Genomic DNA, 56398 nt, shown 5'->3' on the forward strand with positions numbered 1-56398 from the left:
CGGACAAATCGCGAATCGTTACAATCAGGTTCTCGGAACCGTAAGAAACACTCTTGAAGAAAACGAAAAAGCCAGAAAGGAATTGGCAAAGGCATACGCAAAAGTTCAGAAAGAACAGGAAAGAGCGGAAAAACTTCTCTTGAACGTATTGCCGAAAACGATCGCCGATAAACTTAAAAAAGACAGTTCCGTGATCGCGCAGAGTTTCAGCGAGGCGAGTATTCTTTTTGCGGACATCGTGGGTTTTACGGAAATCGCCGGAAAGTTTCATCCCGAAAAAGTCGTTAAGATTTTAAACAAGGTGTTCTCCGCCTTCGATCTGATGGCGGAAAAATACGGTTTGGAAAAAATCAAAACGATCGGAGACGCTTATATGGTCGTCGGCGGCCTTCCACAACCGAGACAAAATCATACATTAGCAATCGCTCATATGGCTTGGGAGATGATGGAACTTTTAAAACGTTTCAGAATTCGGGAAGGAAATCTGAAACTCGATATGCGGATCGGCATCAACACGGGCCCGGTCGTTGCGGGCGTGATCGGAACCAAAAAGTTCATCTACGATATCTGGGGAGATGCGGTTAACGTTGCGAGCAGAATGGAATCGCACGGCCTAAGCGGACAAATCCAAGTCACACCGTCCACGGCACATTTGATCTCGGAAGAATTCTCCATGGAAAAAAGGGAAGACGTCGAGATCAAAGGAAAAGGAAAGATAGACACGTTCATCTTAACCGCGCGTAAAAAATCGCCTTCCGAAGAATTGTTCTTCGGGTTCAGCTAAAAACGATTTCGTTTTAAAAAAGATTAGGAACTCGCGGCTTCCGCCTCGGGTTCCTTGCTCGGATCAACTTCCGCGTTTTGTTGCGATTGTTCGTTTGCGTTCGAGGCTTGTTCCGCAAGTTTGTCCAAACCTTCTCCGCTGACTTCTTCCGCGCTCGCTTCCTGCGTCGCCGTGGAAGCAGCAGTCGCTTCGGAATTGGAATTCGCGTTAGTCGCAACAGTGCTTGCAGTTCCGAGGTTCGCTTCCGCTTCCTTGCTCAAAGTAAAACAATGATTTAAGATCGTAAAATCATAGACGATCGTCTTAAACACGTTGAAGAACAATTTGGAATTGAGAGTAAGAACTCTATACAATAGATTTCTGTCGATCGAGGTGATGACCGCCGTGTCTTCCACCGCTTTAACCGAAAAAACTCTCGGCTTGGAACCGATCAAAGAAGAAAGATCCAAAAGATCGCCCGGATGATAATCTCTTACTTCCAAATCGCTTCCGTCTTTTGCGGTTTTACAAAGAACCAATTTTCCCTGTAAGACGAACCAAAGTTTTTCGGAAGCGGGTTCTCCCGAACGAAACACGTATTTTCCGGGAGGATAATAATTGCTGAGATGACCGTAGATTCTCGTGATCACTCCCAAGTTATGAATTCTGCAATTCTCATAGTCGTGTGCGAATTCCAGATCCGAAGGATCGATTTTAATCAAAGACTGAAGTTTGGAAAAGTTCAATTCTTCCCTGTAATGTCTGCTCGCCGCGGTCAATAAAAGACGAAACATAAACTTCGGATTTTTATGAATCATGTTTTCGATGATGCTACTGTCTAAGGAAATAAGACGGGTTCCGTCGACTGCGGCGATCGCGGAAGCGGTTCTTTTCCCTCCGGTTAAAAGAGCCATTTCTCCGAAAAAGTTATTTTCGTTAATGCGACAAATGGCGCGTTCCTTATTGTCTACGGTTTCCGAAAGAACGATCGAACCTTTGGAAATAAAAAACATCTGATCTTTGGAAGGAGCTCCCTGACGAAAAATGATCTGTCCTTTTGAGTAATCGATCGGTTGAATGTGATTGAGTAAATTCGGTGATTCAGATGTCATGCGTTACACGTTCTTAAAATAATTTATTAAGAAGAGACGAATCCTTTGGAATGATTCTTAAATTAATTTGAAAAAAAGAACCGCCTTTGTTTTCATTAACCCGAAAGGATTATGAATTCGCGGATGATAACAACGGTCATACCGTTTTGTAAAATAGAACGGGAATCCAATTCCACAAAACGCGCACTTTTCGAAAATTAAATCCATCCGGGAGAACTTCAATGTCCATCGAAACCGAAAAAGATCTGATCGGGCTCAAGAAAATCGGAAAAATCGTCGGCCTGGTTTTAAAAGAAATGAAAGCCTACGCGAAATCCGGAATGTCCACGAAAGAATTGGACGACTTCGGATTAAAACTTTTAAAACAATACGGAGCCAGATCCGCTCCGGCGATCACTTACAACTTTCCGGGCGCGACCTGCATCAGCGTAAATCGCGCGATCGCTCATGGAATCCCTTCTTCCAAAACGATTCTAAAAGAAGGAGATCTCGTCAACATAGACGTATCGGCGGAGTTAGAAGGTTACTTCGGCGACAACGGAAGTTCTTTTATCTTAGGCAAAGGACATCCCGTTCTCAGTTCTTTAGTCGATTGTTCAAGAACGTCGCTTCACAAAGGTTTATCCGCCGCGAAAACCGGAAATAGGATCAGCGATATCGGAAGAGCGATCCATGCGGAAGCGAAATCCCACGGATTCACAGTGATCAAAAATTTAATGGGACATGGAACCGGATCCAGTCTGCACGAGGCTCCGAAATACATTCCTTGTTACGAAGATAAACGTTATTCGCAAAAACTCAAATCGGGAATGGTTCTCGCGATCGAAACGTTCATCTCCACAAAATCGGAAATCGCACTCGAAACCTCGGACGGTTGGACCTTGGTTACGCACGACGGAAGTTACGTGGCTCAACAGGAACATACGATCGTAGTCACGGATCGGGAACCGATCCTACTCACTGCGAGCAACGGAATTTAAGAATATTCTTAAATTCTAATTTAGTTTTTTCTGTCCTTTCCCATGGAGAATAGTTTGGAACCGGCCCAAGCCGAGAAACTTCTCGGCACGATCGAAGTCAGAAAATTTTGGATTTGATTTACGAGACCTACAACGATCACGGTCTTATTTTTTTCCGCTCCGGATAACGCGGCTCGAACGACCTGAGTCGGAGTGAGCCAGATAAAATCGGGAGTCCAAAATCCGCTCGGAAACGCCTTTGCAAAAAACGGAGTTCGAATCGGTCCGGGACAAACCGCGTGAACGCCGACCCCGCTTCCTTTGAGTTCTCGGCTTAAACCTTCCGTGAAGTATAAAACGAAAACCTTAGTCGCCGCATAAATCGTAAAATAAGGAACCGGTTGAAACGAAGCGGTCGAAGCTACGTTTATGATCTTTCCCTTTCCGTTTTCCAAAAATAAGGGAAGAATTTTACGAGTGAGATGAACCAAACCTTCCACGTTGACTCGGATCGTGGTCAAAAAACTCGCATCGGGTTCGTTTGAAAAATCTCCGATATAACCGAGGCCCGCGTTGTTTACGAGAAGATCGGGTTTCAACTTTTTGCGGACGATATGCGATAAAATTTTTTCCCTGCCTTCCGATAGGGAAAGATCGGCGGGTACGATTTCGACTTTGATTCCATAACTTTTTTCCAAATCCGCTTGGATCGGTTTGAGGGAAGCCGAAGATACATCGGTGAGAATCAGATCGGTTCCTTGTTCCGCTAAATGTTTGGAGAATTCTTTTCCGAGTCCGCCTGCGGCTCCGGTGATCAGCGCGAGTTTATATTTCATATTTCACCTTTTACTTTTTAAATATTGAATCGGGATTTCCGATTAAATTTGGATTTTCATTCTTCTGTTTCGGATAAAATGCGAACATGAGCCCGCTTTTCAAAAACGTAAGAATCGTCTTTTTCATCTTTCTTCTCGTTTGTTTCCATTCCGTTTTCGCTCACAAAGGAAAGCCGAGTTTCGTCTTGGAGGAATTTTCAAAACTAACAGATCAAATCGATTTGGAAAATCCCGGTTCCACAACGACGAACGCTCTTGAAACCTTATTGAAACAAGGCGGCGAAAAGGAAAAGGATTCCGAAGTATTTCGAAAGGCTCTTCCCATCGTCGTCGAACTTGGTAAAACTTCGGACGTAAAAAGCAAACAAAAACTTTATACGGAACTCGTATCCCTTTTGGAACAGGTCATCGGTTATCACGATCGTTCGGGCGCGGTTCTTTATCATTGTCCCAAAACCGGAAAATCGTGGATTACGAATTCCTCGAACGTCCAAAATCCATTCGATCGCAAGAACAAATCCTGCATTCAAAAAAAGGAATAAACGATTCCCGTTTTGTTAAACGAAGTCTTCCAACTTTTGAAAATCGAGACTCGTCAAAAACTCCAAAGAGTTCGTGATCTTTTCGGCGCTCCAATCCCACCATTTCAATCTTAAGAGTTTCTCTTTTACTTCCGGAGAAAATCTTTCCCGAACGATTCGGGCCGGATTTCCGGCGACGATAGAATACGCGGGAACGTCTTTGGCGACTACGGAATAAGCTCCGATGATCGCCCCGTCTCCGATTTTGATTCCGGGAAGAATTACCGCATTGGTTCCGATCCAAACGTCGTTGCCTACGATCGTATCTCCTTTCTGAGGAAAATCTTCGGGCTTGGGCATAACCCGTTCCCATCCGTTTGAAAAGATCGCGAATGGATACGTGGAGAACGCGTTCATCATGTGATTGGCTCCGTTCATGATGAACTTTGCTCCGGTCGCGATCGCGCAGAATTTTCCGATCACGAGTTTATCGCCTCGAAACTCGTAATGATACAATACGTTCTCCCGTTCAAAATTTTCCGGCCCGCTCGGATCGTCGTAGTATGTATAATCGCCCACTTCGATGAGAGCGGATCGGATAAAGTTTTTTAGAAAGCCGATTCTCGGATATTCGGGAAACGGGTAAGGAGACAGGGGATCAGGTCCGAAAGAATTCGGATTTTGCATGGATATACCTCCGGTGTAAGCGCTGGTTTCGTTTTTGATATAGAATAAAAATAGAATATTCAGAAAACTGAATGATTCTTAGAGCTGAGGCGGGAATTAAAGGCTCATAGTAGATCCACGCTGGATTCTTTTCAAAATTCGGTCAACGATTAATCCGAACGAAATTTAAGAAAGAATCCAGCTCGAAAGTAGGCGGGACTTTTCAAAGATTGAAGGATATGCGATCGATCAGCGGCGTCTTATGCGGGAACGCCGCTTACTTCTTTCAACTTCGCAAGATTCCCTTCCAATACGGAAAGAGTATCGAGATGATAATCCTTTGCGTGTTTGAGTCTTGCTTGTTTTCGATCTTCGGGAAGTCTTCTGCACGAAAGTTCGAGCAGAATTCCGGCCAAAACTCTGGAACAAGTGAAAACGATTTCTTCCGCGTATGTATCCTTGTCCTCTCTTCCGGGAAGATCCTTATAGAGACCGACCAGTTCCTGAAAACCGTGAAAGAGTTTATGTGCCAAGGAAGAATCCAACTGATTGACAAGCTCGGAAAGATATTCTCCGAAAGTATGAGTCAACCCGGAGGTGATTCCTCCGATACTCGCGTTGATCTGAATCTGAGAAGTTCCGTCGTAAATCGTTGTGATTCTCGCGTCTCGATAAATTCTCGCTATGTCGTAGTCTTCGGTATAACCCGAGCCGCCGTGCACTTGAAGCGCGTCGCTCACGACTTTCAAACAGGATTCGGAACAATAGAACTTACTGATCGGAGTGAGTACGTTCGCGATTTTTTCCCAATAACGTACGACCGTATCGTTCTTCGCTTCCTTCTCGCTTGCGCCTTGTTTTTCCAATCGAAGCGCTCTCCAATAATAACGATCCATAACTCTGGATCCTTCCAAAGTCAGACATCGCATCGCGTAGGTTTCCCTTTCGATTCGATCGATGATCTTTTTAACGGCTGGAATTTCTATGAGTGGTTTTCCGAATTGGATTCTTTCCTTCGCGTATTTTAGAGCTTCGTAATATGCCGCGGTCGCAAGTCCGGTGGATTGTTGTGCGATTCCCATTCTCGCTCCGTTCAACATTCCCATCGTGTATTTGATAAGCCCGTAACCTTCTTCCCCGATCAACAATCCGGGAGAATTTTCGAATACCACTTCGCAAGTTGGAGAACAATGTAGTCCGAGTTTGTTTTCGATTCCGGCGATTTGTACGTCCGGACTTTGAACGAGAAAAAAAGAAAGTCCTCTCGCACCGGAGCCGACTTCGCCGGAACGAGCGAGAGTCAACAAAACCGCGGGCGTATCTCCGAATCCGCAACCGTGTGTGATGAATCGTTTGGTTCCGTTGAGCACCCAATTTCCGTTCTCATCCTTGGTCGCCTTCGTTCTGAGATTCGGAAGATCGGAACCGTGATCGGGTTCGGTAAGTCCCATCGCGCATACGAATTCGCCCGCGGCTAAACGCGGAATCCATTCGTCCTTCATCTCTTGTGTCGCATGACGTTCCAAAATTTCGGCGAGGTTCACACATCCCACGGCAATGGCGAGTGACGCGTCCACTCTGTAAAAAATTTCGGAAATAAATGATTTCACACTCCATGGTACGCCGAGCCCGCCGTATTTTCTGGAGAATCCGTAGGCTTGTACTCCCGCTTCGACCACTTTGGAAACGAGTTCGAGCATCTTGGGTGGAAATTCCACTTTTCCGTCTTTGAATCGAAGCCCTTCGCGATCCAATTCCGCGACGTGCGGGGAAAGAATGTTTCCGGCCAAGTCGCCGACGGTTTCTAAAACAGTTTTATAATATTCTTTCGCTTCGGACGGATTTGTCGGTCCTCCGTTTTCCGCGTCGGAGAATTCGTTTTCGTAATCGAGTATGATTTCGGTCCAGGGGAGAATGTGATCGAAATGATCTTGGATGTCTTGCGTATCGGAAAAGTAATTGTTCTGAATCATGGAACCTCCGTGGATTCCACCAGTGTACGCGATCGGAAAGGGAGAGAAAAGGAAAATTGTGGGAGTTCCTACAATTAACTGGGAATTCTCGGAATTGTATAAGTCGGGTCGAACCGTGGTAAATTGTTTAGTAAATAGCTGAACTCGGCAAATTGCTCAGACTCAGCAAATTGCTCCCTACGGGTCGCAATTTAGGTCGGAACTACGGCCCATTTCCAGCCGAAACCGAAAAGGCTCCGTTGCAGTTCCTACAACAGAGCCTTAATTCCTTCCATTCTAAGCCGAATTTACCGTTTTTTCTTCGCTTTCTTTTTGGAAACCGTATAACCGAGAATTTGCGCCATCTTCCAAATATCCGACAAGGTTTTCACAGAATCTTTTGAAAGCAGGGAAGAATCCAAAGCCGACTCGGCTTTCGAGTTTTCGAGAATGCTGTGAAGATGAAATTCTTCGATTCCGAAACGAACCTCTTTCAAACCGAGATGAATCCAAAATCTCGGGCCGTATTCTCCGCCGTTGATTCTTTGTTCGAGTTCGATTCCGTCCGCGGTTAACTCGGGAAGTTCCTTCAACTCGATGTCCGGATTTTTTCTCGCGGCAGAATCCAAAATGTATTTGGTTTCGGAGTCTTTACCGGCTTCTTTCCAAAGCCTTTCCAACGTTTGATCTCCTTCTTTACCGAACCAAGGAAGAATAGCCGGCAATCGGGACGCAAGCGCTTCCTCGACGGAAGAAGAAGTATAAGCGTGAGGGTTCATGTAACTCAGCCTCTTTTTCAACAAGGGAAGAAAGGTTTCGAAACATTCTTTTCCTTTTGTTAAGAACAACTTTGCGATCAGCAAATCTCCCCAAGCCGCCCACTCGAAAGATTCCGATCGAATCGCTTTTAGGACGGAAGCCTCGTCCATCGAAAGAACCTGCGCCCATTTGTTTCCTTCCTTTTCGATAAAACGCAGAAACTGAAGACAATAAAGTTTCCAATCCGAAGACGCATAAGGAAGTTCTAATATTTTTGCGAAAACGGGAATGGCGGATTCTCCCTGAATAAAAAGAGCCTTCATCGCTTCCCAACGATCGTAGTTCCCGCTGTATCGATATTCGTCCCTCGAATAACGAAGGGATTCTTCGAGCCAAGGTCCTCCGATCTGAACCACGCTCGAATCCTTATATTTCTTTTCTCTAATATTCTCGAATACGTGTTGAATGCTGTATTTCTCCGGTTTTAAAATTCCGCCGGGAAGATCCTTCGGATTTTTTGCGAGGCGATTCGCGTATTCGTCGTCGCTGTCGAAAGGAGGAAGTTCCTTATCGGTAAGCTGAGTCCAAGTGTGTCGCGCCGCGTGTTCTATATACGTCCAAGTATAATCGACCATCGGATTCGGATCGGCGTAGACGTGATAATAAAGATGTTGTTTGAGTTCCTGAATCTTCGCCTTTCCTACGGCGCGGATCGGTCCGTAGACGCGATATTCTTCCCCTCGGTTTCCGAGAATTCTATGTCCTAACTGAATCCATTCTTCCCGATTCGGTTCCAAAAGAAGAAGTCCGGCAAGATAACAAGCCTGAAGATCGATCGCGATTCCCGGGCTCGGATGTTTTTCCGCTTTGTCAAAAAGTTCTTTCAAACCGGTCTTGGCGCTTTGCGGATCGAGAACGGTCCAAGCCATCGCGCCTTCGGAAAGATTGACCAACTGATTGAATTCAAGATAAGAATTCGATCCTCGGTCCTTGATCTGAGATCCCATTTCCAGATACGCGCGGATGTATTCCAGATTCTCCCCAAATCCCAACTTAGCCGAAATCGCAAACGAATATCCCAATGCGATTCCGAAAATGCTCAGTTGATTTTTATACGTTAGGACCTTGTTGGCGAGTTTTCCCGCTTCTTCGTCGCCTACGATCAGACGTTCGTTTAAGGCCCTTTGTAGATAACTGAAAACCGTAAAGATATTGTTGAGATTCGGGCCTTCGTCTTCGACTTTTTTCTTTTTTTCCAAAGCGGCGTCCATCGTCTCGAAGAACTTCCAAGAAGCTTCGGTAAGAATGGATTGCGCCTCTTCGTGTTCGCTGTCCAAAAGACATTCGATCACTTCTTCGAGACGTTTATCGTCTTGTTTGAGTTTGGCGATCGCGTCCCGAAAGGAGTTCATCGCGTTTTGATCGTCGAACTTACCCAGAGTTTTGATGATACCGGCGTACGCCTTTTTGTTTTCGGAATCGTAATGAAGTCCTTGTCGAAACGCCGCGGAAACGGGAAGTGATAGACGTTTGTCCAAATTCTTTTTATCGTAAGGCCATTCGTTGTAACTCGAATCCGTTCTTTCTTTGAAGTATTCGTCCACGATCTTTCCGAACTTGGAATCTTTCTTTCCGATTTCTTTCAATAAGAAGTCGTGCGTTTCCACGTCCTCCGGAAATTCCTCGATCAAAGAAAGAGGATCTTCTCCGCTTTGAATTCTTTTTTTCAAGTCGGCGGTCGCGATTTTTTTCTTTCCCGCAAGTCCGGTCGCTTCTTCCAATAATTTTCTGTTTTCGGGTTCGATCTGTTTCGCGTCGCAGTTTTTGAACGTTTCGTTTCTGAGTTCCTGCAGTTTTTTCGCATTCAATTTTCCGAATGAATCCGATTTCCCGTCGAGAAGCGAAAGAACGTTTTTTGCGAGCGCGGGGACAATTTTACCGGAAAGTTTTTTGGAAAGGTTGCAGGCTTCCCTGCAAGCGCTTTCGTTTTTCATAAAGTAATGCGCGAGAATCCAATAAACCGCCAACGAATGCGATTGATCTAAAAGTTTTTTTTCCCGTTCCCAATCGCTGAACTTCGGAGCGGAGGCCAATTTTTCCGCGTAACCGTATGCGGGATCTCCGTATGTATGTCCGAGCAACCAAGAGGATCTTTCAAAAAGATCCAAGGACTTTGTGTAGAACGGTCTTTTATCGTATTTCTTTTGGGCTTCCTTTTCGTATTGATCGATGATCTTTGCGTCCATCGAAGATTCCACCCTTTCGTCGGGTTTGGAATTCTCCCCTTCTTCTTCGTCGTCGTCTTCATCCTCGTAGTCGTCGTAATCTTCGTCTTCGTTGGACCAATTCGCGGCCACAAAATGACTGATGGAGAAGAACGGTTCGTCTTCGAGTTCTCCGATTTCGTGATTGTATCTGTGAACCTCGGCGGAATTTTCCGAATGCGGAAAAAAATTGACCCAGCAACTGTCACCTCCTCCGTCCGATCCGAAATGTGCGACGCCGGTCAATAAAAACATAAGACCTTGATACGATCCGATCAGCGCGTTTAGTTTTTCGTCGATCGTATCGGCTTTCGGAAGAAGAAATTTCTGAAACGAAACGGCTCTGTAATCCGGATAATAGCCGTCGTCTTCGTTCCGTTCGTCGGATTCCTCATCTTCTTCGTCGTCGAACTCTTCTTCGTTTTGAAGTCCGCCTTCGTGGTCGATCATGTTCCAAATATCGCTCACGTTGTACATAATTTCTTGATAAGCGTATCTAACGTTTTCCCATTCCAAAATTTCTTCCGGAGGACGGAAACCGTATAATTTTTCGAATTGATCCAAAAAGGACGCGGAAACTTTTCCTTTTTTGGATGAGAAAGCTTTCCAAAAAGAATCCCGATAAGACTGTTTAACCAACATTCGATCCGATATGATCTCGGCCAATTTCCCCGAGGAAAGATCGGTTTTTTTAAAAGAAGGAACGGATTTCTGTGTCATAACAACATAACAGAAACGGAATCTTTTTTTGATTCTTTTTTAAATTCGATTTTTTTTAGAGGAATTCTCCACCTAGAGTTGACTCTAAGTTCGTCCAACTTTTAGAATTCAGGATGTAATTTAGGAGGATCCGAATGAACGCTTCATTCAGCATTTCCACAACTTCGGAGATAACTCGCTTCACGCCGCATACTCTTCGTTACTACGAAAAAGTAGGAATTCTTCCCAAACCGGAAAGAAACCACGGCAAGGATAGAATGTATTCGCAGAAGGATATAAACTATCTGAAGTGCATCAAAACTTTGAAGGAACTCAATATGCCCTTGGAGGACATCAAGGAATTCATCAAGGAAGGTTGTCTTTTGGATAAAATTTCCCAAGGAGAAAATCTAAAACCTCCCTTGAACAAAAGAATTCGGATTCTCACCTCGCACCTCAAGACCCTGGAACAAAAAAAGAAGGATCTCGAGGCGACGATCAAACTCACCAAAGCAAAACTTAAGGAATATGAAACTCTTCTTTCCAAGGAGGAACGTTTAGAATGAAATCCTTTAAACCGTATCTTTTTCTGATCTTTTTCGCGCTCATTACGGGAGTCACGTTCGAAGTCGCGAAACAGGCATTGTATTATTTCAGCGCGGCTCAAACGGGCGCGTTTCGTTTCGTCATCGCAGTCGTCTTTATGTTCGCGTTCGTATTCTTTACGGATAAAAAACTTCTCAAAGTCGATTCTGGAAATCTGAAAAGTCTGATTCTTTTGGGAGTCGTGGGCGTTTTCGGATTCAACTCGTTTTACTTTTTGGGAATGCGGAAGGCTTCTCCCGTAAACGGCGCGATCATCATCGCTCTCGGTCCCGCGATCACGGCCTTTCTTTCCTATTTTCTTTTAAGAACGAAGATCACGTTGCTCCAATACTTGGGAACGTTAGTCTCCTTTATCGGAGTTTTACTTGTGATTTCGGACGGACGTATAAGCGCCCTGAAAAGCATTTTGGAAGGCGAGGGAATTCTTTACATTTTTCTCGCGGCCGTTTGCTGGGCCTTCTACTCCGTAGGAATCAAAAAGTATCTCAAAGGAGTTTCCACGATTCAGATCACCGCCTACACGTCGTTATTCGGTATGATTTCCCTCGTAGTCTTTCTTCTTTTTATGGAAGGATGGAACCCGAACGTATTCTCCTTTCCGTTCCAGGCTTGGCTTGCGATTCTTTATATGGCGATCTTCACCGCGTTCTTAGGTTATCTTTTTTGGAACTACGGTATTCAGGAAGTCGGTCCGGATAAGGCCGCCGTTTTCGGAAATTTGATTCCGGTCGTGGCGATGTTTACTTCTTGGTTCTTGGGAGAATCTCCGAATCTCTTCGATATTCTCGGAACGTTTTTCGTAATCCTGGGAATCTTCGTCGTGAACTCGAAAGCGAAAAAAATTCAAACCGGTCCCGATATAAAAACTTCAACCGTAAACTGAACTGATGGATATAAAAAAATGAAACACACAAATAGAGCCCTTCTCATTCTTTCGATTTTTCTTTTTACAAGTCTTTTGCAAGCGCAGGACAAACAAAGCCCCGATATAAACTCGGGAATCCCCGAGGATAACGCGCAGAATCTGCCGAAGCCTACGGATAAAAAAGCCGAGTTCGGTTTTAGTCAAACTCTCGCGAACGACGTTTTCGTTTTCGGAAACAGTCTTTTCGGTGAAAGACTGAGCAGAAGAGACAACGATCCTTATCAATCCTTCTCGCCCGGACTCGTCTTGGGAACGTTCGTGAATTTTTTTACGCCGATCCCGGGCTTTCGTATGAATCTGATCATGGCCAATCCTCTGATCGGTAGAACGAACACGGACAATGACTTCGTTTATCAATCCACGCCCGGCGGTCCGGACGAAACGTATAAGGTGCTTCAATCCTTGCAATCGGGTCAGTTGTCTTACGATCCCAACCTGGTAAAACCGAGAAAGGAAAACAACGGCGTTCGGGATTACTTTATCGGTCAGATTCTTTATGAATGGAATTCCTCCATCGGTCAGTTCTTTACCGGATTTTTGATCGTTAACAGCGCGAACTATCCGACTAACGCGAGTTTGTTTAACTATACTCTCGGTTGGAAGCCCGCATTCTTGAATTATCTCAAACCGGAACTTGTTTCGTATTATCGTTTATCCTCGGAGACGAACGGGCTCAACCAAGGAAACAGTCATCACAGGGCCACGATAAGTCACGAATACGAACTGGCAAAGGATTGGAAACTGATCCCGGGTTTACAAGCCGGTTATCAATACTACAACAATAACACGGATAAAAGATCCGGCGTTACCGATCTTACCGCGAAACTTCAATTGAACTTCAAGGACATGAACGTAAGCGTCAGCGACGTTTACAGACCGGATCTTTATATCTTCGATAACGATCGGGTTTATCCGAAACCTTCGGGTGTCGCATCGGATACGAACGCGGACGACGGAAAAGCCACCGATCCTTCGAAAATCCACGGAACCGTAAATCAAACGGCCGCGGCGGCGATTCAATCGCTCGCGTTGGACAGCGTTTCTAAAAATTATCTTTTGAACGCGTATCAACAACAGCATATTCCCAAACATCACTTGATCGTGAGCCTGGGTTACGTCGCAAAATTTTAGAACATCTCTTAAAGGCCGGTCCGAAGGATTTCGGAACCGGTTTTTCTTTTTGGCTGGATTTTTAAAAGCTCTCAAGGCAGAATCTTAATTCTTTCTTAACTCGAATGTGCCGATCCTTATTCCGAATCGGCCGCTCGACCCTTGAATTTTGAGAGAGATTTTATAAGATTCAATCATGACACAAATAAAGAATCTTTCACGGTTAGAAACAGTATTTTCGATTTTTCTTATATACTTTGTAATCGGTTTTGTTTCGGTTTATTCTCAGGAAAAAAAAGAAACCGGAACGCTTACGCAATCGAGCACGGTCGACAAGGACAGGGAGAAAAACGACGAAGAGGACGACGAGGAATTTCAATCCAAAGACGAAGTGGAAAAAACCGAAAAGGCTCTTAAAAAATCGGAGCAATCTTCCTCGAAAGAAAAAAAAGAAGAAGAGAACAAACAACATCCCGTGTTCGGATTTTTCGTGGATTCTTATTACGCGCACAACCCGTATCGACCGAATTCAAGGGACAACAAATATCTGACTCAGCCCGCGCGTTGGGACGAGATCAATATCAACCTCGCGTATATCGACGGTAAGGTGGAAACGGATCGATACAGAGGTCGCGTCGCGTTTCAATTCGGAAACTCGGTGAACGCAAACTACAAAAACGAAGTCAACTCGGGAAAAAATTCGAACGAACTTTCGGTAAGAAACATTCAAGAAGCGTACGCGGGCGTTAAACTCGCAAAAAATCTCTGGCTCGACGGGGGGATCTATTTCGGAAACATAGGATTGGAAAGTTGGATTTCGCATAACAACTGGAACTATTCGAGAGCCTTGGCCCTGGATTACGTTCCGTATTATTCGAGCGGTTTTCGTCTTTCGTATCAATATTCGGAAAAACTATCGTTTCAACTTCATCTGATGAACGGTTGGTCCAATATCACCGAGACGAACCGGGATAAGGCGATCGGAACTCAGATCGACTACAAGGTTACGGATAAATTCAAGATCACGCACAACACGTTCGTAGGAAACGAGGCCCCGGATAATCAACCGCGTCAAACGAGATATTACAATAACCTAATACTTCAATATCACTTTACGAAACATTTCATCGTCGCCGGATCGGGAGACGTGGGAATACAACGCGTTCCGAATCCGGGAGCACGCGCGTATAGGCAATGGTATCACGCGACATTTTGGATCACTTGGAGACCGATCGAAGAGTTTAGAACCTCTCTTCGTTTGGAAAGAATGTACGACCCGGAACAAACGATCATACAAACGGGAACCAGAAACGGATTCTTAACTTCGGGAGCGACGATGACCTTCGATTATATTCCGAACGAAAACGCGCTGGTTAGACTGGAAGGAAGATATTTTCGTTCTTACGATCCGGTTTTTGATCGGGATAAAACGAAATCCAAAGAGGAAAAATTCGTGGTATTTGCGGTAACGATCAAAATTTAAAAATCGTTTTCCGACTCGAATTCGGAATTCACTTGAAACCTTTTCGACAAAGGTTCGAATCGTTCAGTATGGAACAAGCAACATTAGGCGGCGGTTGTTTTTGGTGTCTCGAAGCGGTGTATCAGATGGTGGAAGGAGTTGAAACCATCGTATCCGGATATTCCGCAGGACATATTCAAAATCCCGATTATAGATCCGTATGTTCCGGAACAACGGGACATGCGGAAGTCATTCAGATCACGTTCGATCCGAAGATCATCGATTATTCGGACATACTCGAAATCTTTTGGATCAGTCACGATCCAACTACGTTAAACCGACAAGGAAACGACGTGGGAACCCAGTATCGATCGATCATTCTCTATCATTCTCCCGAACAAAAAAAAATTGCGGAAGAATCGATCCAAAAAGCGGCTTCTCATTTTTCGGAGCCGATCGTGACTCAAGTGGAGGCTCTCAAGGAATTTTATCCGGCGGAGAATTATCATCAAAATTATTTCAGAACGAATCCGAATCAGGCTTATTGTCATTATGTGGTGAAACCGAAGATCGACAAATATCTCAAAACCGGTTTTAAGGTGAAACGCGTAAATTCCTGAATTCTACTTGATCCTCTTCGGAGAAACCGATAGTTTGATTCTTTAATGAACGCGAATATCCGAAGAATTTTTCTGATCCTTTTTCTGGGAATTTTTCTTTCCCAATGTAAGGCGAGCATTCAGCTTCAAGGCGAAATGCATCATCCTAAAACCGAAGACGGCTGGGATCTGACACTCGAACATTTTCCTCCTTTGGCCGGTCACGCTCCTAAAAAATATCCGGTCATCTTATGTCATGGATTGATCGCAAACAGGACGTATTTAAAGATCAACGAAAAGAGCTCCATCGTCGGAAGACTTCAAAAAGAAGGATACGACGTTTGGTTGTTGGATCTGAGAGGAAGAAGAGACGCCGGTTATCCTTCCCTGTTTTTCGGAGATAAAACGTTTTCTTACAGCATGGACGATTACATCCAATACGACGTGGATGCGGCCATCAAACACGTGTTAAACGCGACCGGCAAGGACAAGGTCAACTGGATCGGACACAGCATGGGCGGAATGGTCGTCTATGGAAGAGTGGGAAGTCTCGGAGAAAAAAGAATCGCGAACTTCGTAGCGATCGGTTCTCCCGCGATTATGGATCCGCCGAGCGAAGCTCTGAAACGCTGGACCTCTCTGACTTGGTTGATGAATCTCTGGCCCGTCGTTCCCACGGAAACTTGGGCAGGAATCCAAGGAGGAACCGGAATTCCTTTTCTTCCTCAAAAATCCTTCGAAGAACTTTTCTGGCATAAGGCGAATATAGATTCTTCCATTCTTTCCGGAGTGAAAACGACTTCGATCAATCCCGGAGCGAAGAAGGAAATTCTTCAGTTCAAAGACCTCGCGGAAAGCGGCGAGATCCGAAGTCTGGATCAAAAGATTTCTTATACGAACGGACTGAAAAACATCAAGATCCCCACCTTGTTCGTCGCGGGCAGAAGGGATAAACTCGGAATGTCTTATTCTCTTCGGTACGCATACGATACGATTTCTTCCGAAGACAAATCCCTTTTTATCGCTTCGAGATCGAACAATCATTCCGACGATTACGGTCATACGGATCTGATCGTTGGAAAGAACGCGGACCGGGACATATTTACGCCAATCGTCTCGTGGTTGGACAAAAGAAACTAATCTTTATTTTGGATTTAAGAATGAAACTTACGAAAACGATATCGACATCGATCGCGATCCTTCTGATCGCGATTCTCTTCAGCTGCACACGTTATGTGGTCATTACCGAACAAAAATTCACTTCGCAAACCGCGAACATCGCTCCGAACGTTTACTTGACCACTTTCTCATACGAGAATTCTTCCTATCCTCCCGTGCTTTTGGTGGACCCGGTGTTCATCAACAAAAAGGCCTTGTATCTCGGAGATAAATCCGGTTTGATCGGAGTTCTAAACGGAAACGGTTTTTCGGTTTGGCTTCTTCATTTCGAAGATCATAAATCCGTAAACTTAAAGGACATCGGGGAGAATCTGATTCCGGACGTCATCTCAAGAATTCAAAAAGTGACCGGCAAAAAGGAATACATCCTCGGAGGAGTTTCCCTCGGAGGTCAGGCGGTATTACATTCTTTTAAAGCGAAGAAGATTCCGGATATTTCCAAAGCGTTCTTTCTCGGAACGGGAATGGATTACAAATACAACGATAGTTTTATCGAACAGATGAAGAACGAAAAAAGATTCGGAACAGACTTGAGCGCTTCGTGTAAAAACAAGGATAGCTTTTGCAAACGATTCATCTCCTTCGACGAGGACGATCCTACGACTCTATTCGTATATCAGAATCTTTTTAACTACTTACCGGCCCTCGAGGAAAATCCGAAAACCTGGGAATCGTTCGAGTCCACGAATTTCCCTTCTCTTTTTATCGGAGGAAGAATCGACAACGTATCTCCGACCGAAAGTATTCATCCGGTTTATAAAAGAAAAAAAGGGAAAAAGGAATATTGGGAAGCGGGAAGAGACAACGGTATGTCGATCGACTACGATCACTTGGGACTTTTCGCTTATGAAGACGCGCCTTCGGATATCTATCAAAGGATCGCGGATTGGTTAAAAGAAAAAGAAGCCGAGATTAAGAAGGCCTCTTCCACCCCAGCAAATCCATAACCTTCTTGATGTCCTCCCAGACCTCGCGTTTGAGAGGACTGTTCTCCCCTCCGTTACGAATCACAAAACTAGGATGATACGTCGGCATCACCGGAATTCCGAAAAAAGATCCCCAGTTTCCTCTGAGTTTTGTGATTCCTTCCTTGGTGTTTAAGATAAATCTTGTGGAAGGATTTCCTAACGTAACGATCACTTTCGGTTGAATGATCTCGAGTTGTCTCAAAAGATACGGAGCGCAAGCGCGGGTTTCCTCTTCTTCCGGCGGTCTGTCCTTTTCGAACATCATATCCACGGTCGGCCTGCACTTCACGATATTGGCGATATAAACCGATTCTCTCGGAACGCCCATTCCCTTTTCGATGATTCTTGTCAGAAGTTCACCGGCTCGACCCACGAACGGACGGCCGGTGAGATCCTCTTGTTTGCCGGGGCCCTCCCCGATAAAAACGACTTCCGAATCGGAATTGCCTTCGCCGAAAACGGTTTGAGTTCGAGTCGTGCTGAGTTTGCAGAGTTTACACGCGACGACCTCGGATTGAACGAGGTTTAACCTTCTCAGTTTTTCTTCTTTGCTCATTGAAAATACGTTCCATCCAGACTGAAAAAGAATTTCTCTGGAGTCAATGGAAATGATCGTTCTTACGGACGCGGGTCTTTACGTTCCGCAAGCCGACGTTTATGTGGATCCCTGGAAAGGAGTTCCCAGAGCGATTCTAACACACGCGCATTCCGATCATACTCGAAAGGGATCGCGTCATTATCTCTGCGCGGAAAACGGACTTTCCCTAACCCAAGAACGTTTGGGGAAGAATTCCAACATTGAAACTCTTCGTTACGGCCAAGCCGTTTATCGAAACGGGGTAAAGATCAGTTTGCATTCCGCGGGTCATATCCTCGGATCGGCTCAAGTAAGAATCGAACACAAAGGAAAAATCGCCGTCATCAGCGGAGATTATAAAACGGTTCCCGATCCGACCTGCGAACCGATCGAAATCCTAAAATGCGATACGTTTCTTTCCGAGGCGACTTTCGCAAAACCCTATTACGCTTGGGAAAAACCGGAATTCGTATTTCAGAATATTCTAAATTACGTTTTAGACAACTACGAACAGGAAGAGATTACGGTTCTTTACGGATATTCCTTGGGAAAGGCGCAGAGAATTCTCAAAGGTCTTTCGATCGCCGCCGAAAATTCGGGGATCATTTTGGATTTTTTCGTTCACGATTCCATTCTTTCCATGAACGAACGATATAAGGAATCCGGAATTCTTTTGCCGAAAGCCAAACGTTTATCCGAGTTTCAGGGAGAATCCAAACATCCGTTCGTATTGATCGCGCCTCCCGGTTCTCCGATCTCCAACGTTCGTTCACGGAAAATTCGAAGCGCGTTTTGTTCGGGTTGGATGCAACTTTCCAAAAATAGAAAGAACGGAAACTTTCACAAAGGCTTCGTACTTTCGGATCACGCCGATTGGAACGAACTGATTCATACGATCGAATCCACGGGCGCCGAGGAAATTCTTCTCACACACGGAGATACGAAAGACATAGTTCGTTTTCTTTCCGATCAAGGGAAGAATGCAAAAACCTTGAAAACGAAATTTCATTCCGAGGAATCCGGAGAATCCTGAAATCCCGACTTTAGTCTCATAACCTTCTCAAATCGATTTCGAATACTCTAAAATTATAATATTCTACTCTTTGGTTCGCATGAATCAGTAACGCCTCGCAGCAAAGTTGAATCGTTCTCCTCGATGTCGTTTTCTTTTTTCCGAGTTGTGGTAGTTCCTACATTTTCAAAATCACGCTTTTATCAAAATTCTCTTCTAATTATAAGCCGATATGACTTTGGAAAAAATTTATTTAGACTGAAAAAGGATACGATCGGAGAATTTCAAAATTCCGATTGAAAAAAGAATTCGATCTCGGTTATCAAACCAGGAGCCCGATCATGAACGAAACCCGCGAACCCAAATTGACAAAAGCCAAAACGGAACATCGTTATACGTTGATGCGATGGATCGAAAAAAACGAAATCGAAAAGATAAAGGAAGAATTAGAATCCAGAGGCAAAGAGTTCTACGGAAATTCTCCGTTGTTTTTTGCCGCAAGCGAAAACAGTCCAGCGACTTTGGAATTTCTGGAAAGTTTCGGATTGCCTTTGGATACGAGAGATTCGAACGGAAACACGCTTCATTTTTACGCCTGCCGCGATCGGGGAAAAACGGAAGTCGTAGAATATCTACTTCAGAAAAACGTAATGCCCGATCCAAAGGATGTGGTCGAAGCCGCACATTCCGGGAAAATTGAAATTTTAAAATTATACCAACGCGCGGGAATCGATTTAAAAAATCCTAATATTCGAAACGATCACTATACGATTCTCGAGATCGCGACCTTCAGCGGATTGGAATCGGTGAAATTTCTTTTCGAGCAGGGATTGAAGCTGGAGGATTCCATTCTTCCCAGGGCCGTAAACTTGGGAAAGTTCGATCTGGTTCGTTATTTGGTCACGGAACAAAAGGCGAATCCGAACACAAAAGTACACGAAAGAAACGCGGTTCATGAAGCCTGTTTAGGTCCTTCCAATCACAATCCCTCGGAGCATTTGGAAATTTTAAAATTCCTACACGAAAACGGAGGCGATCTCAATTCCGCTTCGAATTGGATTCCGAATACGTACGCCTATACTCCGTTGCATTTCGCGTGCAGACCGGGTCCTCAGGATAAAACTCCGATCATACGATACCTTTTGGAAAACGGAGCCGATCCCGATCTGGAGAATCCGAATTCCGCGCTCAGCATCGCGGACACGACTACAAGAAAACAGGTTTTGAAATTTTTGGAAACGTTAGCGGACAAAATGATGAATCAAATCCATTAGAATATCATAATGTTCTTACGAGCGCCCGAGTTCGAACGACCTTACGAGAGGATCTAAATCGGTCCGATCTCGCGGGGATCACAACGTAGCGATCTCCGCGAGGTTTCGCTTCGAATCGTTACGGAACGAATTTTAAAACATATTTCGAATCCTTCTCGATCTGAGATTGCGAGAATCGAATCTCGCGGTGTTCTCCGTTTAAAAACATTTGAATCTGATCCCCGTAAAACGGAGAACCCATATTTCCCGAATTTCCGGTGGGCAACACCGACCAGGAATTTTCAGGATTCGAAAGATCGATAATTCTTCGTTTGGACGGACCGACGTGGGGACTCATTTTAGGATTGATTTCCTTTTGGTTCATCAGGTTGATCACGGATTCTCCCGAAACGACCGGAAAAGGTCCTTGATTGAAAATCGATCCGAGAACCGGAACCTTTCCCATCGGATGTTCGAAAGTGATCCGATGCGCCTTACCCCATTTCCAAGACGAAGGAGAACCTCCGTGTTCCTTGGAAAGATAACGAACCGTTTGAATAAACGAACGGATGAGAATTTCCTTTCTCGTTTCGCGTTTATCCGGAGTTTTGAGATCGTCCCAAAAATCCGACTTCGGATTAGCAAGAATGGATTTGTATGCGTTCCATCGTTCCGCGCTTTGACCGAAAACGTTCAGATCGGATTCTCCGAATTCGTCGAGCCAAAGATTCAACATTACGAATTGATTGAGCGTGTGAAAGATCGTAGCTCCCGATGAGTCTAACGTGTTTTCTCCGTCGAACTTTCTGTAAATTTCCAACGCCTCCTTAAAAACGCCGGACCAATTCCGATCCTCTTCGATCTCCAAAGAAATCAAAGGTACGATCGTTCGCGCCGAGAAAGAATGAACGTCGGTTTGAACTTTTTTGACGTCGTCCACGGACCAATTTTTTTTCTGAGATAGAAGTTCGTAGATCCTTCTCCCCCGATCCGATTCCTGCCAATAACCTTCCGGTCTTCCGAAACCTTTGAGATCGTATGCGGGAAGATGATTCGCGGTAAGAATGATTCCCTCCGGCGGATTGATCAGTTTCGGATTTTGAGAAAACGGAAGATATCCGATCACGTCGTCTTCTCCCGTCGATCCGTTTAGAATTTTACGAGTATTCGTTTTCTTTTTACGAAGGGGAAATCTACCCACTCCCCACCACGCGATGTTCCCCTTCGCATCTGCGTAAGAAACGTTTAAGCCCGGCGCAGGAAGATCGGCCGCGACCGCGGAACATTCCTGCAACGTGGAACAACGTCCGAGGGAATAAATTGTTTCCAGAATCGGAACGGAAAGATGATGAAAAACCCAATAGATCGAGACGACCGGACCGTTATAACCGGGAATCGGTTTGGAAACGATCGGTCCATGAGAAGTCACTTGGATCGTAATCTCTCTCGATTCTTCCCCTTTCACGGGAATCGATTCCTTAAAAACTTCGACGGGAACCCAATTTCCTTTTTCCTTTACGAGATTCGATTTCGTAGGATGCAAAACCTCTTCGTAAAAATCCATATCGTCGTTTTCCAACATCGTCAAAGCCCAGGCCTTCTTCGCGTTATGCGCGATTAAAGGAAATGGAACGATCGGAAGATGATAACCGTATGTTTCGTGATCTCCCGCTTTTAGATGAACCTCATACCAAGTTCCCGGATTGCTGTAACCGATATGAGGATCGTTTGCGAGAATCGCACCGCCCGTCGTTGATCGAGACGGGGCGATCACCCAAGAATTGCTTCCTAAAAACAAAGGAAGTTCTTCCAAGATCCGATTCGTTTTTCGAATCACGGAACCGAAATCTTCCAAGTCGGAAGCGGATTCGTTTTCCGATTTGGAAACGGAGAATGGATTTGCCTCTTTTTCGTTTTTGTCGGCCTTGTTATCCCGGCTTGGAAAAAAGTTTTTTCCGTACGTCACGAGTTTTTTCGGAGAAAAGGAAGGTTGATTCTCCTGAATCGAAAACGGATCTTCCGTATCGTGTCTTGGAAAAACTTCTCCGACGTTGCGATTCGGAAGTCTCTTTTCCAAAATCGTATAAAGAGAATCGTTTCGCAACGCTTCGGCAAACGAAAACGACAACAAAGAAAGCGCGCTTAAAACGTCGATCCGATCAAAAGGTTTCGGCTGATAACCGAGAATCGTAAATTCGATCGGAAGAGATTCCGTTTTTAAAAAGAAATTGATTCCTTCCAAAAAGGAATCGAGCTCTTTGAGGATCTGCGGATTTCCTTTCGAAGCTTCCGTTAGCATTTTTTCGGCCGTTCTTTTTAAAAGAATCTGTCTTAAAAAAGTATCCGTGGGAACCAGCTCCGCTCCGAGTACTTCGGATAATTCTCCCTTAGCGGCTCTTCTGAGAATTTCCATCTGAAACAAACGATCGCTCGCGCTCACATAACCTAACGCAAAATAGGCGGACGAAGAATCTTCGGATTGAATGTGCGGAACTCCGTAAGAATCCCGTATCACCGAAACCGGTTTTGCAAGCCCGGGCGCTTTGAGTTCTCCGGATAAACGGGGAGCTTTCGAATAGATTAAAAATGCGAACAACGCTTTTACAAAAATGATCAGAACAAGAACGACAATCAAGGATCTGCGAATCCACAACGGAGTTCGATTCCAGAAATCGGAAACGTATTGAACGAAATTTTTCATAGCCTAACCGGTTTTTCTATAGTTTTAAAAAAGAATTTTGCGGAACGTTTTTCGATCGATTGATCAAACGCGGATCGACTTTCGAAATTCATTTCCCTCTTTTCCGGGGATGGAGCTTATCCAATCTGATTTCAATAGCAAGAAAAGTTTTTTAGAAAATCCCTTTTTCCAAACTCTTTTTGATAATTTGAGAATCCTATTCGAAATTATAAATACAAACTCCCCGAAATTCCGGACGACCATGACGGTCTTTGCCGATCGGATCGAAAATATTGCAGAAACGATCCGAAAGTTTGCGGAAATAAGAAAAGAATTCGCTTTCATTCTTTTCTTTCGTTTTAAAAATTAGAATCGCGTCTTATATAACTTCCGCCGTGAATTCCTTTTTTAAACTCTGCGAAGAACTCAAAGAAGAATCGGATCCGATTCGAAAAAGAAGAATTCTTACCTCTTATCTTTCTTCTTGCGATTTGGAAGAACTCGACGTCGCATTCTTTTATTTAAGCGGCAAAAAAGAAAAAGGAATTCTCCGAGAAGAAGAATTGATTTCGTTCGCTCGAGAATTCTCGGGCAAACCGAATTGGTTGATTGAAAGTTCGATCCAAGAAGTCGGAGATTGCGCCGAGGCCTTGGCTCTTTTAACGGAGAATTCTTCCCAAAAGAAAACGAAATCGGCGACTTCAACGCTTCTTTCGATCCGAAAAATCGCGGAAACAATCCGATCCAACGGGCCCGTCCTTTCAAAACGAGCCGATTCCGAAAAGCCGGAACAAATCGAGGAAATCCTTTTTTCTTTTTGGAATTCGGCAGTCGTTTCCGAAAAAATTTTTCTTCATAGAATTCTTTTGGGAAAACAAATTCTTAAAATTCAGGATTCGATTTTACTTTTTGCGATCGCCGATTGTTTCGATTTGGAGATTGCGATCCTTTTCGAAAAAACGAAAACGTTCGGCGTTCCTTGGAAATCTTTTTCATTTTTGAAAACTCTTTCGGAATGGTTTTCCGATCGAGACGAACCGATTCGTTTATCCGAAACGGAAATTCGGATAAGAATCGATCCGTCCTTTCACGTAGAATGGAACAAGGTCGAAGCCGAGGATTTTCCCGAAGAAAATTCTTTAAACGGACATTCGTATTTTCTAATACCGGAAAACTGCGTTACGGTTCAAGTCGTTCTAAATGCATTTGGAGCCGCGGTATGGACCAAAGAAAATTACGTCTATCAAAAGGAAATTTCCGAAACCTTGGAGGAGCTTTTTTCTTCGATGGGATCCACGGAGTTTGCCGGGCTTGAGCTTCCGGAATTACCGATCGTCCTTTTAGGCCGGCTGATCGAAAAAGACTTCAAAAATACATTCGTTTTTTATGATATTCTTAAATACAAAGGCGAGAATCTTTTGAATCAAATCAATTCTCATCGGATTGAAATTTTAAATTCTCTCTTCCGTAAAAAATCTCCGCGTGTTGAAATCGTACATCGTGTTGAAGTTCCCGCCTCGGATTCGATGGGGCGATCGTTGGATATAAATTCTTTTCGAAAGGATATTCTCGGTGAAAATTCCGAGGCCTTTGTTTTTGATCCGCAAGATTTTCGATTTTATTCGATCCGGGCCGCGCTTAAAAGCGTCAAAGCCGTTTTGCTTTATGGAAGAAAGGCGATGAGCGAGGAAGGATTCTCCTTTTGGGAATTGAGTTTTGGTCTTCGGAAGGATCGGGAAGATTCTTCCCTGATTACGATCGCGCGAATCAGCGTCGGGTCGGAGGATTCTTTGTTTGCTGAGTTGGATCTTTTCTTTAAGGAGAATACGATTGAAAAGAAAGGTCCGATCCGAGGAGTTCCTACATTTTGGAGAACGGAACTTTTGTTTCGAAGTCGAGTGGTTTCAAAGAGACATAAGATCGGTTTTTTTCTCGAAGATGTCTCGCTTGGGAAGCGGATCGGGGTCGAAGAAGAGATCGATTCCGTCGATATTCTTTTGAAAATGTAGGAACTCATACAACTTTCCGAAACAGAGCTTTGCAGAAATCGCAAAATGTAGGAACTACCACGAAATTCTTCCGAGAACAATAAGACTCAAACTGAGTTGCTTGACAGGGACTCTCGTTCCGTTTTTTTGGTCGATATGAACCAGAAAACTGCAAAACTTCTCAACAAATACGCAGAACTTAAGGGTGTAAGCTCTAAACAAATCAAAAGAGAATGGTTGGTTTTGAACGAACATCAAAAAGATCAAAAAAGACAGGAAATTTTGAAAGAGCTGGTAAAATAAACCGGCTTTTTCTCAGTCTCTTCACCTGATCCCGGTCAACGACCTTTAGATCTTCCGAACTTATAACACCGGGCAGGACCTCAATGGAAGAAATCGAACTCACCAAAGAATTCCGCTTCGACGCCGCTCATCTTTTACCGAACGTACCCGACGGCCATAAATGCAAACGACTGCATGGTCACAGCTTCCGGTTTAAACTTCATTTAAAAGGAAAGATCGATTCGAAAACGGGTTGGCTCATCGATTACGCCGAAGTCAGCAAGATCGTAAAACCTCTCATCGAAAATCATCTGGATCATTATTATCTCAACGACGTTCCGGGACTTGAGAATCCTACCTCGGAAAACATTTCGATCTGGCTCTGGAATCATCTCAAACCCTTGTTGCCCTTGCTTTATAAAATCACTCTGAACGAAACGTGCACGAGCGCCTGCATCTATGAAGGTCCGAAAAATTCTTCCCAAGGATAAGTTCGAACTTTGAATTCCGCAAACGATCCGACTTTAAAAAGAAAGAATTCCGAAACGAAGAATCGGAAGAAATCTTCGAAAGAATCTTCCGAAGAATTTTCGAACGACAAAGCGGTCGTTCTTTTATCCGGCGGATTGGATTCGACGACTTGTTTGTATCAAGCCTTGGCGGACGGAAAACAAATCCAAGCGCTCTCCTTCGATTACGGACAAAGACATAGAATCGAATTGTCTTACGCAAAGAAGGTAACCCGTAAATTAGGAATTCCTCACACGATTCAAAAGTTAAAACCCGAATTGTTCTTAGGTTCTTCCCTCACGCAAAAATCGATCAAGGTTCCGAAAAACTCTTTGGGAAAAGACGAGATCCCGAACACATACGTTCCGGGCCGCAACATTCTCTTTCTTTCCTTTGCGGTTTCACTCGCGGAAGGAACGGGTTCCGATTCCATTTATATCGGCGTCAACGCCATGGATTATTCCGGTTATCCGGATTGCAGACCCGAGTTTATCAAAATGTATGAGATGGCGATCCAACTCGGAACCAAAAAAGGAAGCCAAGGTTCTCCGATCAAAATCGTGACCCCGCTTCAAAATCTTACGAAGAAAGAAATCGTTCTTCTCGGGAATCGATTGAAGGTTCCCTTTCATCTTACATTCTCCTGCTACGACCCTAAGAACGGGAAAGCCTGCGGAAAATGCGACGCCTGTCTCTTGAGAAAAAAAGGTTTTCAGGAGACAGGAGTTTCTGAAAAGTGATCCCATCGGTTTACCCGGCCTTCCTCAGCTCTCCAAAGGAAGGAATCTCTGATTAGGAAAAGTTATTATGGAACAGTTCGTAGGTTACCTGACGATCTTTTTATTAGCCGTATTCGTAGGTTTCGAGGTCATCACTAGAATTCCTCCCCTTTTACATACTCCTCTTATGTCAGGTTCCAATGCTATTTCCGGAATCACGATCATCGGAGCGATTCTCTCTCTTCATTCCGTAAACGGTCCATTGATCAATATTCTCGGATTTATCGCGATGGTCGCGGCTACGATCAACGTTGTTGGCGGGTTCTTGGTAACCCATAGAATGTTAGGAATGTTCAAGAAGAAAGAAAAGTAAGAATATGGAAAAATCGATCATCAATTTAGTTTATCTTCTCTCCTCCGTCCTTTTTATCGTAGGATTGAAACTTCTTTCTCACCCGAAAACCGCAGTACGAGGAAACTTCGTAGGCGCGGTCGGTATGTTCTTCGCAGTGGCCGCCGCTCTTGTGGAAAAGGGTCTTGCCTATGAATATATCTTAGCGGGATTCATCGTAGGAACCGCGATCGGAGTTTATCTCTCCGTAAAAGTGGAAATGACTTCCATGCCTCAGCTCGTTGCGGCCTTGAACGGCTTCGGCGGTCTCGCTTCCTTTCTCGTCGCAGGCGCGGCGGTTATGGAAGTTCTTCATCAAGGAACCAACCTCGAAGTATTAAAATCGTATCAGTTTACGATTTCAACCGCAGCATCCGGAATTATCGGCGCCGTAACTCTTACGGGAAGTTTCGTGGCTTATGGAAAACTCCAAGGCTTACTTTCCGAAAAAGCGGTTCGTTATCCGGGTGATCAGATCGTAAAAATTCTTTTCTTCATCGGTTCCATCGTTCTCAGTTATTTCGTAGTCATCGAGCCTGAAAAGATAGAATGGTACTGGTATGTGGTTGCGGTCGGTTCCGTTTTAGGAATCCTTCTCGTTATGCCGATCGGCGGGGCCGATATGCCGGTGGTAATCGCGCTTCTGAACTCTTATTCGGGAATCGCGGCTTCCGCAACCGGATTCGTTCTCGGCAATAACGTTTTGATCATCGCAGGTTCACTCGTGGGAGCATCCGGAATCATTCTTACACAAATCATGTGTAAAGCGATGAACCGTTCTCTTCCGAACGTTCTTTTCGGTGGACTCGGCGCGGCGGTTGACAACTCCAAAGGCGGAGAAGATATCTACGCCGGAAAAACCAAAAGTACTTCCGCGGAAGAAGTCGCAATGCTTCTGGATATGGCTCAAAGAGTCGTGATCGTTCCGGGTTACGGAATGGCGGTTGCACAAGCTCAGCACGCAGTAAGAGATCTTTATAATATTCTAACGGATAGAGGAATCGACGTAGAGTTCGCGATTCACCCGGTTGCGGGAAGAATGCCCGGCCATATGAACGTTCTTCTTGCGGAAGCCGATATCCCTTACGACAAGATGAAGGAAATGGACGAAATCAATCCTTCCTTTGAACAAGTCGATGTGGTAATCATCAACGGTGCAAACGACGTCGTGAACCCGCTCGCAAAAACCGATCCGAATAGTCCGATTGCCGGAATGCCGATCCTCGATGTGGATAAGGCGAAAACGGTTATCGTAATCAAACGAAGCTTGAGCCCGGGATTCGCAGGGGTTCCAAACCCGTTGTTTATCCAAGACAACGCGCTTATGTATTTCCAAGACGGAAAGAAAGCCACTCAAGAAATCGTTGCCGCTCTCAAAGAAACCTAACAGTTTCCGTTCTCAACCGGAGAATGTTCAAAAAGCCGGACTTGCAAAGGTCCGGCTTTTTTATTTTGGATTTTCCCGATGGCGAATAAAGAATCGCGCGAAGAAAGTCCAAACCTTTAGAAATCACAAACACAACACTTCCGAATAATACATTAGAATTTAAAAGTATTCTAATGTATTTTCCTTTCAGCCCAAAACAAAATTCATTCCAACTCACGGTGAGTGATACTTTCAGAAAAGGCCGTTGCAAAAGAATTTAATTCAAAATTGGAAAGAAAGCGAGGGTTTTCTAGTTGTTCGAACCGCACCTAAGCGATTCAATTCAAGATCGATAAAAATTATTGAGCAACGCTTACCGAATGAGGGTTACAAAATGTTAAAGTTTCACGCCGAGAGGTCCATGCCGATTCTATTTACGATGGGTTTTGTCGTTCACTTAATCAACTTTTCAAATTACTTACGCAACGGAAAAGTAGATCCGTCGATATTTATGTCCCCGCTCGTGGATTCGGCATTGTTCGTAGTTATGTTGTACAGTTCCTTTGCGTTACTTTGGGAGCACAAGGTTTTCTTTAAAACCTACGGTTTCGACGCGAGCATCGGACGTAAAATAGGATATTGGTTTATTACTTTTTACGTAACGGCCAGCCTTCCCGGCCACATTTACTATATCTACACTGCGGACGCTTCGTACTTCGCGTGGTTTGCCTGGTGGTTCAGTCCGATTATTATGACCGTCTATTGTCTTATGATTTGGTTCTGTTTTTCTTTAAAGCCGAAAGTTTGATTCTCAATTCGAAACGACTTCGAAATCCGTTCCCTAATACGAAAGGTCTATAAGATCGAAAACCGATGGGCAAACGCCGCATTTTAGGACGTTATGCTCATCGAAAGTCGAATTCTTGAATCAAAAAGTCATCAAATCGCAAAAATAAAATTCGTAAATTCGAAAACCCGACAAATAAACGACCGTATATGTCAATTACCTCATTTTCCATGTCGCATTAATGTTGCATAAGATTCTTTGAATATGAGATTGCCCTCGCAACCGTTCCCGAAATCCTGGATTTAAGCGGACTGTTAAAAAGAATTTATAACAGAATCCATTGGCAGAATTTTAACCTCGCTCTTTATATCGATCTGTGCGGCTCCGGTCGTTTTCCGTTTTCTTTTGAAACCATAGGATTTCGAAAGAGGTCCCAGGAAACGTTAGGCAAAATTGCACGGGATTCGGAAACGAATGTCCGTAAAAGCAGGAAAGAGAGATATTATTTTCCGAGAATGTAACGGCGATTTTACCAATGACTCAAGTGGAAACCGATCGTAACTTTATTTCGGGAAAAGAATTTGTCAGACAATCAGAATAGAGAAGATTCTCAGGAATCAACCTCAGAACCAACCCGCTCCAAAAAGAATCAATTTTATCCGAGTAATCCCACGAATGAGGAGCTCGATCAAAAGGTCGAAGAACTCAAGGTCTCGGTTTCGAAAATTCCGGAACTGACTCCGTATGCGGAACGACTTTCTTCTCTGCCTTGGAGCGAATACGAAGAAATTCTTTCCAAGGATTATTTTAAAACATTCTCCTTTTCTCAAGAGGATATCGACGCGGACGGAAATCCGATCCAATCCAAAAACGCGGAAAAGTTTTCGATTCAAGAGCCTAAAAAAATCTTAGCGGAAGCGCAGGAAAAACTCGGCGCGGAAAGCGAAGCCTATCACGTTTTGAGCATATATACGATGAATCTAATCACTCGGACCATGGGCCGAGCGGTTTCCATAGCCACCAAAAAACATTTCAATTCTTAATCCGTTGTGTCAAATTTTCGATCTCGATAATTCGACAGAAACCTCCACGTCCTTTCGATCAAAATTGATTCGACAATTCCGTCGTTTTATAACAAACTTCGGAATCCTTTTATCTCCGTTTAAACGTTCTTATGCGAACTCTTACGAAAAGTCATTCGATAACATGACGAGAAAAGGATTTTAAATTCTGATAAAATCGATTCTTTAAAGATCCGATTTTTAGATTCAAGAAGGATAAGAATGAAACGAACCCAAAATTCGATTTTAAAAAGACAAATTCTCAAAACGATTCTTTGGATCGGATTTGTTTTAGGAATTGATTCCAACGTAATCAACGCGAACGAAGCGGAGAAAAGGATCTTTTCCAGTAAAAACATCGATATTACGTTAAAAGATTCGAACGGATACAATCACTTTCTCGTTTTTACGAAAACCATGAGCCCGGATAAATCCTACATAGCGTATAACGTTGAATTCTGGGTGAACAACTATGTGTATTCGGGAACGGATGCCTATTCTCAAATCGTTTTCAAAACTCCAAAGAGAAATTATTACGGAAGTTTCTATAAATCCGATGTTTCCTCCAACGACGCGGTCGTTCTTTATTTTTACTTGGAAGAATCCGCAATCAAGGAACTTCTCGCAAATTCCTCTTCCGCGGATAAGGTTAGTTTAACCTTAAAAAACAAAACGATCTTGGAACATACGATCGCAACGAAAGAACATTTCAAAAGCGCTCTCAAAGAGATCGTCAACGTAGAATGAGCGATTCGATTTTTTAAAAAATTAAACAGAAGTATGTATTCGTATCTTCAAGAATTCTAAAGTTTCTGTCATGCTATAATAAGATTAATTATTTCTAATTTTGCCTGAAATGTTTCCGAAACCTATTGTTATTCCTCGCATGAAGTTATTTCAAATCAACGTAAGATTCATTCTATTCTTTTGTATCATTGTTGTCGGTTGTAAACATTCGAACGATGATTCTCCCTGGCTTTTGGCGGGAGGTTCGACCGTAATCGCTCAACAAATCGAAATCCAAAGCATTACATCCGGTCCGGTTCTGATCGATCAAGATTCGGAACTTACGAACTACAAATTCAAAATTTACAATCAAACTCAAAATTTGATCTTGGACGGTTACTTTTCCAAACCGGCCGGATCGGGACCGTTCCCTTTGATCGTAATGATGCACGGTTGCGCGGGCGCTCATTCCAACAGCGACGCTACAAAACCGCCCGCTTCTCTTTTTACGGAATGGGCGGGCAGAGGAAAGGATCTCGGATATGCGACGCTTTTGATCGACAGTTTTACGCCGAGAAACGCGGATCAAAATCAATGCAATAACGGATCGAATGTCGGAACATCAGAAGTCACCGACAGACCGACGGACGCTTATGCCGCGCTCGCCTACCTCAAAAGATCCAAGATCATCAACAACAATCGAATCGTTTTGCTAGGATGGTCGCACGGAGGAAGCAGTGTTTTATCCACCGCCGACACAAGTACGACGACTCAATATCGAACCGAAAATTCCAGACCGTTCCGCGCCGTGATTTCTTTTTATCCGGGATGCGGTTTGAACAACGCGTTCGGGGGAATTTCCACGAGCCAATATCTGCCTTATACACACGTTAAAATTCTCGCGGCGGGTTTGGATCCGCTTTATACCGGCGGTTATTGCGACACGAGAATTTCCAGAGCACAAACGTTAGGCGCCAGCGCGGCAACCAACAACTCGATCGCGATAACCGTTTATCCGAACACACATCACAGCTTCGACGAAGCCAAAGCGGTTTCCGCAAAATTCGACGCAAACGACGTGGCCGCAAAACCGAACGCGGATCAGGAAGCGGTGAACTTTTTTCAGCTTTATAATCCATAAGAAAAACATTATATGAAATCGAAGAATTACCATTTTCATCTACGATAGGATTCAAAATGAAACATCAACTTTTTTTCAAAGATGATTCTTCCGATAAATTCTGGAACATCGAAAGTTCCGGAAACTCGTTTACGGTAACGTACGGAAAAACCGGAACCGCAGGGCAAACGCAAACAAAAACCTTCGCAGACGAAGCGACCTGCCTCAAAGAAGCGGATAAATTGCTCAAAGAAAAAATCAAAAAAGGATACAAGGAAAGCGGGGCCGCGAACTATCTCGAAACTTGGAAAGAACTCTCTGAAAGCAAGAATCTTCCCGAAGGGTTTTTCAAACATTTTTCCTTCTTAACCGAAACGAAAGAAGATCAGGAAATTTTAGCGAAACTTGCGGCTCAGGTTACGAAAATACGAATCGATTCTTCCGAAAACGTTTTGATCGCGGAGCTTAAATATGGAGATTCGAGTTTTACGGAACCCTGCGAAATTCGTTGTAATCCTCCTCTTGCAAATTCTCCCGCAAAAGGTTTACCGAAAAGTTACGTAAAAACTTCCCAGGTTCACAACGGAATCTACTTCGAAGATTTAGGCGGAGGTTGTATCGGATTTTTCGGAATCAACGAAAAAGGAAACATGAACGAAGGCGGATGGGAACCGGAAGCGCTGGAGGAAGGCGACAACGAAGAATATCTCGAAGCCTTGGAAGAAAAAGAACTCTCGATCAGCGACGTTCCTTGTATCATAGAATTCGGACAGAATTGGATCTTGAGCGATCCTTTGAAAAAAACGGTTCATAAAGAACCCGCGTATCTTTTCGTTTCGCACGAAGACTGCGAAGCGGTTAAGATTCCCGGAACGGATTCTCTTTTATTCGGACAAATTCTTTTGAGGATTCTCGCGCAGAGAATTTTGGATATCGATTCTTTCCCGGAAGTTTATTCTTAAGATTTTTATAATATAGGATCATACTATGAAACCGAAATTCTCCCTTAAGACCGTTACCATGGACGAAGAAGTCGGATTTACGGCCCATCTCGTATTGGTGCCGATCTCGGAATCGAATTCGAAAGAAATCAAAGAAGCGATCTTAAGTTGGACGAAAATTCTCAAGGACGCCGAAGAATCCGTGTTATCCGATCCGGTTTTCGAAGAATCCGATCCGTGGTTCGGTTTCGGCGTTATGATCGGAGATCGGGTTTTGACCGAGCAAGAAATTTTTTCCGAAATCTCCAAAGAAGACGAAGGGATCGAAGCAGCGGCGATCGACTTTATCAAAGAGCTGATTCGATACAACAAGAACGACGGGGAAGGACTTGTTACGCACGAAGAATTGGAAACGGGAACGTACGCAATGCTTTGGCTTCTTGAAAAAAGTCTGAAACATCTCGATCTTTATCTGAAGTATTTGGGTTCCTTGGATCTGGATCATATGGTGGCTCAATTGGACGTCTTATTTAGAATCGTGAAGTTGTATTCCGCCGCGGAGTTGGAACCGCTCAAAAAATTCTCGGAAGAGAATTACGTTCAGCAGTTCAACAACTGGTTTGAAAACGACCGAGCCTGGAAGAACTAAAATTCTCCCCCGAATGAGGAAAGAAAAAATAGAATCTTAAACTCGAATACGCGGTCGCGGACTTTTGCGGCCTAAGAAAGAATTGAATTGTTATCTGTGATTTCGATTCTATTGATTATGGAGAAAAAAGATTACAGCGACGAAGTTCGTTTGCATCGTTCCAAGATCATTCGTTTTTTATTGTTCATCACCGGTTCGGTTTCTTTGGCCTTAGGGATTATCGGGATTTTTACGCCGATTCTTCCCACGACCCCATTCTTACTTTTATCCGCGGCTTGTTATGCGAGGGCCTCGCATCGATTTTACAATTGGTTGATGAACAACCGATATTTCGGTTCTTATATCCGCGATTGGAGAATCCACAAAATGATTCCTCTTCGCGCGAAGATCATCGCGATCTCGATGATCTTTTTAACGATGGGAACGACCGTGTTCTTTTTTATTCCGATTTTAGCGGTGAAAATTCTAGTTTCGCTGATCGGCATTTTGGTCGTGATTTATTTGATTCGGATTCCGACCAAACCGAAAAGCTGAACTCGGCAACGATTTTTTTTGGGGAGAATTGTAGGAGTTCCTACAATTTGGAGCATCTAAATTCTTCTTGCGAAAAGTATGATTTTCTGATATAGGAGATTTGCCGGAAGGTTCCCACCACCTCTCCACCTCCACCCTATTTCGCGACCCGTAGGGGGCGAAATCTGAGTTAAAAAAGAAACTCAATAATGCCTCACTCTCTACGGATCGTTCGGCAGGGCCGAAATTTCACTAAAAAGCCGTCAGAGTTCCGACCAGACCTCAGTAAGGAGAACGGGAAGGAAACATGTGAAAAACTTTAGACTCGTTTTCTTTGAGAAGCTCCGCGATGTCCAAAGCTTCCTGCACCTTTCTACGTTTGTCCGGTTCTTCCTGAAGCCAAGACGTTACGAAAGATTCGAGTCTTCTATAATCCTTGATAAACGAAAGAGAACGGATGTATTGAATCTTATCCTCTTCTTCTGCGATTCTAAATTGAATCACGGTTTGATACGTCGCCGCGGCCATTCGGTAGTTGCCGGTATTGTAATATGCGTGCGCTAAAAATCTTTTTTCCTGAAACGGAAGTTCTCCGTATTGATTGTAGATCTTAATCGCCTTTCTATAATTCTGATGAATGTCCATTACGAGCCTTGCATGGATCAACATGTATTCCCGGGAAACGAATCCTTCCTTTACGAAATCGACACACTGAGAATACGCGTCGGCTTTGTTGCCCAAAAGAAAATTGGATTTTAAAAGAAGAAGTTTCGCCGCTCTGAAATTCGGTTTGAGTTCGATCGCCCGATCCGCTTCCGCTTTGGCCCTTAAATAATTTCCGGTTTCGAAATAAGCGAGTGCCAAGTTGATTCTATAGAACGGATTGTAATTGGAAAGTTCCACGGCTTTTTGAAAGTATTCCAACGATCTCGCCCACTTCGATCTTTGAACGAAGATCATTCCCAACTGATAATACGAAGGGTCGTGACCCGGATGAATTTGAATCGCTCTTAAGAGAGAATTTTTCGCCTGAGGATAACGTCCTTGCGCGTAAAGATAAGAACCTTTCAGATAATGATATTCCACCGTATTCTCGTCCAACTTCTTGATCTTGTCGATGTTGACGGAAGCGCGCGCAAGATTATTCGCACGAATGAGGTTGACCGTTTCGGTATTGAGCGCGGCGATCTGAACTCTTCTTCGAGCCGCTTCGGTCGGATCTCCGGGAGAATGTTCCATGTTCGGAACCGGCGGAGAATTGCCCGGAAGATTTTCATCTTCCTCATTGGAAAAAATTTCCGCCGAAAGAAAGAACAAAATCAAAAAGGAAAAAAACAAACGATTCATAAAATTTCCGATCGAATCGAAATTAAATTCTGGAATTTATTTCTTTTCGAAAAATTCAACGTTGTCTTCTTTCTTATTCAAAAGTTGTAATTCTTTATCGTTTACTTTGAGAATTCTATATTCCAAATCGAAGGCCAGGTCCGCGAGATTGAAATGAATATCGTCGCCTTGCATCTTATAAGTAAGATGGAACGTATCGTATTTCGCGAGTCCTTCGGGAAGGATGAGAAGATGAGATCCCTTTCCTTTTTCCGGATTCGGACATTCTCCCTTTTCCGGACAGTTTTTGACTTTGATCCAATCTCCTAAAATCAATTCTTCCTTTTTTTTACAAGCGGAGAATAAAAACAAAATCAAGGATATGATGAGAACCAATTTTTTCATAGATTCAAGCATAGAGATCCGGCTCCCCCTGTCCAATGAAAATCGTCGCGGGCAAAACGCATAAATCGTTCGGATTCATTCGGATAAGACGGATTCTAAAACGTTAGGAAAGAATTTACTGAGCGTCCAAATATTCTTTTAAATTCAGGACTTCGAAGGTGTTGAGAAGATCGGGATGAATCGCGCTGATCGTACAGGAAATTCCTTCGGAGCGGGCGTTCTTTAAAAACCAAACGAGGGAACTGATCGAAATCGAATTCATCACCGGAATATCTCCCAAATTGAGAATGATATTCTTCGGTTTTTTGGCGATCGCATCCATGAGCATCGTCCGGAATGCGTAGTAATCGTTGAACAGGATCGAAAGATCCGGGGTGATTTCGATTGTTTCGGGGTTGTCTGACATGGAAGATTCGCTTAAAAGTTTTTCCGTATACTCTGTAAGTTTCGGACAAAAAAAACTTTCTACCTAAAAAAATCTCTCCTGGAAATCGCAAATTCAACCGATTTTTTGGAGGGGAGAGAAATAATGTTTGAGAAAACCCATTTCATGAAAACCCAGGATCTCCTGGAAAGAGGAATGAATAATTCCATTTTCAAGAGAAAAGTGATTTCGGACAACATCGCAAACGCGGACGTTCCTCATTTTAAAAGATCCGAGGTCATTTTCGAATCCATGATCAAAAGGGCCGTCGAATCCGAAAAAATCGAAGCGATCAAAGAGGTTCCGACTCAAATCTCCGACGAACGTCATATTCAATTTTTCAAAGCCCTGGATTACCGCGAAGTTCAACCGAAAGCGAATATAGATTACTTAACTACTATGAGAGCGGACGGGAACAACGTGGACGTGGAAAAGGAAGTCGTGGAAGCCTCCAATTCCCAAATGCAATACATGATGATGTCCGAAAGAATCAACCAGAACTACAGGGACTTGAAACAAGTCATGAGAATGGCTTAAAAATTCGGATTTTATTTACTTGAATTGATTTTAATGAGACATAATTTTAAACATTAGGAAGTAGTCATGGGCCTTTTTTCATCGATCAACATTTCCGCCACAGGCTTATCCGCGCAACGACTGAGAATGGATGTTATCTCGAATAACATCGCAAACTCGACTACGACTCGTAATACGAACGGGGACGGTCCTTTTAGAAGGGATCGGGTCGTCATGACTCCGATCAATCTGAGAACCAGATGGAACAGCCCCGTTTATCCGTTCGGAGTCGCCCCCGGAGAAGGCAAAGGCGTGAAGGTGATGAAAATCGAAAAGGACATGACCCCTCTTCGTTTGGTTTACGACCCGACTCACCCGGACTCGATTCAGATCGGCCCGAAGAAAGGGTACGTGGAAATGCCGAACGTCAATATCGTCACCGAAATGACGGATATGATCTCGGCTTCTCGTTCGTACGAAGCAAACGTTCAAATGATCAACGGATCCAAAGCGATGTTCAACAAGGCTTTGGAAATAGGTAGAGCTTAATCATGGAAATCAATTCTAATTCTTCTCTTTGGTACACTTACAACTCGGGATATAACGGCGGTAAGGCGCATCCTCTCAGCCCCAAAGGCGATAACGTGAAAGTTTCCACTACGGAAGATAGACATTACAAAGACGTAAAACAACCCGTTTCACCGGATTACGTAGCGGAAAGTTTTTCCGAAGCGATGAAGAATGCTCTGACCTCCGTGAACGATCTTCAAGTGGATGCGGATGAAATGACTCAAAAGATGGTTTTTGATCCGAATTCCGTAGACGCTCACGAAGTGATGATCGCTTCCGAAAAAGCAAGAGTCGCTCTTACGTTCACAAAGACGATTGCGGACGGAGTTGTTCGAGCTTACAGAGAACTGACTTCTCTTCGATAAGATTTTTTAGTAAACGAAACGATCCTGTTCAAATCTGCAGCTTTCGTTTCATCGTTCTTTGTACTGATTTTTGATTTTCTTCAAACGATTCGGAAACGATCTCGATCCATTCTTCATAATCTTCTTTGACAATGGAGGAATCGTTTTGAATTTCCGCGCAGATCTTTTCTGCAAAGGACGCAATGGAATCCGTTTCCGTCAGATATTCTTCCAGACCTTCGCTTAACATTTCTCCGAGTTGATCGGGACCGAACTGTCCGCGAAAACTGCGAGCCGCGGCCAAAGACAGCGTTTCCTCACACCAACCCCATCGTTCGATCAGTTCTCGAATGTCGTCGCTTTGATATACTTCGTGATCCAGATCGTTGGTCCGTAGAAAGTCGATATAATCAGAAATATATCTTTTGTCGAAGAGCGCCAGTGCCATTGCCGCATGAGTTCCCGCGTGTTCTTCTTCGGAGGACCAGAGAATCGAACCGTTGCGATTGTGCTCGATAATTTTTCGAACGTAACTTAGAATCGATTCTTGATACTCCGCTTGGTGCAAAGCGCTTCCATAAAAGTTTCGTTCGGCTTGAAAGGGTCTTTCAGCGTTCGTCGATTCTTCCCAAGCCGGAAAGAATGTTTCCGATTTCGTAACAAACCCATCGACGATTTCCCGGAGGACCTTCGGATCAAATTCCAATTTTATAAATCCTTAAAGTAAAAAAACCGGGATAAGCTCCCGGTTTTTTACGGCAATGCAATGTTTCCGCGTTGGAAAAGTCAGTACAACGCTTTCTTAACTCAAAACCTCGCTCCTTATGGATCGTTCGGTCAGATCGCGTTGCGAGTCGGAACTACGGCTTGATCTTCTTAATCAACTTCAGATCCGCTTTGTTAAAAACGGTGATCTGAACGTTACCGGAACTTTCTTCCTTACCGGTTACGTAGATTTTTTCTCCGTAGAAAGTAACGTTCGAATTCGGACTGATTTCCTCGGAAGACTTCGCTTGTTTTTTCAAGTCCTTGCCGAAACGGGAAAGATAATATTTTTCCTGAACTTCTTCGAATGCGTAAATCTCATCGCCCTTTACGATCATAGGAGATCTCCAGAAGATATTATCTTCCGCGGAGAGGGTCGGTTTCAAAGTTTCTTGATCGATCAAAATCAATTTGTGACTGGAAGAGTGACCGTCTTCAAAACCGATCACAAGAGCCTTTCCGTCCACGATTTCGAAGGTTCTTCCGCAGATCTTGTTAAAGTCTCCGCGAAAGATCGTATCGTCTTTAGTCGGGTCCAACACTTGAAGTTCGTTGTTATAATGACCTTTGTCCAAATACTTCAGGGTTTTTAAGAAAAGAATCTTACCGCCGACGACGTTCTTATCGAACTCCTCTTTTTTCTTTTCTTCTTCCTTTTTGGTTTCCAATTCTTTTTTAGTCTCCGCGAGTTCTTTCTTCAACTCGGCTTCGGACTTTTTATCGTTCGAAGAAGACTTGTTGTCGCTTCCGGATTTGTTTCCCGAATCGCTTTTAGAATCGGACTTAGAGGAACTGGAAGAGCTGGACGAACTTGAAGAACTGTTGTTGCTCTTTCTTTCTTCGTCTTTCTTAACGACTTCCTTTTCTTTTTCCTTTAACTTCTGTTCTTCTTTTTTAGCGGATTCCTTGTCTTTTTGAATCTGCTCTTTTTCTTTTTTCTTTTCGGCGATCTGGGTTTTATTTTTTACCGGATCCTTGTTGAGTTCCTGAAGTTCCTTATCGGTTTTGGTTTCCTTATCGGAAATTTCCTTTTGTTTGTTCTGGTTCTCTTCTTTTCTGCGTTTGAGTTCTTCGAGTTCTTTTTTGTTCTTTTCGTTTTGAAGATCGTTGAACTTGTCCTTTTCGGATTGTCCTTCCTTCTTCTTGTCCAAGTCCTTGTTGACCTCGTCTTCGAGTTCGTCCGTATGAACGTCCTTTCCGAGAACGTCCTCGACGAGAGGAATGATGATCTGGGTTTTACCGGGCCATTCCGAATAACGTTTCGAAATCCCGATGGAACCTGCGCTTACAAACTTAATTACGGAATTGGAATATTTCTTTCCGACGTAGGCCTTGTCCTTTCTGTGAATCGCGTTGTAGTAAAGAATATAAGTGGCGAGAATATCGGAATTCTTATCGTCGTAGCCGAAGTTCGACTTCACGAAACCGGAAAGAATTCTTTGGATCGAATTGATATGACCGTAATCCGAATCCTCCAGAATCGCAAAAACGTCCGCTCCGAATTTTTTTTCTTCGGGGGCGATTCTCGTAACGCTGACTCCGCCTTGCGTATGAGTTTTATCCGGTTCTTTTTTCAGAATGTCCGCAAGACCCAAACCGACTTTCTCGTTGGTTCCGCGAACTTCTTCTCCGGCGCGTGCGGAGGAACGATTGATAAACTGAACCCTTTGAGAAGAACGAACTTCTTTCTCTCCGAGTTTGGAATTTTCCTGAGAAAATAAAGACAAAGAAAAACCGAAACATACGAACGCTATCAAGATTCTGAACATTCTAAAATACTCCTTTTCATCCTCGGAAGTGAAAGCAGTCATTGGACCAGGGGATATGCTATCCTCAAGCATTCTATTGAGACAAGGATTTTTCCCGATCCCAAGTCTTCTTTCTTGGAAGAAAGTTGATCCCCAGCCTCCCCTCTGCAACCCTAGCCTTATGTATCAGTTCCAGGAAAGAATCTACAATTTCGGCGCAGGCCCCGCGATGCTCCCCAACGAGGTGATGGAAATCGCCGCGGCCGAATTCTTAAATTACAAAGGCTCCGGAATGTCCATCATGGAAGTCAGTCACAGGGAACCTCTTTTCGAAGACGTCCTCAAGGAAGCGGAATCCCTTTTACGCAAACTTCTCAATATCGGAAACGACTATTCCATCGCATTCTTTTCGGGAGGCGCGACCCTTCACTTCTCCGCTCTTCCCCTGAACTTATTAAAAGACGGAGAAAGTTTCGACATCGCACACACCGGAATCTGGACCAAGAAGGCTTGGGAAGAAGGTCTTAAATTCAACGGGGTCAACGTTATCTACGATGCGACGGAAAATAATTTTACGGACACACCCGTTCTCACCGACGCGAGCCTTTCCGGAAAAGGAAAGTATCTTCATATCACATCCAACAACACGATCTACGGTTCCCAATATCCGGAAATTCCGAAGATCAAAAATATTCCGCTCGTCGCCGATATGACCAGCGAACTTCTTTCCCGCAAAATCGACGTGAAGGATTTCGGAGTGATCTTTGCCGGCGCGCAAAAGAACATCGGACCTTCCGGTTTGAGTTTGATCATCATTCGAAACGATCTTCTCGGAATTTCCGGAAGAAAAATTCCGGTTCTTTTGGATTATTCCGTGATGGTAAAAAACCAGTCCCTTTACAATACTCCGTCCACGTATTCCATCTACATCGCTAAACTCGTTTTCGAATGGCTTTTAAAGTTAGGCGGAATCGAGGCCATCGAAAAAGTGAACGAAGAAAAGGCGAAGTTGATTTACGACTTCATCGATTCTTCTTCGCTTTATACTTGTCCGGTTCAAAAAAGATCCCGTTCCAAGATGAACGCGGTGTTTCTTTTGAAGGATAAGAATTTGGATTCCAAGTTTTTGGACGAAGCGGAAAAGAACGGTCTGCACGGTTTGGGAGGTCATAGATTGGTGGGCGGATTTAGAGCTTCCATCTACAACTCCATGCCTCTTGTGGGAGTTCAAAAGCTCGTATCCTTTATGAAGGAATTCGAATCGAAGGCTTGATGAAACTTTCTTTCCTAAGAAATATCTTTTTGATTATGATCCCGATCGGAATTTGCGTCTGCGTTTCCGCGGAAAAACTTTTCGCATCGGGTTTGAATTTCGTTTCCCAGGTTTCCGTTCAGGATTGTTTTACGAACGAGGCGGGTTCTTCCGAACTTGCCAATCTGTTCAAAAGCGCGCTTCCGCTCGAAGAAAAAAAAAGAATCGCGGAAACGATCGCTTATAAAGAGGGAAAATCCAGATTTCAATCCATCTCCTGCATTCAAGGTAAGAATCTACCGGAAGAGGAGTTAACGAAACTTCTTTTGGATTGGAACCGACATCTTTCGACGTACGCGGAGTTGAATTCTTACTATGAGAATTATATTCTTTCGGACGACAAAACGAGATCCTTGAACTCGATCGAATGGGAACTTCTCACCACACATCTCAAACAAAAGAAAGAACTTTTAACCCGGCTCAACGACGCGACCGGCTACGCGCTCCGAGGCGAAAGGATCTCCGAGGAAAACTTCTCGATGATCTATCTCTCGTTATTCCTCCTTCAAGTGGAATTCTGGGACGCGATGCCGAAGACGTATCGGGATTCCGTTCTTTAGATCGATTCTTTGATTTTGACGATTTGAACAGGGGAAGAATTATTTGCTTGAAACCTGAGTAAACTCGGACATAACCAAATATAGATCATGAAAAAAATCGGAATCGCCTCGGATCACGGAGGCTTTGAACTCAAGGAATTTCTCCGCAATTCTTTCGCGGGAGAATTAGAAATCGTAGATTACGGAACCAAGGACGAAACGTCCGTAGATTATCCGATCGTCATCTCGGAAGCATGTAAAAAAGTTCTTTCCAACGAAGTGGAAGGTTTGATCGCGCTTTGCGGAACCGGAATCGGAGCGTCCATCGCGGCGAACCGTTTGCACGGAATCAGAGCCGCTCTTTGTCACGATCAACTTACCGCGGAAATGTCCAGACGTCATAACAACGCGAACGTGCTCGTTTTAGGCGGAAGAATTCTCGGCAAAGAACTGGCGTTGAACATCGTGCGCACCTGGCTCAACACCGCTTTCGAAGGCGGACGTCATGAAAGAAGAGTCAATCAGCTCGAAACCTTAAATTCTTAACAACAAACCGGATGGAATTGATTTCAAATTCTAAAATCGGAAACGCCTTTCCTCCGGCTTTTTTATCCCGTCTTTACTCGACTTTTTCCCTTCTTCTTGTGTCGTTTCCACGTTCGTCTTCGTTTCGTTTAACGATTTTCCGTTTATCGATCTTTCACTTATCGATCTTCGTTTCGTTTCTTTTATCGGGGACGGTTTCCGTTTTTTCGGAAACAAAAATTCTTCCGTTAGTCGATCTTCAAAAAAGCGGACTCGAACTTTCGGGAAAAAATTCGGAACCAAAGATTCTCAAATTGCTGACAAGAGATCGAAGCGCGGGTGCGGATCTTTATCTAAGTTTCGAATCGGGAGATCCTTCCAACCTAAAGGATTCATCAGGAAATTATAAAGTACTAACGTCTTCTTTTTTAGCGGACACGGAAAACGTGTTTCATTCCAAAAGAAGCGCGCGTTTTTCCGGAAAAAGAACGGGAATCAAAATCGCGCATTCCAACTCCGGTCTTTTGACTTCCAAGGATTTAACCGAGGACTTTTATATCGGATTCAGTTTTCTTCCGGGAACGGTGGAAAAAGACGCGACCTTGATTTCCAGGTTGTATGAAACCTCGGGCAACACATACGGTTGGGATTTAAAGATTTCGGACGATCGTCTGAAAGCGAATTTTCATTCCTTTTTTGAAACCGAAGAAAAACGTTTTTTATCCCTACAACTCGTGTCGAATACGACTCTCAAAAAGAATCAATGGAACCGAGTCCTTCTCTACTTCAATCCTTCCGCTCAGGAAATCGTCCTGTATCTCAACGGAAAGGAAACCGCGCGCGGCGGAATTCCGACCCATAAAAATCTGACACGAATCGGTTTTCATCCCGACGATACGACTTCGTTTCGAATCGCGAGTTCCTACTACGGTTGGATGGAGAATTTTGCGGTCTTTAAAGGAAAACCCAATCCGAGTTCGGAGGATTCTTCCTTTCCGGGTCAAGACTTCGATCCGGAAACTCATACGACCGAAACCAAGTTCGGCGTAGGAACTTCTCCGGTGTATAAAACCAAGTATTCGAGTTCGTTTTTGGAAGAGGTTCAGTTGAAGGCCGTAGTCCCGACCTCGGCCGCGATGGAAATTTATTTCCGAGTTTCCCCGACTCCGTTTACTCCGAGTTCGGAATCTCCGGCTTGGATTTCCTTGGACTTAAGAAAATTAGAAAATTATAAAATAGATTCCCTCGATCCCGACGTTTATAGAATTCCTTTGAAAAATTCCCTGAAAAAGTTTTTGGGAATTTCCGAAAACAAAGAGGACCGTCTTCCGTTTCGTTATTACCAATGGAGAATCAAACTGAAATCGGATCCGAGCGGTGGTCAAACTCCCGAACTGAAAAATATTTCACTCACGTTTCGGGAAACCAATCCGCCCGTACGACCTCTCGGTTTAAAGGTTGCGGAGAATTCGGTGGACGATTCCGGTCCCAGCGTTTGTCTGAATTGGAAATCGAATCCCGAACGGGAAGTGATTCAAGGCGGCGGTTATTTCATCCACTACGGAATTCATCCCGATCGAATGGTGGGAATCGTCCGCGGAACTTTTTCGGAAACGGGCGAAGCGCCCAACAAAAAGAATCGACCGAAACATCCGGCTTCGGATTATCTCGATCCGATCACAGGACTTCCTTCGGGAAAGAATTCAAACAATATACAAGAATATTATAATAAACTTTCGGCTTGTGTGGACAATCGGATCATCTCTTTGAATTCGGAAATTCTTTTGGAAAAGAATCAGTTGTTTTTAAAAAAGGGAACGACTTATTTTTTCAGAATCAGCGCTTACAATAAATTCTATCATTTTCAAACCGGAAAGGATCAGGTTTCCGGTTTAAGCGATCCGGTCGAAGTCTACTTCCTGAGCGAGTAAAACTCGAATCATCTTTTGATCGGGAAGATTCTTATCCACCGTAATAAAACCGTCCAAATCCTTTTCGATCGCGATCGAAATCTCGTTCCAAACCCATTCCGCGTTTCCGAATTCTTTGGAAAGTTTTTGTGCCAAGGAAAGATTCTCGGGTCTAAAATCCAAAACTCCGAGACAAAGTCGTTTGATCTGACTCCAGAGAATTTCCCTTTTGACCGCGTCCTTTTCCTCTTCGAGTAAAGGAAGAACCGAAACGGTTCCCGTGTAAAAAAGATGTTGGCCTTTGATCAATTTTTCGAGGGCTTCGACTACGATCGGCTTTAAGTCGGAAGGATTTCCGATCAGAACTTCCAACAAGGATTTGGAGAGATAGTATTTCATTCTTCTTTTAAGTTCGAAAGAATTCGGAGCGCTTCCAATCTTTCGTAGGAATCGGATCTATAAACTTCGTTTCGTAAGGAAAGACGCAACATTTCTCCGGCGGAGAGATTTCTTTTTTCGGCTTCGTTCTTAAGAAGTTCGAGTTCTTCCTCGGTCATCAAAAGTTGAAATCGTTTGTCGACTCTCGCCATCAGTTCTCTTCTCTCATTTCCTTATCGTTCTTCAAATAAATTCTAAAATAAATATCGGCGTCCTTCAACTGACCTAAGGATTGATAGATCGCAGCGATATTATAGTTCGCTTCGTTCAATCTAAAATCGTATTTGAAAGACTTCTTAAAAATCTGAATCGCACGATCTTCCCTTCCCGCATACCATTCGGACATAGCCCAAAGAAAATGCCACTTGCCGAGATCTGGATCTCGGGGAGTCGCTTGCGCGAGATATTCCAAAACTTCTTCGAAGGTCTTTGCGGCAAAAAGATAATTCTCTTTGATCTTTTTGAGCTTTTCCATTCTTGAAAAAATGTCCTCTGCGTGTCCAGGGATTTCCAAGTCGTTTCGATAGAATAAGGCCCGCGCATACCAGAGTTTTACCGTAAGATCGGATGGATTTTTTTCTACGAACTTTTCGAGATACGGAATCGATTCCGTTTCCTGTCGATCCTCGCTCATCTTGAGAATCTTTTGTTTCACCGCGCGGTTCCATTCTTTCCTGTTTTCCTCGTTTGCAAAAACGGAAGTATGGAATGACGTCAAAAGCAAAAACCAGATTGTTAAGCGAACAAGAATCATACTTCGATTCGATCGAATCTCAGAGATATGTGAAAAGATTCTTTCCGTTTGCGGGATAAACGTCCACGATCATATCGTAAGCCGCGCCGCTTTGATCCAGAAGGGAACGAATCTGTTCCTCCAAATCCTTTCTCGTATACAATCCCAACGCGCCGACTCCGATTCCGAAACACATGTCTTCGAGTCCGATGATTTCTGAAATCTGCGACATCGCTTTCTTACGAAGCGTTTCCAGTTTTTTAAAATCCTTTCCGTGAAATTCGATTCGAAAGGATTTCGTTATGCCCCTTTCTCCGTCGGTCGCGATTCTCATAAGATGAATCCGGGAAGAGACGACGTCGCGTTTGTCTCGGAACAATTCTCCCAAAATCTTTCGATCGTATTCTTCGAACGCTGGAATCACCGGTTCCAAAGAATGGAAGATCAGATTTTCGATTTCCAAAGCGTTCTCTTCGGTCGGCGGGTCCTTAAAGAATAAAAAGAATCGAAACGGAATTCCGAAATTGGACAAAGGTATGGTGAGAATGGAAATGCAGGATTCCAAGTCGATCGGATCGAATTTCTTTCTGAAAAATCGATCGGTCTTTCTCTCTTCGGTGATTCCGATCATCGAGTAGGAACCGGATTCTTTTCCGATGTATTGATCGTCGTAAAGAAAGATCATATTCTCGGAGGTTCTTTGTTTCAATCCGTATGTTACGAACGGACTGTAACTTCCGTTTCTTCGATCGTAGTAGTGGATCGCAAATCCGGAAAGTTTCAAATAGGAAAAAACGGAAATGTAGTATTTTAGAATAAACGAATATTCGGATTCCAATCCGTAACCGAGCTCGTCCAAAACTTCCAGAATTTTTCTGCGATCACGGATCTGAAGCGAACTCAACCATTTCAAATAACCCGGACCGAGCGTGAGATGATGTGTGGTCGTCCGTGGTTCCGATTCGGTTTGTTTTTCCCGAACCTCTTCCGAAGGAACGATCGCTTTTTCTCGTTGCGGTTCGTTGACCTTGGAAATCAAGGTCTGAAGTTCCGAGCTGAATATCTCCGATCGTTTCTTTTCGATCTCGGGCGGAACGGCCGCGTGAGTTTTAAATTTTTCGGGATCTCTTAAAAATGCGGGAGAGATATAACCTTCTCCTTTCAATTCGAAAGGAAGAACAAAAATGGAAGGACCGTCGTCGCGTTTCACTTCCTTCAAACTGATCGGAAGCGTTCTCAAATCCTCGTCCACTTCCTGCGACGTAAGAGTTCGAATCTCTTCGACCTTATCTTTTTCGGCCAACTCCAAAGCTTTTTGTTTTGCGAGTTGAAGTCCGTTGACTCCTTTGGAAATCTGTCCTACGATTTCCTGGATTTCTTTTCCTTCCTTATCCGAAAAAAGATCCTTCTTCATTCTCAACATTCGAATCATCAAGTCGATGAGAAACAGAAGCGCCAAAAAACCGGAAAGAAACAAAAACGAAAGTCCGTCGTTGCCGGGTTTTAAGATAAGAATTCCCTTTAAGAAACCGTACGAATTTTCCGGTGTCGCATAATAATATCCGATGAACGGAGACGATCCGATTTGAATCCGATTGACCGCGCTTTTGGAACGATTCATTCCTGCGATCAAAAGAGAGGAGATTTGATCTCCGCTCAATCCGTGAACCTGTTTCCCCGGTTCCACATAAACGCCGAACTTCAAGTCCGGTATCAGAATGGATTCGGTTCCCGAAAAGGAAACTCGAAGCATATCCTCTCTGAGTTCGGCGAGAATCAGTTTTTTTTCGTCCGCGACGGGAAGACAAAATACCAAAGATGGTTTTAAAAAGAACAAACGGCTCGCGCCTTCCTTCAACGTTTCGGCGAGAAGTTTTCCTTCCGCGTCCTTTCGAGAACCGAGATCGGACTCGTTTACGAATTTCAAACCGGAAACGATCGGAAACTCCAATTGCAAATTTTCCAATTCGGACGGAGACTTCACCTTGCTCAATCCCGATTCGAGTCGATGAAGTTCCTCGTTCAGATTCGTAAAAACGGAATTGATTCGATTTTTATAATATACTCCCTCGGGAAAATACGGCGCGAGCATATAATAGAAAAAGGAAAGAACCGATAGGATTAAAATCGCGATCCTCAGTTTGAGTCCGGTCATGACGCCTCCCGTTTCAGAAGCAGTAATATTCTTAGAAAAACGTCCCTCAATCTGAGAATTTTTTCCCTGTGATCGAATTCCTTTTCCATAATAATCGAATGTACTAATGTGGACGAGATGATTCCCAATCCGCAGGCGCCGAGTAAAAAGGAAAGAAACACGAGAATCTGAAAGAGTTGTTTCATTCTGGATCCCTTATCATAGGAAAGAAAGATCGTATGATTTCCGACCTTATTCTTTTCCCAGAGAGGACGATCCTTCCAGTCTACGGTAGGTTTATTAAATTCCGCTAATATTTCTTCGAGATTATCGGGGTAGTTCAACGATCTCAAATCGTTCGATCCGATCAGGGAATTGTTTCCGATTCTTCCCGATTCGAAAATCCAATAGACTTGTTTATCTCTTATGTTAAACGGAAGTGAAACGTGTTTGCCCAAAGCGAAACCCTTCATCCATAGAAACCATTCTCCGTCTCGGCTTCTATAGATCGGAATTCCGGATGAGTCGAAGTTGATGTCCGATGGGGAAATTCTCAGATCGCCCAATCGAAGATCCCCGTTGAAGATTTCCTTGGTTTCATCGCTCGCATAAACGAGTCGATACGAAGAATCGTATATCTTGATCGATTTGAGTTCCAGATTCTTCAGCAGACTTTCGCCGAGTTCTTTCGCTTCCTTTTGTGGAGGATTGTTTCGAATCGAGTATTCTATCTTCGATCCGGCTTCGAACAACGGCGCTTTTTTCGCTTCGGACCAAACCTTTAAGAATCCGTCGCGTTTTAAAAATCCTTCATTACCGGCCGGGTTCAATGAAAACGCCGCGGCGGACTCTTTCCATTCTTCCCTGAAAAAAGGGATGGAAACGAGAATCAGCCCTAATAGAATCAGTGTTAGGCCTAAGGCGATTTTTCTGTAAAAGTTGGACGTCACTGTTCTTAGTATCGGCCCATTTGGTCTAACCTGAAAGAAGAAAACCTGTTATAAAATTATGATCTTTTACATGTTCATCGACGGAATCGGTTTCGGACCCGATAAACCCGAAACCAACCCGTTTTCCAGATACGCAAAGTCGTTTTTTCTTCCCCTCGCCGGAAAGCAGATTCCTGAAAACGCTCCGTCCGCGTTGAAAAACGCCGTCTTTTTAAAAACCGACGCGAGTATGGGGATCAAGGGACTTCCGCAAAGCGCCACGGGACAAACCTCGCTTTGGACCGGAATCAACGCGTGTAAGGTGCTTCAAAGACATCTCAGCGGATTTCCGACCTTCACGCTGAAAAAAATCATCAGTAAATATTCCATCATCCGAGTTTTGGAAGAACACGGTTTCAAAGCCGATCTTCTAAACTGTTATACTCCCGCGTTTAACGAACACGTGAAAAAGAATCCGCGCCACGTTTCCGCTTCGACCCTGATTCAGATGGCGAGCGACAAACCTCTCAAAGGTATGGAGGATCTTCGGAAGGGAAAAGGTCTTTATATGGACATCACCCACGAATATCTGAAAGAATTTTCCAGAGGTTATTTGGAGGATTCGGACGAATTGTTTCAACTGAGAGATCCGTATGAAACGGGCAAGTCCATCATTCGGAATTGTAAAGAGGACGATTATACTCTTTGTATCTATGAATTCTTTTTAACGGATAAGGTCGGTCACAAGATGCACTGGGAAGCCGCGGAAAAATACATCGGCGAATTGGAAGCGTTTCTTATGGGCGTTTTGGAAGAATTGAATCCGGAAGAGGATCAACTGATCGTGACTTCGGATCACGGAAATTTGGAGGATTTGAGCGTGGACGTCCACACTCTCAATCAGGTTCCCACGGTTCTTTACGGCAAATACACTTCGGAAATGAAAAATAAAATCAACGCGATCGTGGACATTCCCCACGCGATCTACGACATTCTCGGAATCAAAATCGAACTCAGAGACGAGGAATTTATCAAAACGGAATCTTAGAATTTTAGAATATTCTTAATTGAACCGACTTCTCAACCGAGTTTCTTAGCTGAGTTTTTTCGTTCGAAATTCTTAATCGAATCTTTCCTGTTCCAGATCCTCTTTGCTTTTTTCCTTATCGCTGTTCTTATAATGAAGGTTGTCCTCGACTTGATCGAGAGATTCTTTTTTCCAAGCGCTTGCCTTTCGTCCCACGGGAGAATCCGGATATTTATCGGTGGCTTCCTGGAACAACGCGGCGGCTTTCTCGTATTTTCCGTTTTTAAAGTAGATCGTTCCCTTTCTGAAAAGAGCGGTTTGATCCAAGGAGCCGTCCTGGTTTCCTAAAACTCGGTTTAAGTATTGCAGGGAAGAATCGGATTTTCCGATCGCTTCGTAACTTTCAGCGATATAAAACAAAGCCTGTTCTTCCGCTTTCGGACTCACTCCCATTTCAAGGGCCTTTCTAAAAGTTTCGATCGCGCCGTAGTATTGTTTACGAACGTAGAGTTGTCTCGCCTTTTCCAAGATACCGCTTCTAAACTCGGAACTTACCTTTTCCTTTTCGGGATCGAAGTAGAATCCTGCCTGCGCGTAGTCGTCGTAAACGTCGTATGCGGACCAATCCTTTCCCATTCTCCGTAAGGATTTTCCCCAGCGAACGCGTGCTTTGACGTTTTCAGGATCTTCTTGAAGAGCGAGAACGTAATTCTTGCGGGAAAGATCGTAGTTTCCCTTCTTCATATAATAGTCTGCGATGGCGGATAACGCGTTGGAGCGGAGTTTTGCGTCCGCGGAAATTCTCAGGACTTCCTCGAGATGACCTTTTCCTTCCTCGTCTCGGTTGAGTTGCAGAAGAAGATTTCCCATCGAATAAGCGACCTTGGAACGTTCGTCCCTTGCAAGTCCCTCTTTTTGATTGAGCTCACGATAGATTCCGAGTGCGAGAAGACTGTCTTGATTTCTTTCCAAGGCTCTTCCCATATCGTATTTAACGCGAAAGGAATGTTCTTCGGGAATTTCCCGCGCGGATAATTCCGAAAAAATATCCACCGCTTTTTCTGCGGCCTTCGCGTTCGTCTGCTTTAGATATTCCTCGCCTTCTTTGATCCGCTCCAGGACGTTCTTCCGTTTGGAATCCTCGTCTTGAACCGTGGTTTGATAAACTCCGGTTAAAAGACCGGCGCAGATAAATAAGAATCCAGTAATTAAGATGATGGAGCGGTTCATGGATTTCCTCCGGAGATCCGAGACAGACAACGCTTCGACCAAAACTCCGAGCGTTCTGAATTGTAAAATTTACTATCTTTATTGATGAAATACTTGAGAGCTTCTTTATAATTCCGTTTTTTATAGTGGGACAGTCCAGTGAAAAACTTCGCCTTTCCTCTAACACCCGCGGAATTTCCATTTCCGGTATACGGTTTTAGATCGTGGATCGCATCGGTGTATTCCCGTTTCCAATAAGTTTTTCTCAGGATCTTATCGAGCTCGTCGTCGTTTCCTGAAAATTCCTCTTCTTCCCTTTCTTTATCTTCCTGAGGATTTTTCTGATTGTCCTGAACCTTGGGTTGTTGTTTGTCTTCCGCGTTATCCGCAACCGATTCTTCCTTGTCGCCGTTGATCGCGACGTAGGATTCGTTTTCGACGAGATTGAATCCTTCCTTGTCCTGATGTTTTACGGTAACTCCGAAATAAATCTTAGAATCGAGAGACTTCAAACGGATCTGAGCCGTGGTATCCGGGTGATTGAGTTCCCCGAGTTTACGAACGTTTCCGCCGAGAAAGGTCGCGGTTCCTCCGCTCAAAGGTTTTAAGGCCTGATAGATCGTATAAACCGTATTCTCGTCCGCCTTATCGGGCGCTTTCCATTCGAGTTTTACGTTCATATCGTCGACGACCGCCGTAAGATCTCGAACGTGCATTTCATCATCCGAATATTCAGGACTTGTAATGCTTTCTTGATTTTGATTGCCGCCCTTGTTCGGACCGCCTATGTAAAAGAATCTGGTAAACGATTGTCCGTTGACCAAGGGAAGAATTTCCTTCGCACCGGATCGAACGCTGACTCCGTAGTAGATCGTCTGAGATTTTCCCAAATCCTGATCCAGAAAAGTGGATTCGGGATGACTCAACTCGGTCAACTTCTCCGCCTTTCTCATCAAAGATAAGGAAGACATGGGTTCCGAGGAACGATAAACCGTATAAACGGTCGCGTTCGGAATCGCCTTTTCATACGGAGTCCAGTTGAGTCTGAGATGTTTTCCTTCTTTCTTAACCGTTAAATCGGTAACGCGCGCGTCATCCGGAATTTCGGGAGTTTTATTTTCCGTGTTCGTAGTTCCGGGCGTAAGAGCGTGTTCGATCACGACCGGGATCGTAGTAAAATTTCTTCCTGGAATCAACCGGATCGAATTCTTCTTAACGTGATGGGCGAGAATCACCGCGTAATAATACGTTCCGGGTTTGAGATTGTAATCGAAGATCTGAGTCACACCGCCCGCGATCCCGCTCGGATATTTTCCGAGAGAATCCGCGACCATACATTTTTCGGGAGAATCGATCATACTCGAAGAACGAGCCACGATGATCTCGCCCGTTTCTCTCGGAGCGTCCCAAGAAATTCGAATCGAATTCTCGTCCTTTCGTAAAATTTCCGCGCTGATGGAATTGGCTACGCTGTAGTTTTCCACCTGGTTCTGGTTCAACGTGTTGTCCTGAGCTCCCGGAAAGGAAACCAACGTTAGGATTGAAAATATGAATATAATCCGGGTACGACTTTTCATAAAAGGAATGTCTTGGTTATTATATCGACAGCCCAAACCGCGTTATTTAACACCAATTCGGATTTGACATTTCGGAAACGATCAGTTAGACATAATTCAAGTATCAATTATGGGCGATCTGGATTACTACGAAAACCCCGAATATCAGAACTTTCTGATTTCCAGCAAACGCCGCGAACTCACTCCACCCGAGGTCGTGTTCAAACATTTCAGTTTTAAAGAAGTCATGCATCTGGTCGATTTCGGAATGGGTCTCGGGTATTTCACATTGGAGTTGAAAAAACAACTGCCCAAAGACGCTTGGATTTGGGGCGGAGAATGTCAACAAGACCTGATCGACGAAGTTCTTCATTGGAAGAATCGGGACGAGATCTCGAACTTCACTCCATTCTTTATCGAAAAATCGGATCACCCTCTTTTACCGGAATGGATTCCTGCTCCCGATGCGGTCTTTGCCTCTTTGGTTTTATCCACATTTCCCGATCCGGGCCTCGCGATGGACGGACTCATACGTTCGATGAGAAAGGGAGGAAAGTTGATCGTTTTGGACTGGGTCAAAAACGAATTTTCCATCGGCCCGAAAATCAACGATAAGATCTCTTTGGACAAAATGAAATTCTTAGCCGAACTCTATCATCTCGATATCGTTAAAAACGTCCGCATTTCCGAACATGTCTACGGTTTGGAAGTGATCGCGGGAAAGGATTTCGAATACGGTTTTTACGATCTCAAAGAAGAGGAAGACACAACGGAAGAATTTATCCGTTCCTGATTTTCCGATCCTCCGAAGTCGCTTAACAATTCGAAAAGAAGCCGGGGTTGTCCCGGCCCTTGATCGATTATTTTAATTGAAAGAGCGTGTTGGAACCGCTTCCTAAATACGTATCCGGATATTTACCGTTCCATTTTTTAATCCGCTCCATCTCAACCATCATCGGCGTAATCTGCTGCGATTTCAGTCTTAACGTTTCCGCTTCCGCCCTTGCGTTTACGATCTGTTGTTCCGCCTCGATTTTAACTCGTTCCAATTCGTTCTTTGCGCGAAGCGCATCCTGTTCCGCTTTTTGTTTTAGCTCGATCGACTCCGAAAAAGTTTTCGAAAATTCAAAATCCTTCATAGACACTTCGTCTACGAGAATATAGAACTTTCCGAGTTTCGTATGCAACAGCTCGTGAATCTTCAAGGAAACACTTTCCCTTTTTGTAACTAGATCGGATGCGGTGAACTGAGCGGTTACGTGCTTCATCGTTTCGAGAATTGCGGGAACGATGATCGTATCCTCGTAGTCCATTCCGATTTCCTGATAGAGTTTGTTGACCTGATTCGGAGAAAGATGATACGTCAACGTAATCATCGTATGAATTTCCTGTAAATCACTGGACGGAGCCGTGGAGTTCGCTTCGACTTTTTGAATCCGAACGTCGATGCTTTTCACCGATTGAACGAGCGGAGTAATGAAGTTGATTCCTTCCCCGAGAATCCGATCGGAAACGGAACCGAGATTTGTAACAACCCCGCGATGTCCGGTCCCGATACAAACGAGCGGATTAAAAATGAAAACCAAAAACAACCCGAATCCTTTGATCCAATGTTTTTTGAGAAACGCCAAAACCTGTTCCATAATCACCTCTTTTTTTGGAGAATATGAATATAAACGAATCCAAAAAACGCGGACAAGTTTTTTTAAGACGAATTCGAAAAATCTTTTTTTCTCTGCTTCTGATAATCCGAAGTCGTCCTTACGAACGAAACGCCCGGTTCAACTTCCAAGTCAAACCTTCGATGATAAACTCTTCGGCGGACTTTGCGATTTCACGAAATTTTTGAAACGTTTTATAATTAGAAATACCTAATATATGAAACGTTTTTCGATGATCCAAAATCACGGTGACACAAGCCGCGAAAGAAATCGTTCTCCAAAGAATTCTAAAAAGCGCCTTCGACAAAAACGTCTTCACACGAATTCTAAAAAAATCGCCGTGAAATTTAAGATGTTTTTCCTCGTCCTTTACGACTTCGAGCAAAGCCGATTTTACGAATCCGTTCGGAATTTTTTCCGCGATCTTACGATAAAAACAAATGCCTACCACTTCGGCCGCCAACAAAACCATCAACTTAAGTCGAACGCCTAACAATCTTCTGCCGAAATGAAACAATCTTTCGGTCCAATTGGATTCGATCAATTCTCCCTTAAGCGCGCGGACACATTCTCCCAAAATTCTCGCGTGTCTTCCCTCTTCCTTTACGAAAAGTTTCAACGCTTCGCGATAAAAATCGTCGATTCCGAAAAGGATCGTCTTATCGATCTCTTTCGCGATTCTACCTTCGCCCGATTCGCCTAACTGGAATATGGCGAGAGAATACGCGATCGATTGCAATTCGTTCGGACGAAGTTCCAAAACTTCGGATACGACTTTCGGCAAAGGACGATGTTCGTTTTTGCGAAAATGATCTCTCCACGTTTTCCATTCGATTCTTCTTTTGCGGTTTTTAAGGGAGAATTTCAGACGATCTCGAACTCTCTTCTTCCCGAAAAAGTTCATTACAAAAGTCAAAAGAACGATTCGAAGATCCAAAGCGAAACTACGTAACTTGAGATAAGAGCGATCGAAACAAAAAGATATGCGGGAACCCAAACCGGCATACAACTGAGATAAGCCCGTGATTCCAGGACGAACGGACCAACGAACTTCATAGAATTTTTTATTCCATCGCAAACGATCGACGTCGTATTGAGTTAAAGGCCGCGGGCCCACGATTCCCATGTCTCCGATCAGAATGTTCCAGATCTGAGGAAGTTCGTCGATTCCGGTTCTTCTCAACCAAAAGCCGAGCTTCGTGATTTCTCCGTTGTTCATCGTTCTGAACTTGAAAATTCTAAACGGCTTTTTAAAAAGACCGAGTCGTTCTTGCAGAAACAAAACGGGACGACCGTCGATCCAAAGGATGAATAAACCGACTCCGATCAGGATCGGAGAAAACAACGCCAAAGCGAGAACGGATAAAACGGATTCGATGATTCTTTTCATGCTTGAGAATATACTCAAACTTTCCAAAGACTTCATCCTCTCGGGTGCGAATCGCGACGCACTCAAGTGCTTGACAGTTGCGCTTGAAAAAACATAAAATCGGTCGTTCCGATATGAAAGATAAAGTCCTAAATCTGTTGATCGTGGAAGACAACGAAAAGCTGAGAAAATCCCTGATCGAAGGTTTGAAAGAATTCAAACGTTTGAATGTCGTCTACGACTGCGCGACCGGGGAACAAGTGATCGACTTCGCGTTAAAGAACGAGTTCGACGTTTTACTGGCCGATGTCCGTTTAGCCGGAACGTTAAACGGAATCGAAACGATCGTCGCCGTTCGAAAGGAATTTCCCAGAAAACCGGTCGTCATTTACTCGATCCAGGACAGCGACGAATACTTTAGAACCTTTCGCAAGGCCGGAATTCTAAGTCATTACGCATACGTACGAAAATCGAATTATCTTTTGCCCAAGATGATCGTTCCCTTGATCGAACTCGCCTACGAAGGCAAAAGTTTTATCGATCCCGAAATCGAAACGAGAATCGTCGAGGTTAAGGATCAGGATGAAAATTCTCCCATGGCGATCTTGGAACCCAACGAAAAGATCGTAGCAAGAATGTTAGCCGCAGGTCAAAGCAACGAACAGATGGCGGCGCGCCTCGGATTTAAGGACAAAAGAACGATCAGCAGAATCAACGGACAAATCTACGCGGCCTGGGATTTAAACGAATCCAACTCGGACGAAAAAGTCGCACGAACGAGAGCCGCGTTGATCGTAAGAGAAAATCGTTTTCTACAATGGGAAGAAGACGGAAGCGCATATTATAGAAACGGATCCGGAGAATGGATTCGATGGGAATCGAATCTTGAATCTTAATCCGGAAATTTTTATCTGTTCCGTATTTTTGTTTTTATCCTCGATTCTTCTTTGGCTTGCTTCGACGACCATCGTCAATTTGGAAAGAAGGGACCGGGCCGCGACGT

Annotated in this window: 56 protein-coding genes and 1 pseudogene (2 of these 57 cut by a window edge); 36 read left to right on the forward strand and 21 right to left on the reverse strand. The window is 44.0% G+C overall.

The features are described 5' to 3' along the window. Nucleotides 1–784: the 3' portion of an ammonium transporter gene (amt, locus tag LEP1GSC052_RS15170; RefSeq protein WP_010573403.1), read on the forward strand. 1319 nt of this gene lie to the left of the window's left edge; only the last 784 of its 2103 coding nucleotides appear in the window; its start codon lies off the left edge, out of view; the stop codon is at nucleotides 782–784. Nucleotides 785–807: 23 nt separating this feature from the next. Here the strand turns inward: amt and LEP1GSC052_RS15175 are convergent, their stop codons facing one another. Further along, nucleotides 808–1875: a cyclic nucleotide-binding domain-containing protein gene (locus LEP1GSC052_RS15175; RefSeq protein WP_010573402.1), complete on the reverse strand. Its 1068-nt coding sequence runs from the start codon at nucleotides 1873–1875 to the stop codon at nucleotides 808–810. 221 nt (nucleotides 1876–2096) lie between these two features. Between LEP1GSC052_RS15175 and map the strand changes: the two genes are divergently transcribed. Beyond that, a complete protein-coding gene (gene map / locus LEP1GSC052_RS15180; protein ID WP_010573401.1) occupies nucleotides 2097–2855 on the forward strand; it encodes a type I methionyl aminopeptidase in 759 nt (252 codons plus the stop codon). A gap of 20 nt (nucleotides 2856–2875) precedes the next feature. Here the strand turns inward: map and LEP1GSC052_RS15185 are convergent, their stop codons facing one another. Next, nucleotides 2876–3670, reverse strand: coding sequence for an SDR family NAD(P)-dependent oxidoreductase (locus LEP1GSC052_RS15185; RefSeq protein WP_010573400.1), 795 nt, complete (start codon nucleotides 3668–3670; stop codon nucleotides 2876–2878). Between the two features lie 86 nt (nucleotides 3671–3756). Here LEP1GSC052_RS15185 and LEP1GSC052_RS15190 point away from each other — a divergent pair, with 86 nt between their 5' ends. Further along, on the forward strand, nucleotides 3757–4212 hold the full coding sequence (locus LEP1GSC052_RS15190; RefSeq protein WP_010573399.1) for an LIC13259/LIC11441 family protein: 456 nt from the start codon (nucleotides 3757–3759) through the stop codon (nucleotides 4210–4212). 15 nt (nucleotides 4213–4227) lie between these two features. Here LEP1GSC052_RS15190 and LEP1GSC052_RS15195 read toward each other — a convergent pair whose 3' ends face one another. From LEP1GSC052_RS15195 to LEP1GSC052_RS21545, 3 genes are all read right to left on the reverse strand, one after another. Beyond that, nucleotides 4228–4878, reverse strand: coding sequence for a CatB-related O-acetyltransferase (locus tag LEP1GSC052_RS15195; protein WP_010573398.1), 651 nt, complete (start codon nucleotides 4876–4878; stop codon nucleotides 4228–4230). 239 nt (nucleotides 4879–5117) lie between these two features. Then, nucleotides 5118–6830 carry an acyl-CoA dehydrogenase family protein gene (locus tag LEP1GSC052_RS15200; RefSeq protein ID WP_020985809.1) on the reverse strand — a complete coding sequence of 571 codons (1713 nt, stop codon included), beginning with the start codon at nucleotides 6828–6830 and terminating at the stop codon, nucleotides 5118–5120. Nucleotides 6831–7117: 287 nt separating this feature from the next. Then, entirely contained in the window at nucleotides 7118–10552 is a 3435-nt protein-coding gene (locus LEP1GSC052_RS21545; RefSeq protein WP_020986758.1) for a hypothetical protein, read from the reverse strand. Between the two features lie 134 nt (nucleotides 10553–10686). On the opposite strand from LEP1GSC052_RS21545, the gene LEP1GSC052_RS15210 reads away from it, so the two are divergent. From LEP1GSC052_RS15210 to LEP1GSC052_RS15240, 7 genes are all read left to right on the forward strand, one after another. Next, nucleotides 10687–11097, forward strand: a complete 411-nt coding sequence (locus LEP1GSC052_RS15210; protein WP_010573397.1) for a MerR family transcriptional regulator — start codon at nucleotides 10687–10689, stop codon at nucleotides 11095–11097. After that, complete coding sequence (locus LEP1GSC052_RS15215; protein WP_010573396.1) at nucleotides 11094–12020, forward strand: DMT family transporter; 927 nt, start codon at nucleotides 11094–11096, stop codon at nucleotides 12018–12020. The genes LEP1GSC052_RS15210 and LEP1GSC052_RS15215 overlap by 4 nt, the downstream gene beginning before the upstream one ends. An 18-nt stretch (nucleotides 12021–12038) precedes the next feature. After that, entirely contained in the window at nucleotides 12039–13193 is a 1155-nt protein-coding gene (locus LEP1GSC052_RS15220; RefSeq protein WP_010573395.1) for a hypothetical protein, read from the forward strand. A gap of 175 nt (nucleotides 13194–13368) precedes the next feature. Then, nucleotides 13369–14655, forward strand: coding sequence for a porin (locus tag LEP1GSC052_RS15225; RefSeq protein WP_020986567.1), 1287 nt, complete (start codon nucleotides 13369–13371; stop codon nucleotides 14653–14655). 68 nt (nucleotides 14656–14723) lie between these two features. Further along, nucleotides 14724–15254, forward strand: a complete 531-nt coding sequence (msrA, locus tag LEP1GSC052_RS15230; RefSeq protein WP_040913632.1) for a peptide-methionine (S)-S-oxide reductase MsrA — start codon at nucleotides 14724–14726, stop codon at nucleotides 15252–15254. Nucleotides 15255–15299: 45 nt separating this feature from the next. Continuing rightward, nucleotides 15300–16373: an alpha/beta hydrolase gene (locus LEP1GSC052_RS15235; RefSeq protein WP_010573391.1), complete on the forward strand. Its 1074-nt coding sequence runs from the start codon at nucleotides 15300–15302 to the stop codon at nucleotides 16371–16373. A gap of 20 nt (nucleotides 16374–16393) precedes the next feature. Further along, nucleotides 16394–17359, forward strand: coding sequence for an alpha/beta hydrolase (locus LEP1GSC052_RS15240; RefSeq protein WP_040913062.1), 966 nt, complete (start codon nucleotides 16394–16396; stop codon nucleotides 17357–17359). Here the strand turns inward: LEP1GSC052_RS15240 and LEP1GSC052_RS15245 are convergent. Next, nucleotides 17325–17936, reverse strand: coding sequence for a uracil-DNA glycosylase (locus LEP1GSC052_RS15245; RefSeq protein WP_010573389.1), 612 nt, complete (start codon nucleotides 17934–17936; stop codon nucleotides 17325–17327). The genes LEP1GSC052_RS15240 and LEP1GSC052_RS15245 overlap by 35 nt on opposite strands. A gap of 46 nt (nucleotides 17937–17982) precedes the next feature. Between LEP1GSC052_RS15245 and LEP1GSC052_RS15250 the strand changes: the two genes are divergently transcribed. Continuing rightward, complete coding sequence (locus LEP1GSC052_RS15250) at nucleotides 17983–18990, forward strand: ligase-associated DNA damage response exonuclease (RefSeq protein ID WP_010573388.1); 1008 nt, start codon at nucleotides 17983–17985, stop codon at nucleotides 18988–18990. Between the two features lie 320 nt (nucleotides 18991–19310). Continuing rightward, nucleotides 19311–20243: an ankyrin repeat domain-containing protein gene (locus LEP1GSC052_RS15255; protein ID WP_156892128.1), complete on the forward strand. Its 933-nt coding sequence runs from the start codon at nucleotides 19311–19313 to the stop codon at nucleotides 20241–20243. 118 nt (nucleotides 20244–20361) lie between these two features. Here the strand turns inward: LEP1GSC052_RS15255 and LEP1GSC052_RS15260 are convergent, their stop codons facing one another. Then, a complete protein-coding gene (locus LEP1GSC052_RS15260; protein ID WP_010573386.1) occupies nucleotides 20362–22923 on the reverse strand; it encodes a penicillin acylase family protein in 2562 nt (853 codons plus the stop codon). A gap of 374 nt (nucleotides 22924–23297) precedes the next feature. Here LEP1GSC052_RS15260 and LEP1GSC052_RS15270 point away from each other — a divergent pair, with 374 nt between their 5' ends. From LEP1GSC052_RS15270 to LEP1GSC052_RS15335, 13 genes are all read left to right on the forward strand, one after another. After that, entirely contained in the window at nucleotides 23298–24911 is a 1614-nt protein-coding gene (locus LEP1GSC052_RS15270) for a DNA ligase-like domain-containing protein (RefSeq protein ID WP_020985925.1), read from the forward strand. 135 nt (nucleotides 24912–25046) lie between these two features. Next, entirely contained in the window at nucleotides 25047–25193 is a 147-nt protein-coding gene (locus tag LEP1GSC052_RS21480; RefSeq protein ID WP_046690929.1) for a hypothetical protein, read from the forward strand. 83 nt (nucleotides 25194–25276) lie between these two features. Further along, nucleotides 25277–25663: a 6-carboxytetrahydropterin synthase QueD gene (gene queD, locus LEP1GSC052_RS15280; protein WP_010573383.1), complete on the forward strand. Its 387-nt coding sequence runs from the start codon at nucleotides 25277–25279 to the stop codon at nucleotides 25661–25663. 9 nt (nucleotides 25664–25672) lie between these two features. Beyond that, nucleotides 25673–26422 (forward strand): 7-cyano-7-deazaguanine synthase QueC, encoded by a 750-nt coding sequence (gene queC / locus LEP1GSC052_RS15285; protein ID WP_010573382.1) that lies wholly within the window; start codon nucleotides 25673–25675, stop codon nucleotides 26420–26422. A 67-nt stretch (nucleotides 26423–26489) separates the two neighbouring features. Further along, on the forward strand, nucleotides 26490–26774 hold the full coding sequence (locus LEP1GSC052_RS15290) for an NAD(P) transhydrogenase subunit alpha part 2 (RefSeq protein WP_010573381.1): 285 nt from the start codon (nucleotides 26490–26492) through the stop codon (nucleotides 26772–26774). A 4-nt stretch (nucleotides 26775–26778) separates the two neighbouring features. Further along, nucleotides 26779–28179 (forward strand): NAD(P)(+) transhydrogenase (Re/Si-specific) subunit beta, encoded by a 1401-nt coding sequence (locus LEP1GSC052_RS15295; RefSeq protein WP_010573380.1) that lies wholly within the window; start codon nucleotides 26779–26781, stop codon nucleotides 28177–28179. Nucleotides 28180–28552: 373 nt separating this feature from the next. Then, nucleotides 28553–28966 (forward strand): hypothetical protein, encoded by a 414-nt coding sequence (locus LEP1GSC052_RS15300; protein WP_040913633.1) that lies wholly within the window; start codon nucleotides 28553–28555, stop codon nucleotides 28964–28966. Between the two features lie 560 nt (nucleotides 28967–29526). After that, nucleotides 29527–29988: a hypothetical protein gene (locus tag LEP1GSC052_RS15305; RefSeq protein WP_010573378.1), complete on the forward strand. Its 462-nt coding sequence runs from the start codon at nucleotides 29527–29529 to the stop codon at nucleotides 29986–29988. A 240-nt stretch (nucleotides 29989–30228) separates the two neighbouring features. Further along, on the forward strand, nucleotides 30229–30753 hold the full coding sequence (locus tag LEP1GSC052_RS15315; protein ID WP_010573377.1) for a hypothetical protein: 525 nt from the start codon (nucleotides 30229–30231) through the stop codon (nucleotides 30751–30753). 139 nt (nucleotides 30754–30892) lie between these two features. Beyond that, nucleotides 30893–31873 (forward strand): dienelactone hydrolase family protein, encoded by a 981-nt coding sequence (locus LEP1GSC052_RS15320; protein WP_010573376.1) that lies wholly within the window; start codon nucleotides 30893–30895, stop codon nucleotides 31871–31873. A gap of 56 nt (nucleotides 31874–31929) precedes the next feature. Further along, nucleotides 31930–32814, forward strand: coding sequence for a WGR domain-containing protein (locus LEP1GSC052_RS15325; RefSeq protein ID WP_010573375.1), 885 nt, complete (start codon nucleotides 31930–31932; stop codon nucleotides 32812–32814). Between the two features lie 25 nt (nucleotides 32815–32839). After that, entirely contained in the window at nucleotides 32840–33442 is a 603-nt protein-coding gene (locus LEP1GSC052_RS15330; protein ID WP_010573374.1) for a hypothetical protein, read from the forward strand. Between the two features lie 117 nt (nucleotides 33443–33559). After that, nucleotides 33560–33976 (forward strand): YbaN family protein, encoded by a 417-nt coding sequence (locus LEP1GSC052_RS15335; RefSeq protein ID WP_040913634.1) that lies wholly within the window; start codon nucleotides 33560–33562, stop codon nucleotides 33974–33976. Nucleotides 33977–34237: 261 nt separating this feature from the next. On the opposite strand, the gene LEP1GSC052_RS15340 is transcribed toward LEP1GSC052_RS15335, so the two are convergent. The 3 genes from LEP1GSC052_RS15340 to LEP1GSC052_RS15350 form a co-directional block, all read right to left on the reverse strand. Further along, entirely contained in the window at nucleotides 34238–35302 is a 1065-nt protein-coding gene (locus tag LEP1GSC052_RS15340; protein ID WP_020986196.1) for a tetratricopeptide repeat protein, read from the reverse strand. 36 nt (nucleotides 35303–35338) lie between these two features. Then, entirely contained in the window at nucleotides 35339–35686 is a 348-nt protein-coding gene (locus LEP1GSC052_RS15345; RefSeq protein WP_100737948.1) for an LIC10301 family lipoprotein, read from the reverse strand. Nucleotides 35687–35801: 115 nt separating this feature from the next. Further along, the gene (locus LEP1GSC052_RS15350) at nucleotides 35802–36092 is read right to left on the reverse strand and encodes an STAS domain-containing protein (protein ID WP_010573370.1); all 291 of its coding nucleotides are present in this window, start codon (nucleotides 36090–36092) and stop codon (nucleotides 35802–35804) included. Nucleotides 36093–36215: 123 nt separating this feature from the next. Between LEP1GSC052_RS15350 and flgB the strand changes: the two genes are divergently transcribed. The 3 genes from flgB to fliE all read left to right on the forward strand — a co-directional run bounded on the left by flgB (nucleotide 36216) and on the right by fliE (nucleotide 37561). Further along, nucleotides 36216–36647 carry a flagellar basal body rod protein FlgB gene (gene flgB / locus LEP1GSC052_RS15355; protein ID WP_010573369.1) on the forward strand — a complete coding sequence of 144 codons (432 nt, stop codon included), beginning with the start codon at nucleotides 36216–36218 and terminating at the stop codon, nucleotides 36645–36647. A gap of 66 nt (nucleotides 36648–36713) precedes the next feature. Continuing rightward, nucleotides 36714–37175, forward strand: a complete 462-nt coding sequence (flgC, locus tag LEP1GSC052_RS15360) for a flagellar basal body rod protein FlgC (RefSeq protein ID WP_010573368.1) — start codon at nucleotides 36714–36716, stop codon at nucleotides 37173–37175. A 2-nt stretch (nucleotides 37176–37177) separates the two neighbouring features. Beyond that, complete coding sequence (gene fliE / locus LEP1GSC052_RS15365) at nucleotides 37178–37561, forward strand: flagellar hook-basal body complex protein FliE (protein ID WP_010573367.1); 384 nt, start codon at nucleotides 37178–37180, stop codon at nucleotides 37559–37561. A 28-nt stretch (nucleotides 37562–37589) separates the two neighbouring features. Here the strand turns inward: fliE and LEP1GSC052_RS21550 are convergent, their stop codons facing one another. Both LEP1GSC052_RS21550 and LEP1GSC052_RS15375 read right to left on the reverse strand, forming a co-directional pair. Beyond that, nucleotides 37590–38246 carry a hypothetical protein gene (locus tag LEP1GSC052_RS21550; RefSeq protein ID WP_010573366.1) on the reverse strand — a complete coding sequence of 219 codons (657 nt, stop codon included), beginning with the start codon at nucleotides 38244–38246 and terminating at the stop codon, nucleotides 37590–37592. 154 nt (nucleotides 38247–38400) lie between these two features. After that, nucleotides 38401–40074 carry a P83/100 family protein gene (locus LEP1GSC052_RS15375; protein ID WP_020986023.1) on the reverse strand — a complete coding sequence of 558 codons (1674 nt, stop codon included), beginning with the start codon at nucleotides 40072–40074 and terminating at the stop codon, nucleotides 38401–38403. Nucleotides 40075–40199: 125 nt separating this feature from the next. On the opposite strand from LEP1GSC052_RS15375, the pseudogene serC reads away from it, so the two are divergent. The 4 genes and pseudogenes from serC (at nucleotide 40200) to LEP1GSC052_RS15395 (ending at nucleotide 44360) form a co-directional block, all read left to right on the forward strand. After that, nucleotides 40200–41326, forward strand: a pseudogene (gene serC / locus LEP1GSC052_RS15380) (3-phosphoserine/phosphohydroxythreonine transaminase). A gap of 35 nt (nucleotides 41327–41361) precedes the next feature. Next, nucleotides 41362–41925 (forward strand): hypothetical protein, encoded by a 564-nt coding sequence (locus LEP1GSC052_RS15385; protein ID WP_244265298.1) that lies wholly within the window; start codon nucleotides 41362–41364, stop codon nucleotides 41923–41925. 87 nt (nucleotides 41926–42012) lie between these two features. Continuing rightward, the gene (gene rpiB / locus LEP1GSC052_RS15390; RefSeq protein ID WP_010573364.1) at nucleotides 42013–42450 is read left to right on the forward strand and encodes a ribose 5-phosphate isomerase B; all 438 of its coding nucleotides are present in this window, start codon (nucleotides 42013–42015) and stop codon (nucleotides 42448–42450) included. Between the two features lie 11 nt (nucleotides 42451–42461). Further along, entirely contained in the window at nucleotides 42462–44360 is a 1899-nt protein-coding gene (locus tag LEP1GSC052_RS15395) for a glucanase (RefSeq protein ID WP_010573363.1), read from the forward strand. On the opposite strand, the gene LEP1GSC052_RS15400 is transcribed toward LEP1GSC052_RS15395, so the two are convergent. From LEP1GSC052_RS15400 to LEP1GSC052_RS15420, 5 genes are read right to left on the reverse strand one after another with little or no spacing between them, the layout of a single operon-like run. Next, the gene (locus tag LEP1GSC052_RS15400) at nucleotides 44322–44738 is read right to left on the reverse strand and encodes a hypothetical protein (RefSeq protein WP_010573362.1); all 417 of its coding nucleotides are present in this window, start codon (nucleotides 44736–44738) and stop codon (nucleotides 44322–44324) included. The two genes, LEP1GSC052_RS15395 and LEP1GSC052_RS15400, sit on opposite strands and share 39 nt — an antisense overlap. Continuing rightward, nucleotides 44735–44929 carry a CopG family transcriptional regulator gene (locus LEP1GSC052_RS15405; protein ID WP_010573361.1) on the reverse strand — a complete coding sequence of 65 codons (195 nt, stop codon included), beginning with the start codon at nucleotides 44927–44929 and terminating at the stop codon, nucleotides 44735–44737. Before LEP1GSC052_RS15405 ends, LEP1GSC052_RS15400 begins: the two co-directional genes overlap by 4 nt. Beyond that, nucleotides 44929–45531 (reverse strand): tetratricopeptide repeat protein, encoded by a 603-nt coding sequence (locus LEP1GSC052_RS15410; RefSeq protein WP_010573360.1) that lies wholly within the window; start codon nucleotides 45529–45531, stop codon nucleotides 44929–44931. Before LEP1GSC052_RS15410 ends, LEP1GSC052_RS15405 begins: the two co-directional genes overlap by 1 nt. A gap of 19 nt (nucleotides 45532–45550) precedes the next feature. Next, nucleotides 45551–47665 carry a hypothetical protein gene (locus tag LEP1GSC052_RS15415; protein WP_010573359.1) on the reverse strand — a complete coding sequence of 705 codons (2115 nt, stop codon included), beginning with the start codon at nucleotides 47663–47665 and terminating at the stop codon, nucleotides 45551–45553. Continuing rightward, nucleotides 47662–48594 carry a hypothetical protein gene (locus LEP1GSC052_RS15420; protein ID WP_010573358.1) on the reverse strand — a complete coding sequence of 311 codons (933 nt, stop codon included), beginning with the start codon at nucleotides 48592–48594 and terminating at the stop codon, nucleotides 47662–47664. Before LEP1GSC052_RS15420 ends, LEP1GSC052_RS15415 begins: the two co-directional genes overlap by 4 nt. 58 nt (nucleotides 48595–48652) lie before the next feature. On the opposite strand from LEP1GSC052_RS15420, the gene LEP1GSC052_RS15425 reads away from it, so the two are divergent. After that, nucleotides 48653–49621, forward strand: a complete 969-nt coding sequence (locus tag LEP1GSC052_RS15425; protein WP_010573357.1) for a metalloenzyme — start codon at nucleotides 48653–48655, stop codon at nucleotides 49619–49621. Between the two features lie 72 nt (nucleotides 49622–49693). On the opposite strand, the gene LEP1GSC052_RS15430 is transcribed toward LEP1GSC052_RS15425, so the two are convergent. Continuing rightward, on the reverse strand, nucleotides 49694–50830 hold the full coding sequence (locus LEP1GSC052_RS15430) for a tetratricopeptide repeat protein (RefSeq protein WP_010573356.1): 1137 nt from the start codon (nucleotides 50828–50830) through the stop codon (nucleotides 49694–49696). After that, a complete protein-coding gene (locus tag LEP1GSC052_RS15435) occupies nucleotides 50827–52386 on the reverse strand; it encodes a fibronectin type III domain-containing protein (RefSeq protein WP_010573355.1) in 1560 nt (519 codons plus the stop codon). Before LEP1GSC052_RS15435 ends, LEP1GSC052_RS15430 begins: the two co-directional genes overlap by 4 nt. Nucleotides 52387–52495: 109 nt before the next feature. Between LEP1GSC052_RS15435 and LEP1GSC052_RS15440 the strand changes: the two genes are divergently transcribed. Then, entirely contained in the window at nucleotides 52496–53158 is a 663-nt protein-coding gene (locus LEP1GSC052_RS15440; protein ID WP_010573354.1) for a class I SAM-dependent methyltransferase, read from the forward strand. A 67-nt stretch (nucleotides 53159–53225) separates the two neighbouring features. On the opposite strand, the gene LEP1GSC052_RS15445 is transcribed toward LEP1GSC052_RS15440, so the two are convergent. Both LEP1GSC052_RS15445 and LEP1GSC052_RS15450 read right to left on the reverse strand, forming a co-directional pair. After that, the gene (locus LEP1GSC052_RS15445; protein WP_010573353.1) at nucleotides 53226–54008 is read right to left on the reverse strand and encodes a prohibitin family protein; all 783 of its coding nucleotides are present in this window, start codon (nucleotides 54006–54008) and stop codon (nucleotides 53226–53228) included. A 118-nt stretch (nucleotides 54009–54126) separates the two neighbouring features. After that, complete coding sequence (locus LEP1GSC052_RS15450) at nucleotides 54127–55452, reverse strand: sugar transferase (RefSeq protein WP_020986466.1); 1326 nt, start codon at nucleotides 55450–55452, stop codon at nucleotides 54127–54129. Between the two features lie 77 nt (nucleotides 55453–55529). On the opposite strand from LEP1GSC052_RS15450, the gene LEP1GSC052_RS15455 reads away from it, so the two are divergent. Next, on the forward strand, nucleotides 55530–56291 hold the full coding sequence (locus LEP1GSC052_RS15455) for a response regulator transcription factor (protein ID WP_040913639.1): 762 nt from the start codon (nucleotides 55530–55532) through the stop codon (nucleotides 56289–56291). Next, nucleotides 56281–56398 carry the 5' portion of a sensor histidine kinase gene (locus LEP1GSC052_RS15460; RefSeq protein WP_020986106.1) on the forward strand. It continues 1982 nt past the right edge of the window, so 118 of the gene's 2100 nt are visible here — the first part of the coding sequence; the start codon lies at nucleotides 56281–56283; the stop codon falls past the right edge of the window. Before LEP1GSC052_RS15455 ends, LEP1GSC052_RS15460 begins: the two co-directional genes overlap by 11 nt.

Source organism: Leptospira kmetyi serovar Malaysia str. Bejo-Iso9 (assembly GCF_000243735.2).
Classification (GTDB): Bacteria; Spirochaetota; Leptospiria; order Leptospirales; family Leptospiraceae; genus Leptospira; species Leptospira kmetyi.

Excerpts from the sequence above, each read along its gene's own strand:
- LEP1GSC052_RS15455 (WP_040913639.1), top strand. The coding sequence starts at position 55,530 with ATGAAAGATAAAGTCCTAAATCTGTTGATCGTGGAAGACAACGAAAAG.
- LEP1GSC052_RS15335 (WP_040913634.1), top strand. The coding sequence starts at position 33,560 with ATGGAGAAAAAAGATTACAGCGACGAAGTTCGTTTGCATCGTTCCAAG.
- LEP1GSC052_RS15245 (WP_010573389.1), bottom strand. The coding sequence starts at position 17,936 with ATGAGCAAAGAAGAAAAACTGAGAAGGTTAAACCTCGTTCAATCCGAG.
- LEP1GSC052_RS15200 (WP_020985809.1), bottom strand. The coding sequence starts at position 6,830 with ATGATTCAGAACAATTACTTTTCCGATACGCAAGACATCCAAGATCAT.
- LEP1GSC052_RS15210 (WP_010573397.1), top strand. The coding sequence starts at position 10,687 with ATGAACGCTTCATTCAGCATTTCCACAACTTCGGAGATAACTCGCTTC.
- LEP1GSC052_RS15440 (WP_010573354.1), top strand. The coding sequence starts at position 52,496 with ATGGGCGATCTGGATTACTACGAAAACCCCGAATATCAGAACTTTCTG.
- LEP1GSC052_RS15190 (WP_010573399.1), top strand. The coding sequence starts at position 3,757 with ATGAGCCCGCTTTTCAAAAACGTAAGAATCGTCTTTTTCATCTTTCTT.
- LEP1GSC052_RS21480 (WP_046690929.1), top strand. The coding sequence starts at position 25,047 with ATGAACCAGAAAACTGCAAAACTTCTCAACAAATACGCAGAACTTAAG.
- LEP1GSC052_RS15295 (WP_010573380.1), top strand. The coding sequence starts at position 26,779 with ATGGAAAAATCGATCATCAATTTAGTTTATCTTCTCTCCTCCGTCCTT.
- flgC (WP_010573368.1), top strand. The coding sequence starts at position 36,714 with ATGGGCCTTTTTTCATCGATCAACATTTCCGCCACAGGCTTATCCGCG.
- LEP1GSC052_RS15405 (WP_010573361.1), bottom strand. The coding sequence starts at position 44,929 with ATGGCGAGAGTCGACAAACGATTTCAACTTTTGATGACCGAGGAAGAA.
- LEP1GSC052_RS15290 (WP_010573381.1), top strand. The coding sequence starts at position 26,490 with ATGGAACAGTTCGTAGGTTACCTGACGATCTTTTTATTAGCCGTATTC.
- LEP1GSC052_RS15255 (WP_156892128.1), top strand. The coding sequence starts at position 19,311 with ATGAACGAAACCCGCGAACCCAAATTGACAAAAGCCAAAACGGAACAT.
- LEP1GSC052_RS15320 (WP_010573376.1), top strand. The coding sequence starts at position 30,893 with ATGAAGTTATTTCAAATCAACGTAAGATTCATTCTATTCTTTTGTATC.
- fliE (WP_010573367.1), top strand. The coding sequence starts at position 37,178 with ATGGAAATCAATTCTAATTCTTCTCTTTGGTACACTTACAACTCGGGA.
- LEP1GSC052_RS15425 (WP_010573357.1), top strand. The coding sequence starts at position 48,653 with ATGATCTTTTACATGTTCATCGACGGAATCGGTTTCGGACCCGATAAA.
- LEP1GSC052_RS15385 (WP_244265298.1), top strand. The coding sequence starts at position 41,362 with ATGATCCCGATCGGAATTTGCGTCTGCGTTTCCGCGGAAAAACTTTTC.
- LEP1GSC052_RS15250 (WP_010573388.1), top strand. The coding sequence starts at position 17,983 with ATGGAAATGATCGTTCTTACGGACGCGGGTCTTTACGTTCCGCAAGCC.
- LEP1GSC052_RS15225 (WP_020986567.1), top strand. The coding sequence starts at position 13,369 with ATGACACAAATAAAGAATCTTTCACGGTTAGAAACAGTATTTTCGATT.
- LEP1GSC052_RS15175 (WP_010573402.1), bottom strand. The coding sequence starts at position 1,875 with ATGACATCTGAATCACCGAATTTACTCAATCACATTCAACCGATCGAT.
- rpiB (WP_010573364.1), top strand. The coding sequence starts at position 42,013 with ATGAAAAAAATCGGAATCGCCTCGGATCACGGAGGCTTTGAACTCAAG.
- LEP1GSC052_RS15315 (WP_010573377.1), top strand. The coding sequence starts at position 30,229 with ATGAAACGAACCCAAAATTCGATTTTAAAAAGACAAATTCTCAAAACG.
- LEP1GSC052_RS15350 (WP_010573370.1), bottom strand. The coding sequence starts at position 36,092 with ATGTCAGACAACCCCGAAACAATCGAAATCACCCCGGATCTTTCGATC.
- queD (WP_010573383.1), top strand. The coding sequence starts at position 25,277 with ATGGAAGAAATCGAACTCACCAAAGAATTCCGCTTCGACGCCGCTCAT.
- LEP1GSC052_RS15185 (WP_010573400.1), bottom strand. The coding sequence starts at position 3,670 with ATGAAATATAAACTCGCGCTGATCACCGGAGCCGCAGGCGGACTCGGA.
- LEP1GSC052_RS15450 (WP_020986466.1), bottom strand. The coding sequence starts at position 55,452 with ATGAAGTCTTTGGAAAGTTTGAGTATATTCTCAAGCATGAAAAGAATC.
- LEP1GSC052_RS15330 (WP_010573374.1), top strand. The coding sequence starts at position 32,840 with ATGAAACCGAAATTCTCCCTTAAGACCGTTACCATGGACGAAGAAGTC.
- LEP1GSC052_RS15375 (WP_020986023.1), bottom strand. The coding sequence starts at position 40,074 with ATGTTCAGAATCTTGATAGCGTTCGTATGTTTCGGTTTTTCTTTGTCT.
- LEP1GSC052_RS15235 (WP_010573391.1), top strand. The coding sequence starts at position 15,300 with ATGAACGCGAATATCCGAAGAATTTTTCTGATCCTTTTTCTGGGAATT.
- LEP1GSC052_RS15325 (WP_010573375.1), top strand. The coding sequence starts at position 31,930 with ATGAAACATCAACTTTTTTTCAAAGATGATTCTTCCGATAAATTCTGG.
- LEP1GSC052_RS15345 (WP_100737948.1), bottom strand. The coding sequence starts at position 35,686 with ATGAAAAAATTGGTTCTCATCATATCCTTGATTTTGTTTTTATTCTCC.
- LEP1GSC052_RS15300 (WP_040913633.1), top strand. The coding sequence starts at position 28,553 with ATGTTAAAGTTTCACGCCGAGAGGTCCATGCCGATTCTATTTACGATG.
- LEP1GSC052_RS21545 (WP_020986758.1), bottom strand. The coding sequence starts at position 10,552 with ATGACACAGAAATCCGTTCCTTCTTTTAAAAAAACCGATCTTTCCTCG.
- LEP1GSC052_RS15430 (WP_010573356.1), bottom strand. The coding sequence starts at position 50,830 with ATGAACCGCTCCATCATCTTAATTACTGGATTCTTATTTATCTGCGCC.
- map (WP_010573401.1), top strand. The coding sequence starts at position 2,097 with ATGTCCATCGAAACCGAAAAAGATCTGATCGGGCTCAAGAAAATCGGA.
- msrA (WP_040913632.1), top strand. The coding sequence starts at position 14,724 with ATGGAACAAGCAACATTAGGCGGCGGTTGTTTTTGGTGTCTCGAAGCG.
- LEP1GSC052_RS15240 (WP_040913062.1), top strand. The coding sequence starts at position 16,394 with ATGAAACTTACGAAAACGATATCGACATCGATCGCGATCCTTCTGATC.
- LEP1GSC052_RS15195 (WP_010573398.1), bottom strand. The coding sequence starts at position 4,878 with ATGCAAAATCCGAATTCTTTCGGACCTGATCCCCTGTCTCCTTACCCG.
- LEP1GSC052_RS15415 (WP_010573359.1), bottom strand. The coding sequence starts at position 47,665 with ATGACCGGACTCAAACTGAGGATCGCGATTTTAATCCTATCGGTTCTT.
- LEP1GSC052_RS15340 (WP_020986196.1), bottom strand. The coding sequence starts at position 35,302 with ATGAATCGTTTGTTTTTTTCCTTTTTGATTTTGTTCTTTCTTTCGGCG.
- LEP1GSC052_RS15260 (WP_010573386.1), bottom strand. The coding sequence starts at position 22,923 with ATGAAAAATTTCGTTCAATACGTTTCCGATTTCTGGAATCGAACTCCG.
- LEP1GSC052_RS15395 (WP_010573363.1), top strand. The coding sequence starts at position 42,462 with ATGGAATTGATTTCAAATTCTAAAATCGGAAACGCCTTTCCTCCGGCT.
- LEP1GSC052_RS15410 (WP_010573360.1), bottom strand. The coding sequence starts at position 45,531 with ATGATTCTTGTTCGCTTAACAATCTGGTTTTTGCTTTTGACGTCATTC.
- flgB (WP_010573369.1), top strand. The coding sequence starts at position 36,216 with ATGTTTGAGAAAACCCATTTCATGAAAACCCAGGATCTCCTGGAAAGA.
- LEP1GSC052_RS15435 (WP_010573355.1), bottom strand. The coding sequence starts at position 52,386 with ATGAAAAGTCGTACCCGGATTATATTCATATTTTCAATCCTAACGTTG.
- LEP1GSC052_RS15400 (WP_010573362.1), bottom strand. The coding sequence starts at position 44,738 with ATGAAATACTATCTCTCCAAATCCTTGTTGGAAGTTCTGATCGGAAAT.
- LEP1GSC052_RS15215 (WP_010573396.1), top strand. The coding sequence starts at position 11,094 with ATGAAATCCTTTAAACCGTATCTTTTTCTGATCTTTTTCGCGCTCATT.
- LEP1GSC052_RS15220 (WP_010573395.1), top strand. The coding sequence starts at position 12,039 with ATGAAACACACAAATAGAGCCCTTCTCATTCTTTCGATTTTTCTTTTT.
- LEP1GSC052_RS15445 (WP_010573353.1), bottom strand. The coding sequence starts at position 54,008 with ATGGAACAGGTTTTGGCGTTTCTCAAAAAACATTGGATCAAAGGATTC.